The organism is Streptomyces sp. NPDC001549 (assembly GCF_042894025.1).
Lineage (GTDB): Bacteria > Actinomycetota > Actinomycetes > Streptomycetales > Streptomycetaceae > Streptomyces > Streptomyces kutzneri.
In genome coordinates this window covers 284,815-334,476 of the sequence record NZ_JBIAVJ010000005.1, presented here as the reverse complement: position 1 = coordinate 334,476, position 49,662 = coordinate 284,815, and the positions used below count along the sequence as shown (strand labels likewise).

Genomic DNA, 49,662 nt, shown 5'->3' with positions numbered 1-49,662 from the left:
GCGACCCCGCCCGCCCCCCCGCCGCGCGCCCCGGGCCGCCCCCCCCCCCCCCCCCCCCCCCCCGCCCCTTCTGCATGTGCTGCTGCGGCGGCGCCGGTCAGACGGTCGTGATGACCTCGTCGAAGCCCAGGCGCGGCGAGCGGTCGAACCAGGCACCCTCGGCGGCCGGCTTGCCGATGTTGATGACCATGATCGGGGTGTGGTCGGCGTCCAGGAATTCCTTCTGGATGCCGGCGAAGTCGGCACCGGTCATCGGGCCCGCGGCCAGGCCGGCGGCGCGGATGCCGATGATGAAGTACGCGGCCTGCAGCGCGGAGTTCAGCAGCGCGGACTGCTCGCGGACCGGGCGCTCGGAGAAGAACGCGTCCTTGGCCTGCGGGAAGTGCGGCAGCAGCTGCGGGAGCTCCTCGTGGAACTCGTTGTCCGCGGAGAGGATCGCGACCAGCGGGGCGGTGGCGGTCTTGGCGTCGTTGCCCTTGGCCATGTGCTGCACGAGGCGCTCGCGGGCCTCGGGGGAGCGGACCAGGGTGATGCGCAGCGGGGTCTGGTTGAAGGCGGTGGGACCGAACTTCACCAGGTCGTATATCGCCTGGACCTGCTCCTCGGTGACCGGCTCGTCGGTGAACGAGTTGGCCGTGCGGGCCTCGCGGAACAGCAGGTCCTGCGCGGCGGAGTCAAGAACGAGAGACATCGGAAAGCCTTCTTCCATACGGAGGTGAAGCGATGTCCCAGACTCTACGGCGGAGGTAGATGAATTTTCAACTAAATCCGCCTCCGGGTGACCGGGATCACTCCTCGGTCACTCCTCCCCGGTCGTTCCTCCCCCGTCACTCCTCCCCGTCACTCCTCCTCGGCCGGCTCGCGCGCCGCCAGCGCCGAGTCCAGCCGGGCCCGGGCCCCCTCCAGCCAGTGCCGGCACACCTTCGCCAGCTCCTCGCCGCGCTCCCAGAGCGCGAGCGAGTCCTCCAGCGAGGTCCCGCCGGCCTCCAGCTTGCGGACGACCTCGATGAGCTCGTCGCGGGCCTGCTCGTACCCCAGCGCCGTTCCGGCCTCTGCCATTCCCGTATCCATCCTCTGTGTGTCGTGCGACCACGTGATTGCGGCCGTGTGCCGCTATTCCGAAGCGGCTGTTGCAGCCGAGGCCTCCGGGGCCTCCGGGGCACCCGGGGAGCCGGGGGAGTGCGGGGTCTCCGGTGCCTCCAGCGAGGAGACCTCCACGGTGAACGTGCCCTCCGCCACCCGCGCGCGCAGCACATCGTGGGGAGCCACCTCCCCCGGCGAGCGCACCACATGGCCGTCGGCCCGCTGCAGCACGGCGTACCCCCGCTCCAGGGTCGCCGCCGGGGACAGCGCCACCACCCGGGCGAGGGTGTGCGCGAGTTCCGAGTCGGCCCGGTCCAGCAAGTGCCCCAGCGTGCGCCGGGCGCGGGCCAGCAGGGCGTCCAGCTCGTCCTCGCGGATCTCCACCATCCGCTGGGGGTGGACGAAGACCGGCCGGGCCAGGGCGTGCGCGAGGCCCCGTTCCTCCCGGTCGAGCAGCCCGCTGACCGCCCGCAGTCCCCGGGCCTGCAGCTGGCGTACGCGCTCCAGCTCCTCGCCGACGTCCGGTACCACCTTCTTCGCCGCGTCCGTCGGCGTGGAGGCCCGTACGTCCGCGACCAGGTCCAGCAGCGGGGAGTCCGGCTCGTGGCCGATCGCCGACACCACCGGGGTACGGGCCGCCGCGACCGCCCGGACCACCTCCTCGTCGGAGAAGGGCAGCAGGTCCTCCACGCTGCCGCCGCCGCGCGCCACGATGATCACGTCGACCTCGTCGAGGGCGTCGAGCTCCTTGACCGCCTGGACCACCTGGGGCACCGCGTGCACCCCCTGGACGGCGACGTTGCGCACCTCGAAACGCACCGCCGGCCAGCGGCGCCGGGCGTTCTCCAGGACATCGCGCTCGGCCGCCGAGGCCCGCCCGACCACCAGCCCGATCAGCTGCGGCAGGAAGGGCAGCGGCTTCTTGCGCTCCAGTGCGAAGAGCCCCTCGGAGGCCAGGGACCGCTTCAGGCGTTCCAGCCGGGCGAGCAGCTCCCCGATGCCGACCGGCCGTATCTCCGTGGCCCGCAGGGACAGCTGCCCGCGCGGGGCGTACCACTCGGGCTTGGCCAGCAGGACGACCCGGGCACCCTCGGAGACCACGTCCGCGACCTCGTCGAAGACCTGGCGGAAGCAGGTCACGCTGACCGAGATGTCGTGCGAGGGGTCGCGCAGCGTCAGGAAGACCACCCCCGCTCCCGGCCGCCGCGAGAGCTGCGTGATCTGCCCCTCCACCCACACCTGGCCGAGCCGCTCGATCCAGCCCCCGATGAGCCGGGACACCTGGCCTACCGGCAGCGGCGCCTCGGCCGACGTATTCAGACCCATGCACGCAGGCTATCCGGCGCTGCCGACAGTGCGTCAGGCCCCGGTGCCGGTGTCGCCGGGCAGGTCCCGGCGGTCGTGCTGGACGAGCAGCACGACCAGGCCCACCGCCAGCCACACCGCCCCCACCAGTTGCGCCGTCCAGGAGGCCTCGAAGATCACCGCGACGGTCACGGCCGCGCCCAGCACCGGCATCACCAGGTGCTTGAACCAGTTCGGCGGGCCCTCGCGCCGCTTGACCACGAACCAGCCCACCACCGAGGCGTGCAGCAGGGTGAAGGCCACCAGCGCCCCGACGTCCACCACCGACACCAGCTGGTCGAGCCCGTCGTCGCGCCGGGCCGCCCACACGGCCGCGACCAGCGTGATGGCGGCCGCCACCAGCAGCGCGGGCCGCGGGGTGCCGTCCGAGGTCCGGGCGAGCATCCGGGGCAGCCGCCGCTCGCGGGCCATCGCGAACACCAGCCGGCCGGCCGCCGCCTGCCCGGCCAGCGCCGCGAAGGCCGCCCCGATCGCCTTGCTGACCGCCACCAGGTCGTGCAGCCACGATCCGGCCGCGGACTCCACCGCGTCGTAGAAGGCCGGTCCCTGCAGCGCCGGCTCGGCCGCCAGCTCCGCCGCGGACACGGGCATGAGCAGCGCCGCCAGATAGCTCTGGGCGATGAACAGCACCCCGGCCAGCGCCAGGCAGAACAGCACCGCCCGCGCCACCCGCTCCGATCCGCCCGTCACCTCCTCGGCGAAGGAGGCGATGGCGTCGAAGCCGAGGTAGGACAGGACCGCGACCGACACCGCGCCCAGCACCGCGGCCGTACTGAAGCCGAGCGAGCCGTCACCGGTCAGCGGCGACAGCCAGCCGCGCCGCGCCCCGCCCTGGACCAGCACGGTCACCGCGGCGACCACGAAGACGAGCAGGACCACGAGCTCCATGGCCAGCACGGCGAAACCCACGCGCGCGGCCGCCCGTACGCCCCACAGGTTCAGCAGGGTGGTGATCACGACGGCCAGGGCCGTCCACACCCACCGGGAGACCTCCGGGACCAGCGCGTTCATCGCGATCCCCGAGAAGAGGTACGCGACCGCGGGGATCAGCAGGTAGTCGAGCATCGCCATCCACCCGGCGATCAGCCCCGGGCCCTCGCCGAGACCCTTTCGGGCGTACGTGAAGACCGAGCCGGCCTGCGGGGCGACCCGCACCATCTGCGCGTAGGAGAAGGCCGTGAAGGCCATCGCCACGGTCGCGCAGAGGTAGACGAGGGCGACGGCGCCGTGCGACTTCGCGTCGAGCGTGCCGAAGACCCCGACCGGGGCCGTGGGGGCGATGAACAGCAGCCCGTAGACGACCAGATCCCGGAAGCCGAGGCTCCGCCGCAGCGCCGTGGGCGCGGCCGCGCTGGAATCCGTAACGGAAGCCATCCGTCCTCCGGGGTAGGGCAGGTATGCGCGGTAAGGGCTTTCGGGCAAGTGTGTGCCGTACGGGGGACGCCCGGCCTCCCGGAGACCCCCGTACGATGGAGCACATGACTGCTCCCGCCCCCGCTCCTGCTTCCCGCCGTGTCCTGCTCGCCGCGCCCCGCGGCTACTGCGCGGGCGTGGACCGAGCCGTGATCGCCGTCGAGAAAGCCCTTGAGCAGTACGGTGCGCCGGTGTACGTCCGCCACGAGATCGTGCACAACAAGTACGTCGTCCAGACCCTGGAGAAGAAGGGGGCCATCTTCGTCGAGCGGACGGAGGAGGTACCCGAGGGCTCCATCGTGATGTTCTCCGCGCACGGCGTGGCGCCGGTGGTGCACGAGGAGGCGGCGCGCGGCAAGCTCGCGACGATCGACGCGACCTGCCCGCTGGTCACCAAGGTGCACAAGGAAGCCATCCGGTACGCGAACGAGGACTTCGACATCCTCCTCATCGGCCACGAGGGCCACGAAGAGGTCATCGGCACCTCCGGCGAGGCCCCGGACCACATCACGATCGTCGACGGCCCGCACGATGTGGAGAAGGTCACCGTCCGCGACGAGTCCAAGGTCGTCTGGCTCTCCCAGACCACCCTCTCGGTCGACGAGACCATGGAGACGGTCGACGCGCTGAAGACGAAGTTCCCGCTGCTCGTCTCGCCGCCGAGCGACGACATCTGCTACGCCACCTCGAACCGGCAGGCCGCCGTCAAGGTGATGGGCGCCGACTCCGACCTGGTCATCGTGGTCGGTTCGAGGAACTCCTCGAACTCGATCCGGCTCGTCGAGGTCGCCAAGGACGCCGGCGCCGAGGCCGCGTACCTGGTCGACTTCGCGAGCGAGATCGACGAGGCCTGGCTGGAGGGCGTCACCACGGTCGGCCTCACCTCGGGCGCCTCGGTGCCGGAGGTCCTGGTCGAGGAGGTCCTGGAGTGGCTGACGGTGCGCGGCTACGCGGACGTGGAGATCGTCAAGACCGCCGAGGAGTCGATCGTCTTCTCGCTGCCGAAGGAACTCCGCCGCGACCTGCGCGCCGAGGCTGCCGAACTGGTCGCCGACAAGTAACTCCTTTCGTACGGTATGTCCATGCAGATCTTCGGCGTGGACATCGGCGGAACCGGGATCAAGGGCGCTCCCGTGGACCTGGAGCGCGGCGGCCTGGCTCAGGAGCGCCACAAAGTACTGACACCGCATCCGGCTACCCCCGAGGGGGTGGCCGGATGCGTCGGCGAGGTGGTGCGCCACTTCGAGTGGGACGGGCCGCTCGGGGTCACCTTCCCGGGCGTGGTCACGGGCGGCGTCATCCGTTCTGCGGCCAACATGGACAAGTCCTGGATCGGAGTCGACGCGGCGGCGCTGATCGCGCGCGAGCTGGGCGGTATGCCGGTCACCGTGCTGAACGACGCGGACGCGGCGGGCGTCGCCGAGATGACGTACGGGGCCGGGCGCGGGCGGGGCGGCACCGTCCTCCTGCTCACCCTGGGGACGGGCATCGGGAGCGCCCTGTTCACGGACGGGCGGCTGGTTCCGAACTCGGAACTCGGACACCTGGAGCTGAAGGGCCACGACGCGGAGACGCGGGCGTCGGTGAAGGCCAAGGAGGACCATGCCCTCACGTGGGAGCGCTGGGCGCACCGCGTGCAGAAATACCTCCAGCACGTGGAGATGCTGTTCTCCCCGGACCTCTTCATCATCGGCGGCGGGGTCAGCCGCAAGCCGGAGAAGTTCCTGCCGCTGATCGAGGGCGTGCGGGCCGAGATCGTGCCGGCGAAGCTGCAGAACAACGCGGGCATCGTGGGAGCGGCGATGGCGGCGAAGGCGGCGGAGAAGTAGCCGGTCGGTTCACTGGGCGATGCGCCGGGGCATCCGCCGCCTGCCGATCAGCACGGCCTTGCGGACGACGGCGATCAGCGCGGCCACGAGCGTTCCGGCGTAGAGCCAGCCGGCGTGCAGGGACAGCGCGGACACCAGCCCCATCAGCTGCCCGCCGATGCCGCCGGAGCCGCCCGAGATGGGCCACACTCCGGCGGCGAAGGCGATGGGCACGCCGATCGGCGCGGTGATCAGGTCGGCGGGCCGCACCCAGAGCGCGGTGGCGGCCGCTACGGGCAGGAAGAGCAGCCCGTAGACGAAGAGCGAGGAACCGAACAGCAGCCAGCAGATCCCGCCCACCAGCACCATGGCGGCGCACGCGAACAACCCGCCGCCGAGCCCGGTCAGCCGGGGCCGGGGCATCCGCCGCCCGAGCGCGGACCGCCGCGGACCGCCGCCGGCCTGGGCGGGCACCGCGGCGGACCGGGGTCCCTGGCGCTGGGCCGGCGGTCGCTGCTGGTGAGGGGCCGATCGCGTCCTGTATTGCTCCACCCCACCAAACTAGGCGGGCAGCGGGTCGGATCGGGCCCCGGACACGCGTACATCCACCGCCACTCATCGGAAAGTAAACTGTCCGGTGGCCCACTCCTGGGCCGCCGCCCCCTCCAGCTACGGGAAGTCGCCAACGTGTCGCTCACGATCGGAATCGTCGGCCTGCCGAATGTCGGCAAGTCGACCCTGTTCAACGCCCTGACCAAGAACGACGTGCTGGCGGCCAACTACCCGTTCGCCACCATCGAGCCGAACGTCGGCGTCGTCGGTGTCCCGGACCAGCGTCTGGCCGTCCTCGCGGGCATCTTCGGATCGCAGCGCGTCCTGCCGGCGACGGTCGACTTCGTCGACATCGCGGGCATCGTGCGCGGCGCCTCGGAGGGTGAGGGCCTGGGCAACAAGTTCCTGGCGAACATCCGCGAGTCGGACGCCATCTGCCAGGTCATCCGCGCCTTCAAGGACGAGAACGTCGTCCACGTCGACGGCAAGGTCTCGCCGAAGGACGACATCGAGACGATCAACACCGAGCTGATCCTCGCCGACCTCCAGTCCATCGAGAAGGCCGAACCGCGCCTGACGAAGGAGTCCCGCCTCCAGAAGGAGAAGGTCGCGGTCCTCGCGGCCGTCGTCGAAGCCAAGAAGATCCTCGAAGCGGGCGACACCCTCTTCTCCAAGGGCATCACCAAGGGCACGGAGCAGGGCGACCTCCTCCACGAGCTCCACCTGCTCACCACGAAGCCCTTCCTCTACGTCTTCAACGTGGACGAGGACGAGCTGACGGACGACGCCTTCAAGGCCGAGCAGAGCGCGCTCGTCGCCCCGGCCGAGGCGATCTTCCTCAACGCCAAGCTGGAGGCGGACCTCGTCGAGCTGGACGACGAGGAGGCCCTCGAACTCCTCCAGTCGGTCGGCCAGGACGAGCCGGGCATGGCCACCCTGGGCCGCGTCGGCTTCGCCACCCTGGGCCTGCAGACCTACCTGACGGCCGGCCCGAAGGAGACCCGCGCCTGGACGATCAAGCAGGGCGCCACGGCCCCCGAGGCGGCCGGCGTGATCCACACCGACTTCCAGCGCGGCTTCATCAAGGCCGAGGTCATCTCCTTCGCGGACCTGGTCGCCTGCGGCTCGGTCGCCGAGGCCCGCGCCAAGGGCAAGGCCCGCATGGAGGGCAAGGAGTACGTCATGCAGGACGGCGACGTGGTCGAGTTCCGCTTCAACGTCTGATTGGACGTGAATAACGGCCTGACCTGCGAGAAGGCAGGTCAGGCCGTTGTGCTGTCCGCAGCAGTCCGCAGAACCTGGAGCAGCTACGTGTCGTAGACCGTGGAGCGGTGTCCGATGTGTACGACCCACACCACAAGCTCCCCGTTGTCGATCGTGTAGACGACACGGTAGTCGCCGACCCGTAGGCGGCGGCGCTCAGGCTGGGATACGAGTGCGGTGGTGTTGAAGCCGAAGGGGTCGTTCTCCAGCTCTGTCAGTTTGGCCAGGATGCGAAGCGCCATGTCACGAGGGATCTTGCGCAGCTCGGCCTGGGCCTCGGGCCGGAACACCGTGCGGTAGTCACTCACTGCGTGCCAGTGTCTCCCTCATCACGTCCTCGATCGGGACGCCGGCGGCCGGGCTCGCCATGCGCGCGTCGATGATGCGGTTGATCTCGCGCTCTTCCCACTCCTGGTACTTGCGCAGCACCTCGATCGAGACCACGGCGGCGACCTGCTTGCCGCGACGGGTGATGACAGTGGGCACGTCGTCACGGTCGGCCCGTTCGACGACTTCGGCCAAGTGAGCGCGTACGTCGCGGATGGACTCTATGGGCAGCGGCTGAGTCATGCCTCAAGGGTACCGAGTGTGCCATGTGTACATAATCTGGGTTGCATGCACTCGTTGGGAGGAGCCGCCGATTGGGTGGCTGATTCCGGGGACAGAGATCCGGGAGCTCGCGATGCGCCGCGGCTCTGCGGAGGCGAACCTATATCGCGCTGCGGTCGATGTACTGCTCGCCTGCGGCACTCACCATCGGCAGCCGCGAATCACGAGCACAGTCGACCTCGTGCGGTGTGTGAAGAGGCTGCGAAGGGCACTGGTGTGTTATGCGCGGTTCGGGCTGCCGCGACGTGCTCGGGGGCGCGCGAGGGATGTCGCCCAGGCGACGATTCTTGATCGCGCGTTCGCTGAGGCGATTGATTCCGTGCTGGCAGACCGGCGTCAGCTGGCAGCCCTGGCGAGCAGGGTCGTTGACCTGATGAATGCCCTGGCTCGCCAAGAGCCGCCGAGCCTGGTCGGTGACGATGGCGCGGTGGTTGATGTCATGGGGGGAGGGGAGGACCTTCAAATCCTGGCGAGCGGCCGGCGTGCTGATCCTGGCGTTTTCGGTCTGTTCCGGTGTTGCGCTCGGGTTCCAGAGCCTCGGACTGGAGTCCGCCTGCCTCTCCGCCATGCTGTCGGCGTTTGCCGCCTGCGCATGGACCGTAATGGATCGCTACGGGGTTCTTGGAGGGTGCCGGCCTCCGGCTGAGGTGGGCACGCCCTCCGCAGTTCCAGGCACTGGTGCGGAAACCCATACGGAGGTGGAGCTCGCTCAACGAGGTCGGTTTTCATGAGGCTTCGGCCGTGCTGGATACGTGCTGGACGCAGCTCTCGGAATGGCGTTCCCGCAGGTGGAAGCTCTGTGGTCAACACTCCGGCGAGTATGAGGGCGTGCAGGAGTCGCGCTTGGTATAGGAGTGCGCGTCGCTCGATGGGGTGCTGCGCAGCCTCGCCGGAGGTCAGACTCTGGCGAGTTCGACCCCTTCCGCATTCCTGTGCTGACCCTGTGCTGACTTGGAATCGCGGTGTCAGTCCGACTGGCCCGGCGCGCGAGGCAGCCCAGGGTCAGGCGTGGGGAACCGCCGTGGCGAGGACCACCTCGAATTCCTCGAGGCTGCGGGTGGTTGCGCGAGCCTTCGCGGTGGCCTTTCCGCGGACCGCCGCGACGGCGCCACGGGATGCCGCGAGTGCGTCGCGGTCGGCGTAGAGCGAGCCGACAGCGGCTCTGCCCCGGTCGCGATCGATGAGCAGGGAGATGCCGGCCAGTCCGGGGATCTTCTGGACCTTGGGCAGTGAGGTGTCGCGGAACGTGTCCACCAGCAGGTCGATGTCGGCCGGCTCGACGTCCATGTGGACCAGCCGGAACCCCGCGCCCGGCCCGAGTTCCTCTGCGCGCCGGGCGACCGCCGCTTCCCAGTTGTCGACCGTCACGGTCTGCGCGAAGGGCGCCATCATCTCGGCCCGCCGCTTGCTCAGGTTCTCGTAGCTGGCCTGCCGGGAGGCCTCGTCCTCCCACCACGATCCCACCAGGAGCTTGCCGAGCTCGCGGTCGGCGAACAGCCCCATCCCGCGAAAGCCCGGTTCCGCCGACAGCAGCGCACGCCCGTCGGTCCGGAGCGCCTCGGCGACCCCGTCGAGCTCGGCCGGATCACCCGTTGCATAGATGCTGCGAACGTACATAGCGCCCTTTCCTGCCTTCCGGAGGCCCCGCGCGGGCTCGTGCTCCCACTCCATGCGATGACCGGGGCGGATGGGGGGCAACGTGGCAGGGGCATTCAGGTGAAGAGGCGGGCCGTCGCTGGGCGCATGTGGCTTCCTGTGGAGCTCCTGGGCGACGAGTCGGAAGCTCGGCCTGCGCCTCGGAGCGGAAGACGGTTCGGTACTCACTCACCGCGTGCCAGCGTCTCCCTCATGATGTCCTCGATCGGGATGCCGGGCGCCGGGTTGGCCATGCGCTCATCGATGATCCGATTGATCTCGCGCTCTTCCCACTCCTGGTACTTGCGCAGGACCTCGATGGAGACGACGGCGGCGACTTCCTTGCCTCGGCGCGTAATGACCGTGGGCACGTCGTCGCGGTCTGCGCGCTCCACGACCTCAGCCAGATGGGCGCGCACATCGCGGATGGACTCTCTGGGCAGTGGCTGCGTCATGCGCTCAAGCGTACCGAGTGTCCCATGTGTACACAACGGCTCGGGTCTGTGGTGCTCCATCGCTCGTGCTGAATAGGTTTCCACCGTGCTGGATCTGTGCTGGATGCGATCACCGGGAGCCGCGTTTCCGCAGGTGGGAGCTCTGCGCTCGACGTTCCGCTTCAACGTCTGAGCGGATGACGTGACACCACGTCGCTGACCTGGCAAACCTGCAGGTCGGATGGGGCCGACTCCTTCGGGAGCCGGCCCCTTCGTCGTGCCCGCGCCGGAGGGGTCGGCTTCGTCTTCCCGCAGTGCGGGTTTACCACCCCCTGGAGGTCTTGAATCGGGGGTAGATGCTGCATGAACATAATTGAGCGCTGTCTCCTCGGCGCGATAGTTCGCCGGCTCAGCACCCCATGAGAGAGAAACCATGCACCGCTTGGTCACCGTCCTTCTCGTTTCCGCCGCGGCCCTGGTCGCCCTGCCCGTCGCGTCGGCCCAGGCGGCGGCTCCCGTCGCGGTGCCGGTGGCCGGTGTGCCCGGCGACATCGGCTGGGACTCGGGCAAGCCCGCGCCGACGCCGTTCCAGGGCGGCTGAGGCCCCCTGCCCGCGCCGCCCGGTGCGGCGGCGGATCACGGAGAGCCGTCCGGGGCTGCTTCCTGGGAAACGTTGTCAAGCAGCCCCGACTTGGCGATCAGGTAGCCCAGCTGGGCCCGGCTGCGACTGCCCAGCTTCGCGGACGTCCTCGCGACGTACTCCTGGCACCGCCGCACACTGATGCCGAGCTGTCCGGCCGTCACCGAGTCCGTGTCACCGGCGACGATGTGCCGCATGATCGCCAGCTCCAGGTCGTCGGTGATGCGGGTCGTGGCCTGGTCGCGGCCGGGCGGGGTGAAGGGGACCGCCCTGATCCACGAGCGTTCGAAGAGGGCCACGAGGAACGAGACCACGGCCGGAGCACGGATCTCCGCCGCTGCCCGGCGGTCGTCGTCGGCGGGGATGAACGCCACCGTCCGGTCGAAGATGATCAGGCGGTCGAAGTTCTCGTCCAGCGTCGCCACCTGGGCGCCGCGCTCCTGGATCGCGCGGACGAAATTACGTGTCGCCGAGCCGGACCGGGCGTTGTGCTGATAGATCGTCTTCATCGTCACCCCGCGGTCCAGCATGTCCAGCGTGGACGGCAGCGACTCGCCCAGGACGGCTGCGGATCTGGCACCGCCAGGCTGTGAGGTCAGTACTTCGCCACGGCATTCCCGGGCCGCCAGCCGGATGGCTGCATTGATGTTCGGGAAATCGGTGTGCGTCACATATCCGTAGGCGTTCCGAAGATGATTGTTCCGATATTCGGCGACCACCGGACCCAATTCTTCCCGAACCCGCAGAAGGTTGATCGCCGAGCGGGCGGAGTTTTCGAGGATTTCGGCCACAACGTAACTCCCGATGGTTTCGGGATTCACGGGAGTGAAGCCTGTTTCGCTCTGCTCGTCCGGGACTGCAAGGCCGGATGAGAGCAGTCTTTCCAGCGAATCCTCCCGGGCCTCAACCGCCTGGTCCTCGGTGGCGGAGTCCGGCTGCGCCGACAGGCGTGGTGCCGAATCCTGCGCGAGCAGCTCCCGGTAGAGCTGAATGTCTTGAGATTGAAGAGATTCGAGACGTGTCCCAAACGTAGGCGTCACGCTGCATTCCCCCATGCTGGCAACCTGTGCTTCCGGTCAGGCTAGTTGACGGCGCCTTGGCCAGGCATCTGCGCAGCTGGAGACTTTGGTCACGTCCTGCGATCCCTCTGGGGAGGGCCGTATACCGGGCAGCTCCGCCCCGCAGAGTCGCCGGACGCATCCCGCCATCGAACCGCCTGGTTTCGGCCTCTTTCATCGTCGGCCGCATGGTCGGGGAATATTCGGAACGGCGTCGTTCGGTGGATGCGCGGCGGAGGCCGGCTGTCATGACTGCGGTTGCCCCGCGTGTTCCTGCGGCGCAGGTTCCCGAACCGGTACCGGCCTTGTCCGGAGAACTCATTCCAGCCAGGATCAGTGATGTCTCATTCGCTGAGGCAACGTCGTAAAGAACCCAATAAAGGGAGTGCGTAGTGACGACCGATGTAATACGGTCTGAGGGCACGGTCGGCGAGAGCAGCGATCCGTACCGGTACTTCTCGGAAATGGATCTGAAGCAGGCGCTGAATGTCCACTCGGCGGGCCAGGTCAAGCTGTTCCTGGAATCCTGGGAGGACCTTCCGGTCGATGCGTACATGAAGGACGGTGCGGACTACCGCCGCCGCCGTCATGGTTCCTTCCGATTCTCCGGCGGGGATCTCGTACAGGAACCCCCGCGAGCCTTCCACCAGTCCGCCGAGGTGAATTCCCTCCACGGCGGCGTCGACCGGCACTTCCCGCCGCTGGCCGACGACGTGGCCGCGGAAGGGGTGCTCCACACCCTCATCCGCTTCTTCGCCGAGCGGCTGCCCGGTGACTTCGACCCGGCCACCAGCGGTGTCGGCGTCCACCAGATCCGGATCACCGCGACCCGCGACGCGAAGGGCCTCCCGGCCCCCGAGGGCGTCCACGAGGACGGGCACCACTACGTGGCGCAGGTCCTGATGCGCCGTGTCGACGTCGGGGGAGGCGAGTCGCAGCTGTACGACCGCGACCGCCGGCCGATCTACAGCACCACGCTGCTCCAGCCGTTCGAGTCCATCGTGATCGACGACCGCCGGGTCTTCCACGGCGTCTCCGCGATCGAGCCGGCGGATGGAGTCCGGCAGGGCGTGCGCGACATGCTGCTGATCGACTACTTCCCGCTCGCCACCGGTGGTGCGCGCGGCTGACCGACCGCGCCCCGACCGCCGCCGCCCCACCCGCCCACCCGGGAAAGACGCCATGAACGACGACTTCACCAGGCACCTGCAGTCACGCCTGCCCGCCGCCCGTACGGACGTGCGGACCCGAACCGCCTACACGTCCGACGCCTCGATCTACCGCGTCATGCCGACCGCGGTGTTGGAGCCCCGGGGCGCGGAAGAGGCCGCCATCGCCGTGGGCATCGCCATCGAGCACGGCGTCGGCATCACCTGCCGGGGCGGCGGCACCTCCATCGCCGGCAACTCCATCGGCACCGGGCTGATCCTCGACTTCTCCCGGTACATGAACCGCATTGAGGACCTCGACCCGGAAGCCGGCACCGCCACCGTCCAGCCCGGCGTCGTCCTCGGCACCCTGCGGGACCGGGCTGCCGCACACGGCCTCACCGTCGGCCCCGACCCCTCCACGTACTCCCGCTGCACCATCGGCGGAATGATCGGCAACCACGCCTGCGGCGCCCACTCGGTGGCCTGGGGCACCACCGCCGACATCACCGAGCAGGTGGACCTGCTGCTCGCCGACGGCCGCCGGATCCGGGCCGGCCAGGGCTCCAGCGGTGACGCGGACATCGACCGCCGGCTGAAGCAGCTCAGGGACCGCCACCTGGCTCCGCTGCGCACCGAGCTCGGCCGATTCGGCCGGCAGGTGTCGGGGTACGGACTGAACGCACTGCTGCCCGAGAAGGGCTTCCACGTCGCCCGCTCACTGGTGGGCACCGAGGGCACCTGCGGCGTCCTGCTCGGTGCCAAGGTCAGGCTCACCCCGATCCCGGCCGCCCGAGTGCTTCTCGTCCTCGGCCTCCCCGACGTCTACGCGGCCGCCGACTGCGCGCCCTCACTGGCGAAGGCCGGCGCGCTGACCGTGGAGGGTCTGGACGCTCCTCTGGTCGAGGCGCTGCGCTCGCGCGGCGGGCGCGCTCCGGGCATCGACCTGCTGCCGCGCGGCGAGGCCTGGCTGTACTGCGAGATCGAGGGCACCGACGAGGCCGACGCGATCGCCAACGCCGAGCGCCTGGCCCGTGAGACCGACGCCACGAGCTTCATCACCGCCGACGCCGAGCAGACGGCCGCGATCTGGTCCATCCGCCGCAACGGCGCGGGCATCGCCACCCGGATGGCCGACGGGCGGCAGGCCTGGCCCGGCTGGGAGGACTCCGCCGTCCCGCCGGAGCGGCTGTCGGGCTACCTGCGGGACCTGCACGCCCTCATGGCCGAACACCGGCGGACGGGAACCATCACGGGGCACTTCGGCGAGGGCTGCCTGCATGTCCGGGTCGACTGGGAACTGGGCACCGAGCAGGGCATCGCCGGTTACCGGGAGTTCATCGCGGCCGCCGGCGACCTCGTGGTCGAGCACGGCGGCTGCGCCTCCGGTGAGCACGGCGACGGCCGCGCCCGGTCCGAGCTCCTGGCCCGTACGTACTCGCCCGAACTCGTGGGCGCGTTCGCCGCGTTCAAGAACATCTGGGATCCGGGCAACATGCTCAACCCCGGCATCATCGTGGACCCGGTCCCCTTCGACCAGGACATCCGCCCCAGCCCTGGCCGCGACCGCAAGGAGCTGCCGATGATCCAGCGCTTCGGCGGCGACAAGGGTTCGCTCACCAACGCCGTGCACCGCTGCACGGGCGTCGGCACCTGCCGCAACGACACCGGCCACATGTGTCCCTCGTACCAGGTCACCCGCGACGAGGTGCACTCCACCCGGGGTCGCGCCCGGGTGCTGAGCGAGATGCTGCGCGGCGAGACGATCACCGACGGCTACCGTTCCACCGAGGTCCGGGACGCACTCGACCTGTGCTTCTCCTGCAAGGCGTGCAAGAGCGACTGCTCGGTCAATGTCGACATGGCCGCGTACAAGTCGGAGTTCCTGCACCGCCACTACGAGGGACGGCTGAGACCGCGGGCCCACTACACCCTGGGCTGGCTGCCGTTGCTGGCCCGGCTGGCGTCGGTGGCCCCCCGCTCGCTCAACCGGCTGACGCGGCGTGCGCCGCTCGCGGCCAGGCTGAGCTCCCTGGCCGGGCTGGAGACGCGCAGGCCGCTGGTGGAACTGCCCGCGCAGACCTTCCGGCAGTGGTTCCGCTACCGCAGGCCGGTCCCCTCGGGCGCGGCGGCCGGTACGGGGGCGCGCGTCCCGGCGGGCTCCGCCGGCACCGTCGTCCTGTGGCCGGACACCTTCAGCAACCTCCTCGACCCCCGCGGGGCCCAGGCCGCCACCCGCGTCCTGGAAGCCCTCGGGTACGAGGTGGTCCTGCCCGACGGCCCGGTCTGCTGCGGCCTGACCTGGCACTCCACCGGCCAGCTCGGGACCGCCCGGGCGGTGCTCGGCCGCTCGGTGGGCGCCCTGAGCAAGCACCTGGAAGCCGGCCGCATCGTCGTCGGCCTGGAACCCTCCTGCACCCAGACCCTGCGCGAGGAGGCGGCCGAACTGCTGCCGGACTCGCCGGCCGTACGCCGGCTGTCCCAGCAGGTGCGCACCCTCGCCGAAGTGGTCGCGGACCATCGTGGCCCCTGGCCGTTCGGGAAGCTCGACCAGGACGCCGTGATGCAGCCGCACTGCCACCAGGAGGCCGGCCACGGCCACGGTCCGGAGACCGAGGTGCTGCGCCGGCTCGGCGTCACCACGGACGTGATCTCCGCCGGCTGCTGCGGCATGGCCGGCAACTTCGGCTACGAACCGGGCCACTGGGACGTCTCCCAGGGCGCGGCCGAGCGGGAGCTCTACCCGAAGCTGCGGGCCGCCGGGCCGGACACCGCCGTGGTGGCCGACGGGTTCTCCTGCCGGACGCAGATCTCCCAGGAGGGCTCACGACGTCCCGAACACCTGGCGGAGCTGCTGCTGCGCGCCCTGCCGGGAAACACCACCCCCGCCGAGAACGAGAACGGAAGCGGCACATGCGCATCGTAAGGTTCGAGAAGGCGGGAGCGATCCGCTACGGACTCCTCGCCGGCGACGAGGTCGTCCCGCTCATCAACGGCCCCTTCGGCCCCCTGGACGTGCCCGCGGACGCGCCCCGCTTCCCCCTCCGGGAGGTGCGGCTGCTCGCTCCCGTCACACCGGGGAAGGTCCTCGCGATCGGCCGGAACTACGCCGAGCACGCCGCGGAACTCGGCAACGAGGTGCCCGAGGAGCCGCTCGTGTTCCTCATGCCGGGCAGCGCCGTCATCGGCCCGGGCGAGGCCATCGTCAAACCGTCCTACACGGACGAGCTCCACCACGAGGCCGAGCTCGCCGCGGTGATCGGCCGGACCTGCCGCGATCTGACACCGGAGCAGGTGCCCGCACATGTCCTCGGCTACACCTGCGCCAACGACGTCACCGCCCGCGACCTCCAGGGTCCGGACCGGCAGTGGTGGCGTGCCAAGGGATCGGACACCTTCTGCCCGATCGGCCCCTGGGTGGAGACCGAACTCGACGTCAGGGCGGTCGGCGTACGGGCCACCGTGAACGGCGAAACCCGGCAGGACGGCAACAGCTCCCACATGGTGCACCCCGTCGACCGCCTGATCAGTCACATCAGTTCGGCCATGACGCTGCACCCTGGTGACGTGATACTCACCGGCACCCCCGCGGGTGTCGGACCGCTGCGGCGCGGCGACCGGGTCACGGTCTCCGTCGAGGGGATCGGCGAGCTCACCAACCACGTCGTCTGAACCGCGCCGCCCAACCTGGAGACCCGTTCCCCCATGATGATCCTCCTCGGCGCCTTCCTGGTGCTGGCCGTCGCCTCCGTCGTACGCACCACGGCGGGATTCGGCTTCTCCCTGGTGGCCGTCCCACCCCTGGCGCTGCTCATCGACCCGGCGAGCGCGGTGGTCGTGGCCGGGATCATGGCCGCCCCGCTCAGCCTGGTGATCGCCGTCCGTGACTGGCGCCACGTCGACCGCCGCCTGATGACGGCCACCCTGCTCTCCGGGCTGGCCGGCGTGCCGTTCGGAGTGTGGCTGCTGGCCACGCTCCCTTCGCGGGTGCTGCTGTTCATCATCACGGCGGTGGTCCTGCTGGGCACCTTCATCGTGTGGCGGAAGATCACGCTGGGCGGCGGCCTGGGCGCGGTGATGGCCGTGGGGATGTTCTCCGGAGCCTCCTTCGCCGCCACCGGCATCGACGGCCCGCCGATGGTCGCCGCGTTCCAGAGCATGAATCTGGAGCCCCGGGTCCAGCGCGCCACGCTGGGCGTGGTGTTCTCCGGCACCAGCCTGGCCGCACTGGCCGGATTCGGGATCAGCGGGCAGCTCACCGCGACCGTCGGGCAGATGCTCCTCGTCGGGGTGCCGGCCCTGCTCATCGGGATATTCGTCGGCGAGAAGGCCTTCCGCCGCCTGAACGCCGAGCGTTTCCGCCGGGTCATCCTCGGCCTGCTGGTCGTCAGCTCGCTGTCGGTGGTCCTGCGCGTGGCCACCGCCTGACACCCCGCCGCACCCGTCCCTCCTACTCCACCCGCTCCACCTGCTTCACCCGCTTCACCTGCTCCACCTGCTTCACGGGCAATCACCCAGCGGCCACCGCCGTTTGCCCGCCGCCACGCATTTCACCGCAAGGATGTGAACCACATGCCCGACCAGCAGGTCAGCCCGGGGCGCGAACCGCTCATGCGGTTGTCCCGGCGCAGCACCCTGATATCCGGCTCCAAGACCTCAGGTACCCGCAACAAGGCGGAGGCGCTGCGGGCCCGCGGCGTCGACATCGTCAACTTCGCCGCCGGAGAACTGGACTTGGCGCCGCACCCGGACGTGCTGAGCGCGCTGCGGCACACCGCTGACGCGGACGTGCACCGCTACACCGACACCGGCGGCATCCCGGCCCTGCGCGAGGCTCTCGCCGACCGGATCTCCCGGCTGTCCGGCGTCGCGTACAAGCCCTCCGAGGTGCTCGTCACCGCCGGCGCCAAGCACGCGCTGTACCTGGCGTGCCTGGTGCTGCTGGATTCCGGCGACGAGGCGCTCGTGCCCAACCCCGGCTGGGGGACCTTCCAGGCCCAGATCAAACTGGCCGGGGCCGTACCGGTGCCGGTGGAGACCGCGGACACCGGCTTCGTGCCCACCGTCGAGCGGCTTGAGGCACTGCGCACGCCACGGACGCGGATGCTCGTGCTGAACACGCCGAACAACCCGACCGGCGCCGTGTACCCGCCCCGCGTACTGGCCGAGATCACCGCATGGGCCCAGGGCCACGGCGTGTGGATCCTGTTCGACGAGTGCTACGGAGAGCTGGTGCTGCCCGGCGCGCAGCACGCGCACCCCGCGGCGCTGGTCGACGGCGCCCGTGAGCTCGTCGTCGGCATCGGTTCGTTCTCCAAGAGCTTCGCCGTCACCGGCTGGCGGGCCGGCCACGTACACGGCCCCGCCGCAGTGATCTCCGCCATGAAGAACCTGCAGAGCCACACCACGTCCAACGTGACCAGTGTGGTCCAGCACGCGCTGCTGCCCGCCGCGCGCGGTGAACTCGACTCCTTCGTCGCCGAGGCCCGCCAGGTGCTGCTGCACCGGCACGGCATCGTCGAGAAGGCCCTGGACGCCACCGCGCACCTCTCGGCCACCACCCCCCAGGGCGCGTTCTACTTCTTCGTCGACGGCCGCGACGTCATCGGCCGCACGCTGCGCGGCACCGAAGTGACCGACGGCGGGGTGCTCGCCGAACTCCTGCTGGAGCACGCCGGCATCGCGCTGACCCCCGGATCCGCCTTCGGCAGCGAGGGCTTCCTCCGGCTGTCGTACGCCATCGCCGAGGACCGCATCACCGCGGGTCTGTCCCGCCTGCGGGAGGTGATGGACGATGTCGAGTGACCTCCGGCCGCTCGTCCTGTACTTCGGCACCGCCCAGCGGCCCGAGTTCTACGCCGGACTGCTCGGCGGCGAGTCCGCCCTGGGCCTGCTCCTCGACGAGGAGACGCCGCACAAGCTGGAACCCCCGGAGTTCGACTTCATCGAGAGGTTCGCCTTCTCGCAGGGCGCCGAGGCGATCGCCCACCGGATCGAGGAGATCCGCGGCCGGTACCGCCTGGAGTGCGTGCTGAACGTGGACGAGACCCTGGTTCCGCTGTGGAGCGAGGTGTGCGCCCTGCTCGGCCTGCGCGGCATGACCCCGGCCGCCGCCACGGCCGTGCGCAGCAAGAGCGAGATGCGGCGCCGGTTCGCCGAGCGGATCGGCATCGAATTCTCCGCCCGCTCCCACGTGGCCACCGACGAGGCGGGGCTGCTGCGGTTCGCCGCCGAAACCGGCTACCCCGTCATCCTCAAGCCCGGCAACCTGTGGGGCAGTTACTTCGTTTCGCTGTGCGCGGACGCCGACGAGCTGACCGCCGCCTACCGGCAGGTCCGCGACACGCTGCCCGAATTCTCCGAGCAGCAGCGGGTGTCCGGCGTACCGGTGGAGATCCTCGCGGAGGAGTACCTGCCCGGCACCAACCACTCGGTCGAGTGCCTGGTGCTGGACGGCGAGGTGTGGACCACTCCCGTCATCGACGTGGTCACCGGTACCGACCTCGGCGGCACCGACTTCCACCACTTCGCCCGGGTGACGGCGACCCGGCTCACCGCGGATCAGCAGGACCGGATGCGCGCGCTGGCCTGTGAGGCCGTACGCGCGCTGGACGTCGACCGCGGCCTGCTGCACGTCGAGTTCGTCCAGGGCCCCGGCGGCCCCCGGCTGATCGAGGCGGGCGGCCGGCCCGGCGCGAACCGTGCCCCGCTGCTGCGCGAGGCCTTCGGCATCAACATCATCGCCGGATACCGGGACGTCATGCGCGGCGTACGGCCGCAGGTGACCCCGGCCCACGACGGGGCGGCGGCGGTCGTCACGCCGTACCCGGCCCACGCCGGCCTGCTGCGCTCGTACCGCACCCTGGACGCGATCCGCGCCCTGTCCAGCACGGTGCAGGTCGACACCTACAAGCAGCCCGGGGACGTGGTGCGCCCCCGCCACGAGGGCGTGGCGGCGCTGGTGCGCATCGAGATGCGCGCGGCGTCCCCGGAGCTGCTGTCGGCCGACCTGCGGGAGCTCACGGCGCTGTGCGAGGAGCTGTTCGAGGTGGCCCCCGAGCCGGTCGACGACTCCGGGGCGACGGTATGACCCGTCACATCGCGTTCCTGGAGAGCAACCTCACCGGCGCCGGGTACGAGGCGATCCTCGCGGCGCGCGAGGCGGGCCACCGGGTCACCTTCCTGACCCGGGACCTGTCCCTCTACCTCGCCGCCGGCCACGAACGGCTCGACACCGCCTGGCTGGACGAGGTCGTGGTGTGCGACACCAACGACTCCAGGGCCGTCGTCGACGCCGTACGCCGGCTCTCGCCGCCGGCGGACGCGCTGATCTCGGTCGGCGAGTGGCACATGATCGCCGCCGCCGAGGCCGCCCGGGCGCTGGGGCTGCCCGGCCCGGACCCGGCCGGGGTACGCGCCGCACGCGACAAGTCGGCCACGCGCGCGCTGTGCGCGGCGGCGGGCGTGCCCGTTCCGCGGTTCGCCCGGGTCACCGGCCCGGAGGAGGCGGGCAGGCCGGACCTCGGCTTCCCGTGCGTCGTCAAGCCGCTGGACGACGGGGGCAGCAACGGGGTCCGGCTGTGCGCGACCGCGGCCGAGGCCGCCGAGCACGTCCGCACGATCCTGGCGGACACCCACAACGAGCGCGGCCAGCTCAAGATCCCGGCAGCGCTCGTCGAGGAGTACATCGACGGGCCGGAGGTCAGCGTCGAGGCGCTGGTGAGCGGCGGGGAGATCACCGTCCTCGCCGTCACCTGGAAGGAACTGGGCGAGCTCCCCCATTTCGTGGAGACCGGCCACCACGTCCCGGCCGGGCTGGGTGACGGGCTCGACGAGCGGTGCGCCCGGGTCGCGGCGGACGCGGTGCGCGCCGTCGGGTTCGACCTCGGGGCCGTCCACGTCGAACTGCGGCTCGCGGCCGACGGGCCCCGGCTGATCGAGATCAACTGCCGTCCGGCAGGCGACCGGATCACCCGGCTCGTCGAACTGGCCACCGGGGTCGGCATCCCCGCCGAGCTGGTGGCCCTGCACCTGCCGGGGTGGACACCGCCCCGGCCGGCCTTCAAGGGTGCCGCCGCCATCGCCTTCCTGCCCGCCGATGCCGGAACGGTCACCGAGGTACGGGGGGACGACGCGGCGCGCCGTCTCGAAGGCGTGGCCGACGTCAGCCTGTACGTCGCACCGGGCGACGTCGCCGTGCCCCTGGCCAACAACAGCGCCCGGCACGGGCACGTCGTGGCGACCGCCCCGACGGGGCGCGAGGCGCTGCACCGGGCCCGCCGGGCGCTCTCCCTGATCTCGGTCCGGACCGCCGGCTCGCACTGAGGCGGGCTCCACGGCACCGCCCTGCTGCCCCGCCGCCCCGCCGCCCTGCCGCCGTGCGCCCTGCCGGCTGCCCGGCCGGCCCAAGACCGACCACTGAACGACTCTGAAGGAACCGACATGTTCAAGCCCGATTCGTACCCCTCCTTCCGCAGCGTCCTCGCCCAGCGGCGTGCCCTCTCACAGGCCGTCCGCGTCGCCGGCGCGCACGACGCCCTGGGCGGCCGGCTGGCGCAGGCCGCCGGGTTCGACGCCGTATGGGCCTCCAGCCTGGAGGTGTCGGCGGCCCGCTGCCTGCCCGACGCCAGTGTGCTGACGATGACCGAGTACCTGGAAGCCGCCGCACACACCCAGAAGGCGCTCGGCATCCCGGTCGTCGCGGACGTCGACACCGGCTACGGCAACAACCTCAACGTCGCGCACATGGTCCACGAGTACGAGGCGGCCGGCATCACCGCGGTCTGCATGGAGGACAAGCTCTTCCCGAAGATGAACAGCTTCGTCGCCACCTCGCACACCCTCCTGGACACCGAGGAGTACTGCTCCAAGGTCCGGGTCGCCAAGAACGCGCAGCGCGGTGAGGACTTCTTCTTCATCGCCCGCACCGAGGCCCTGATCGACGGCCTCGGCGTGGAGGTCGCGCTGGAGCGCTGCCACGCCTACGTCGATGCGGGCGCGGACGCCGTGCTCATCCACTCCAAGTCCCGTACGAAGGACCAGGTCCTGGAGTTCCTCCAGGGGTGGCGCGACCGCGCGCCCGTCGTCGTGGTGCCCACGACCTACCCCGACTGGCACGCGGACGACGCGGTCAAGGACGGCGTGTCCACCATCATCTACGCCAACCAGGGGCTGCGGGCGACGGTGTCGGCGCTGCGGGACACCTACGCCTCGATCCTGAGCCACGGAGAGACCACCCAGCTGGAGGACAAGATCGCCTCCGTCAAGGACGTGTTCGCCCTGCAGCGGCTCTCGGACTGGCAGGAGCTCGAGTCCGCGTGACCGTCCGGGCGACGGCCCGACTGGGAGCGGAATGTCGTGTTCCGCTCCCGGGGGTCTTCTGGCTGCTCTTCACGGGCGTCCTGCTGAACCGGCTGGGGATCCTCGTCCCGTCGTTCCTCACGCTCTTCCTCGCCGCCGAGTCGGGCATCGGTCCCGGGGTGACGGGCATCCTCGTCGGTGTGTGGGGTGCCGGGTCGGTGACCGGCTCGCTGGCGGGGGGCGTCCTGGCGGACCGTACCGGCGCGCGCGGCGCGATCCTCGTTTCCCAGATCACCGCCATCGGCGCTTGCGCGGTCCTGGCGGCGGTGGCCCAGCCGGCCGTACTGGGTGTGGCAGCCTTCCTGGCCGGCTGCGCGTCGACCCTGCACAAGCCCGCGGGGACGGTGGTGGTCGCGCAGGCGCTGCCGGAGAGCGAGCACGTGCGGGCCTTCGGCCTGCTGTACTGGGCGTCGAACATCGGGGCCGCGGTCTCCCCGGCCGTCTCCGGCTTCCTCCTGTCCGCCTCGGGCTACTGGCTCATCGCGCTCAACGTCACCACCGCGCTGGCGTACGCGGGCCTGGCGCACCGGCTGCCCGGGCCCCGGCCGCGGGCCGAGGCCGCCCCGACGGGTGCGGCGGAGCCGGCCGGTGACGGCGGGCGGGAGACCGTCAGGGGACTGCTCGCGCCGTTCCGCAGCCCCGCGACCGCGTGGTTCCTCGTGCTCTCGTTCTGCCTGGCGGCGATCTACCTGCAGAAGCAGTCGGCACTGCCGCTCGACATGAAGGCGCACGGCCTGTCCTCGCAGGTCTACGGCCTGGTGGTGTCGCTCAACGGATTCCTGATCATCACCACCCAGCCGCTTGTCTCCCGGCTGACCCGGCGGCTCGCCGTGGACGTCCAGTTCCTGTGTGCGGCGGTCCTGGTGGCGGTCGGCTTCGGGGCCAACGCGGTGGCCACGGGGCCGTGGACGTACGCCGCCGCCCTGGTGGTGTGGACGGCCGGCGAGATGCTGCTCGTTCCGCAGGCCTCCGCGTTCCTGGTCCGCCATGCGCCGCCGGGCCGGGCCGGCTCGTACCAGGGCGCGTACGGCTTCGTCTGGAACCTGGGGCTCGTGGTCGGCGCCCCGGCCGGGATGGCGGTGCTGCGGACCTGGGGCTCCGCCGCACTGTGGACGGGCGCTCTGCTCCTGGGCCTGTCCGTGGCAGCGGCCCACGCCCTGACGATGCTCCGTACCCGCCGCCGCGCGCGTTGCCCCCGGCCGCCCGGAGGCCGCGGACCGGGGTGACCATGCCGGCGATGTCAAGTGGCTCGCATGGCTGGAGCGCCCGCTCGCCAAGCTCGGCAGGATCGACATGCTCTCCGTCTGCATCGCGCTCATCGTGCTGCTCGTCTCCGCGACGGCCTTCGCCACCCACGCTCACCAGTACGGCGGCATCCACGTGGACAAGGCGGAGACCGTCCTGATCGCCGGCATCGCGGGCTTGATCACCTACCTGGTCGTCGGCGGTCTCTCCGGCTACTTCGAGAACAGGCTCGAAGAAGAGGAGCAGCGCGAGCACGAGGCCGAGGAAGCGGCCAGGACGAGCGGCGCGACGGTCCGAGCGGTCGTGATGGCCGGCAAGGCCGCGTTCTTCCTGTTCCTCTACCTGGAGGTCCTGGACGCGTCCTTCTCCTTCGACGGCGTCATCGCCGCCTTCGCGATCACCAACGACATCGTCCTGATGTCGCTCGGCCTCGGCATCGGCGCGATGTACGTCCGCTCGCTCACGGTCTACCTGGTCCGCCAGGGCACCCTCGACGACTACGTCTACCTGGAGCACGGCGCGCACTACGCGATCGGCGCCCTCTCCGTGATCCTGCTCGTCACCATCCGGTACGAGATCCACGAGGTCGTCACGGGCCTCGTCGGCGTCATCCTGATCGCCTGGTCCTTCTTCTCCTCGGTCCGGCGCAACCGCAGGCTGGCGGCGGCCGAGGCGAAGGGCGCGGGGTCCGGCGAGAGGGTCGAGGTCTCCTCGGGCGTCTGAGCCGGGCCGCCGACGCGGACGGATGTGCGCTTCCACCGTCAGGTGTCGTCAATGGTGGAGCGATGCCCGACGTGGACGACCCAGACCACCAGCTCTCCGTTGTCGATCGTGTGGACGACGCGGTAGTCGCCGACGCGCAGACGGCGTCGTTCGGGCTGGGACACGAGTGCGGTGGTCCTGGACGCGCAGCGGTGCGCGGGTGGGGCCATTCGGCGGGGGAGGGCCTAGCCTGGGCGGGCGCGGGATGTGGGTGCGGAGGGCGGAGTGGTGGGCGTGGGGCCGGGTGGGCAGTGGGAATGGCCGGGTCGGAGTCTGCTCGGGGTGCTGTCCGCTCCCGCGCGGGCGGAATTACTCGGGCTGGGTTCGGAGTTGACGCTCGGCTCCGGCGGTGTGCTGCTCACCGAGGGCGCCACCGACCGGCATCTGTACGTGATCCTCAGCGGGTTCGCCAAGGTCACCGCGACCGTCGAGAACGGGCAGGAGTCGCTGCTCGCCGTTCGGGTCGGCGGGGACAGCGTGGGCGAGATGGCCGCCCTCGACGGTGCGCCGCGGTCGGCCGGGGTGGTGGCCTGTGGGCCGTTGCGGGCGCGGGTGATCGGGCCCGGGGCCCTGCACGGGCTCATGCTGAGGAGGCCCGAGGTGGCGATGGCGCTGACCCGGATCGTGGCCGACCGGCTGCGCTGGGCCAACCGGCGGCGGCTCGAATTCCGGGGGTACCCGGTCAAGGTGCGCCTCGCACGGCTTCTGGTGGAGCTCGCCGTGGCGTACGGGCGGCCCGAGGCGGGTGGTGGTCATGTGATCGGCTTCCAGCTCACCCAGCCCGAACTCGCCGCGCTCACCGGCGCCGCGGAGACCACGGTGCACAAGGGGCTGCGCGAGCTGCGGGACGAGGGGCTGCTCGGCACCGGATACCGGACGACCACCGTGCACGACCTCGCCCGGCTCGCCCGGGTGGCCGAACTCCCCGAGCCCGTGGCGCCGCCCGCCCCGCGCCGGCCCCGGGGATCAGCCGAGCAGCGGCCGTAACAGCAGGCAGAGACCGGCGGTGGCGCCCATCACGGCGGTGCACACCACGGCGGCCGTGACATAGCGGTACTTCCGCAGGGCCACGTCGGAGAGGAAGCGGATCACCGCGTGCAGCTGCCGCTCGTCCTCGGCGGCGACGGGCGGCGACGGGTCCGGGGCGGCGGCCAGCCGGACGAAGCTGTAGTCGTTGGGGCCGGCGGGCCGCCAGACGCGCGGCCGGAGCGCCAGCGCGAGCGAGGCCGCGCCGCCGAAGAGGCCGCAGGCGAAGAGGGCCAGCAGCACCCCCGCCAGCCAGCCGAGCGGGCCGCCGCGCCGCAAGCCGTCGAGCGCCGCCTCGCTCCACGCGCCCGCCGTCCCCACGAGCGCCGCCTGCACGGCGGAGAGGATGCCGGCCTTGGCGTCGGCGTGCTGGTGCGTCGTCTGCAGGACCGTCAGCATCGTGCGCGAGGCGGGGGCGGGCGCACCCCCGGCAGAGGCGGGCGCCGCCGCGGGTGCGGTGGGCGCGGTGGGTGGGGTGGATGTCACGGAACCTCCAACGCGGCTCGGATGGAATCCCATTGAGCCGCCCGCCCGCTCGGCGGACCAGGCACTTCTACGGGATCGGACGACTGCGCGGGATCCCGTATTTCCACGGGGTGCGAGTGGCCGGTTCCGGTGTACGACTGGCAGGGCGACCGGCGCTCCACGGGGGTGGGCAACGGTCCGGGAGCGGCATGCCGCATCGCTTCGAACCTTGCAACTCTGCTGATTCGCAAGTGAGTTGGAGGTGCGGCATGCTGTGCCTCCCGATGTCACGGACGAGGAGGACGGGATGTCCGTAGGTGCGATGGGCAGGTTCGACAGGCGGCTTCTGCTCGCCGTCGACGCGCGAGGTTACGGCAGCGCGGACACCGCGCGACAGCGCGAGATTCAGACAGTGTTGCCCCGGCTTCTCTCCGAGTCCGCCGAGGCGGCCGGGCTCGACCGGGCCTCCTGGGTACGGCAGGCCGCCGGGGATTCCGAATTCGCCGTGCTCCCGGCCGGTTCCGGCGAGCAGGCGCTCGTCGAGCCGTTCATGCGCCGGCTGGACGCCGGGCTGCGGGCTCACAACCGCGACCGGGTGCCCGGCGCGCGGCTCGCGCTGCGCGCCGCCGTGCACTTCGGCCCGGCGTCCGAGGCCCCCAACGGCTTCGTGGGCCCCGGCCCCGTCGAGGTCTCCCGCATTCTGGAGAGCGACCCCCTGCGCCGGGCCCTCGCCGCGGCCCCGGACGCCGCGCTCGCCGTCGCGCTGACCGCGCCGGTCTTCACGGAGCTCGTCGCCCAGGGGTACACCAACTTCCGGCCTGAGGAGTTCCGCGAGGTCGTCGTCGAGAAGAAGGAGTACCGGGGCCGGGCCTGGCTGTGGGTGCCGGGGTACGACGTCCACGCGCTGGACCTCGGTGACGCGGGCCCCGGTTCCAGTTCTGATTCCGGTTCCAACTCCGGTTCCGGTTCCAACTCCGGTTCTGGTTCCGGCTCTGGTTCCGACTCCGACCCCCGCCCCGGACATCCCTCCGGTTCGGGTTCCGGTTCTGCAGCGGCCGCGACAGGCGGCGGCGACTCGGCCACCAACAGTCTGTACGGAACCGTCATCAACGGGAACGTCGTCTTCGGCATCTCCAAGTGAGTTGAGCGGACGGGGAGACGGGGTGCACACGTGAGATCCACGGATCGGCCCACGGAGGATCACGGCAGTGGTGGGGAAGGAGACGGCGTGTCCGGCGAACCCCGGCCGTTAACCGACGAGGCGAACGGCACCGCCGATCCCCGCCCCGCCCCCGAGTCGCCCGCGCCCCCACCCCCGCCGCCCACCCCGACCCCGTCCACCCCCCCGTCCCCGTCACCCTCCCGAGTGAATTCCGGAGCCAATTCCGGAGCGGACTCCGGAGCCGATTCCTCCGACGGCGACTACCGCGTCTACAACAACTTCTACGGCCCGCAGTACCACGGCCGCGCCCACTTCGGCATCGCCACCGCCGCCGAGCGGCCCGGGCGGGCCCGGGCCACCGGCCTCCTCGACGCCGACGAGATCGACGCGCTGCTGCGCTCCTACATCCGCCCCGACTGCTTCGACGACGCGGCCCACGAGCTGTCCCGTACCGGCATCGTCGTCCTCACCGGCCCCCAGGGCACGGGCAAGCGCTCCGGGGCGGTCGCCCTGCTCCGGGAGACCGTCGGACCCTCCGCCGACTACGTGGTGCTCTCGCCCGACATCGGCCTCGACCAGCTCGCGGAGCGCACCTTCGACGCGGGCGTCGGCTACGTCGTCCTCGACCGCACCGGAACCGCCGGAACCGGGGGAGCCGCCGGGACCACCGCGGACGACGCCGGTCCGTCCTCCGACTTCGACTGGCGCCGGGTGCGCGACCAGCTGCGCCGCCACCGCGCCCATCTGGTGATCACCACCGTGCACGGCGTGGCCGGCCGTTCCCCCAAGGCCGTACGCCATCTGCCGTGGCGGCCCCCGCTCCTGGACAAGGTGGTACGGGCCCGGCTGGTCCAGGCCCGTATCCCGCAGGAGATCGTCGACCGGGCCGTGGCCGGCATCCCGCCCCGCTGCCCCCTCGCGGTCGTCGCCGACGCGGCACAGCGGATCGCGGCGGGCGCCGACCCCGACCAGGCGTGGAAGGAGCACAGCGGCAGCGCGCCGCAGGCGGTCCAGGAGTGGTTCGGCGCCGAGGAGGAGCGGAGCCTGCGCGAGATCGCCGAGGTCACCACCCTCGCCTTCGCTCCCGGCATCGGACGGCGCGCCTTCGAATCGCTCCAGGACCTCCTCGAACGGCTCCTCGGACCGGTCTACTTCACACCGGAGGCCGCGCCGGCCGCCGCCGACGGCGCGGCAGCCCCGGACGCCACCGGGCAGGCCGCCGCCCCCGACGGCCAGGACCCGCAGCAGCGCCGCCGCGCCCGCCCGGTGGACCGGCGCCGCTCGCTCTCCCGCAACGCCCTGATCACCACCGAGATGCAGACCTACGGCGCGACCACCCGCGAGGTCATGGTCTTCGCCGACGCCGAGCTGCGCCGCTGGGTGCTGCAGGCGCTGTGGCGCGACCACCCCACCGAGTACTGGGACGCGGTCCGCCACTGGCTGGACGCGCTCGTCGACGCCGACCCCGACCCCGCCCTCCAGCTCTCCATCGCCTCCGGACTCACACTGCTCGGGCACATCGCCTTCGACGAGGTCGTGCAGAGCTACCTCGACCCGTGGGCGCGCGGGGAGAGCGGCGAGACCGGGCAGACCCTCGCCGTGTACGTGCTCTGGTACATGTGCCTGGAGGAGACCCAGGCGGCCGCCGCGCTCACACTGGCCCGCACCTGGGCCCAGTCCACCCACCCCACCCTGCGGGGCACCGCGCTCCTCGCCTTCAGCGGCCAGCTCGGCGTCACCTTCCCCACTGACGCCGTGAAGTGGCTCTGGGCGGTGCTGCGCAGCAGCGCCCTCGAAAAGCGGGAGGAACGCGAACACGGGCTGCGGGCCTGGGCGCAGCTGTTCCTGACGCTCGTCGACTGCCAGGAGGACGCCGGCATCGTGCTCGACGCCCTGGCGCACCGGATCAGGAAGGAACAGCGCACCCGGTCAGCCGCCTACTCGGCGACCGGCCTGCTCGTCCTCGAAACCACCCTCTGGATCTTCACCGCCACCGAGCGGCTCTCGGGCCGCCCCGCCGTCGCACGCTACGTCGCCGACCGGCCCGAGGAGGCCGACCTCGTCGCCGAGTTGTGGGCGGCGATCCTCTGCTACCGGCCGCTGCGCCGCAACGCCCTGTCCGCCCTGCTCGTCACGGTCCGTGGCCTGCACGCCGTGACCTCCGACCCCACCGCAGCGGCCGCGCGACTCGGTCACGCCCTCGCCGCCGCGCTTCCGCAGGTCGAGCACCCCTTGCTGACAAGCGAGCTGAGCCGACTCGCGGACTCCCGTCCCACTCGCGCCCCAGGTCCCGACTGCGTCGCGACCCTGCTCGGCGCCTTGAACCGTGTGAAGGACACCCACCCACGATGACCACGATCCGCAGGACCTATCCCCTGGTCGAGGAACGGGTGCTGGCTCCCGCGCCCCGCACCGGTCGCCGCTTCTGGAACCAGCCGACCCGCACGCTCGACGAACTGCCCCGCGTCTCCGCCCACCAGGTCCTCGTCTACCGCACCGGTGACCAGTACCTCACCGACCACGGCGTCCGCGGGCCCGCCGACGAGACCGTCCTGAACGCCGGGTCGGTCACGGTCGTCGACTGCCGCACCGCCGTGCCCGTCACCGTCGGCACCGACGTACCGTCCGCCGAGACCGACGGCTTCACCGTCCAGGTCGCCTTCCACTGCACGGTCACCGACCCCGTGGCCGTCGTCCGCGAGGGCGTCGTCGACGTGGAGTCCCGGCTGCTCGGTTATCTCCGGGCGCTGCCCGGACTCACCGACGTCACCCAGGAATGGCCGCTCGAAGCGGGCAAGGAGGTGTCCCGGCGGCTGACCGCGCGCCTGATCTCGTACCTGGAGATGGAGCCTCCGCGGATCGCCGGGCTCGCCGTCGGCGACCCGTACCTGACGGTGCTCACCCCGCAGGAGTTCGCCGACCAGCAGCGCCGTGCCGACGAGGAGCGGCGCGAAGCCGAGCACGACCGCGTGAAGGAGGCGGTACGCCGCGAGCGCGAGCAGATGGAGCACGAGCGCGAGAAGGAACGCAAACGGATGGACGCCGAGCGCAAGGCGCTCGAAATGCGGCACCAGCAGGAACTGGAGGACCTCCGGCGGTCGTACACCCAGCGGACCGACGCCGAGGACCAGCACTACACCCACAACATCAAGCGCAAGGACAACGAGTTCGACCGCACGGAGACGCTCAAGGACCTCGAAGACTTCGGCACCGACCCGGCCAACACCGACATCCTCGCCCAGCGCCGGGGCGAGATCGGGTACTCCGAGCTGGCCGAGCGGCAGCGCGAGACCGACCGGCTGCGGCGCGAGCGGCAGCGCGAGGACGAGGAGCGCCACTGGGAGAATGCCGAACGGCGGCGCCACGCCGAACGGGAGGACCTCCGCTACAGCCTGGAGCGCGAGGACCGCCACCGTGAAGTCGACCGCCAGGACCAGCGCGCCGCGCTCGACGCCGCCCGGGAGGAGCAGCGCGAGAACCGGGCGTCGGACCGCGACGACCGGCTGCGGCAGCGGGCGGACCAGCGCGAGGACGTGCTGGCCGACCGGGCCGAGCGGCGTCACCGGGCCGACCGGCGCGACAACATCAACCAGGAGCTGAGCCGCCAGCTGATCAACCGCGGCCTCCTCGACAACGCGCCGCTCGACGCGCGCGCCTTCGTCGAGCGACTCAGCACCGGGCAGAGCCTCCTCGACCAGGACCCGCCCGCCGCCGCGCAGGTGGCCGGCGCCGCCGACACCCCGCAGCTGAACGAGGGCACCGGCGCGTCGTCCGGGGACCGCTCCGACGAGCGCCGCCGCCGGTCCTACGACGGGGAGGACCCGTACGGGAAGGAGAAGTACGGCCGGGAGTACGGCCGGCGCGACGGCCGGCGTGACGATCCGTACGGGGACGACCGGTACCGGGACGACCGGAACGGCGACGACCGGTACACGGACGATCGGTACCGCGACGGGGGCGAGCGCACCGACCGGTCCGCCCGCGACGGCGGCACCGACCGGGACCGCGACGGCGGAGGCGACGACGACGGCGCCCGCTCCGCGCGCCGCCCCCTGATCGCCGACGACGACCTCGGTGAAGCGGGGAGGGAGGAGCGTGGCCGCTGACACCCCCGTACGCCCGCCCGAGGAGGAGTACGACGCGTGGGCGGCCGAGACCCGGCCCGCCCACCGCGCCCAGCGCGCCCACCGTGCCTGGGGCGGCCGCGGCCCCGCCGTGCTCCTGCGTCGCCTGATCGGCATCCGCGAGGAGGTCCTCGACCGCGAGAGCGCCGAGCGCGCCCGCTACACGTGGTACGGAGCCATCGTCCTCAACACCGCGCTGCTCGGCGGCGCTTCGATGGCCATGGCGATCTGCACGGTCCGCGAGGGCACGCCGGTCGCGGTGGCCGTCGTCGTCGGCGTGGTGTGGGCGTGGATCGTGCTGGCCCTGGACAGCTGGCTGGTCTCCAGCACCCACGGCTACACCGGCGGCCGGGCGGTCCGCATGCTGGTGCCCCGGCTGTTCCTCTCCGTGGTGCTCGGGCTCACCATCGCCGAACCGCTGCTGTTCCAGATCTTCGACCGGGAAATACGCCAGGAGATGGCGGTCGGCAGGGAGCGCGACCTCGCCGACTTCCGGGGCGACCTCACCGCCTGCAACCCCCTCGACGGCCAGGACACGACGAACCGCGACGAGTGCGGCGACTTCCATCTGACGGTGCCGGGCGCGCCGGCCTCGATCAAGGAGGACATCACCGACAACACCGCCGCCACCGCCCGCCTCGACGAGCAGATCAAGACCTACAACGAGACCCTCGGCGGGAAACTGGAGACCGAGCGCCGCGAGTGCGCCAAGGACCGCTGGATCCGGCGCGGCAACGGCTGGGACACCACCGAGACCTGTGAGCGCGCCCGCGCCGACACCGGCACGTACAAGGCCACGGGCAAGATCGCCGAGTACGAGGCGAAGCGCGCCGAGCTCGTCGGCAAGGGCAACCTCCTGTCCGAGGAGCTGATCAAGACCGGCACCTCCTACCGCACGGACGTCAAGGAGGCGATCGACACCAAGGTCGCCGAACGGCAGAAGTCGCAGCAGCACGACGGACTCCTGCTGCGCGCCGACGCGCTGTCCACGGTGGCCTGGTCCGACGGTTTCGCGCTCTTCATGATGTTCCTGCTGCACGCCGTGCTGCTGCTGGTCGACGCCATGCCGGTGCTCGCCAAGCTGATGAGCGGCCCGTCCGAGTACGACCGCAGGCTCGCCGAGCGGCGCGAGGCCAACAAGCGCATGCACCTGGAGGACCAGGAGGCGCAGCGCCGGGTCGACGCCATCGACCACGAGGTCCGGCAGTACGCGGCGGAGGTGTGGGCCGAGGAGGACAAGGCCCGGCTGGGTCACGACCACTACAAGGCGCGCACCGAGCACGCCCGCATGGTCCGCGAGGAGCTCGACGCCCGCACCGCCCGGCTCCTGGGCGAGTGACGCCCGACGGTGACCGGTTGCTCCGACCATCCCGGTGGTCGCGGCGGCCGGTCACCGTCGTATCCGGCCGGTACCGGCCCTTTCGGCGTTGCGGGACGGCGGTGGGAGGATGCGGGGACACGGAGAGAGAGGCCGGGGCCGGATGGGGCGCAGGGAGCGGGAGGCGGTCGCCGGAGGAGAACGGCTGTACGAGGCCGCGCAGGCGGTGGTCGGTGACCACCGGCAGGCCGTCGACGCGGTTCGGGAGGCCCTGAAGCCGATCCACGACACGGCGGCGGAGCAGGCCCTGGAGGCCATCCCCGTGGCCCGGCTGAAGGAGGTCACCGAGGGCCGGCTGAGGCTCGGGGAGGTCGAGCGGAGCGGGCTCCGCTCGGTCGGGCAGGTGCTCGACGCCGGGTCGTACCGGCTGCGCCAGATCCCCGGCGTGGGGCAGCGGACCGCCGATCAGGTCATCGCGGCGGCACGCCAGATCTCCGACGCCGTCCGGGAGACCATCGCCGTCCACATCGACGTGGACCGGCCGGAGCCGCGGACCACCGCGCTCGTCACGGCCCTGCACGTGCTGGTGGAGGCCGGCCCCGACGCGCAGCGCGCCCTCGACGCGGCCGCGGTGCTCGCGGAGCGGCTCGGCCCGCTGCTTACCGAGGCCAGGCCCGCCGCCGGCCGGCTGCGGATGCTGCTGGCGGGGCAGGCCAAGCGGGACCGGGCGCTCGGCGCCGTCGCCGAGGTCCGCGCCCTGACCGAGGAAGCGGCGCAGGGCGCGGTGCCCGAGCTGCTCGCGCAGGCTTCGGTGGATCTGCTGCGCGGTCCCTCGACCGAGGTGGCGGCCTGGGTCGACTTCGAGCTGCGGTCCGCCGAGTACTACAGCCTCCTCGCGGAGATCTCCGGCCGCAGCCCCGACGCGGCCGCCGCCGAAGGGTTCCTGCCCGACGAGGTCGCCGAGCGGGTCCGCCGCCAGCAGCTCGACGACACGCACCGCAGGGTGTCGCTGCGCGGCTACCAGTCCTTCGGGGCGCGCTTCGCGCTGGCGCAGCGCAAGGTGGTCCTCGGGGACGAGATGGGGCTCGGGAAGACCATCCAGGCCATCGCCGCCCTGTCCCACCTCGCTGCCGAAGGCCAGAGCCACTTCATGGTCGTCTGCCCGGCCAGCGTCCTGATCAACTGGACGCGTGAGATCGAGGCCCGCAGCAGGCTGCGTGTGATGTGCCTGCACGGCCCCGACCGGCAGGAGGCGTTCGCCGACTGGAAGGGCCGGGGCGGGGTCGCGGTGACCACCTTCGACGCCCTGCGCGGATTTCCCACGCCCGGAGGCGGCGAGATCGGGATGCTGGTCGTGGACGAGGCGCACTACGTGAAGAATCCGAAGACCCGCCGCGCCCAGGCCGTGACCGAATGGTCCGGGCGCTGCGACCGCGTTCTGTTCATGACCGGGACACCCATGGAGAACCGGGTCTCCGAGTTCCGCAGCCTGGTGACCATCCTCCAGCCCGACCTGGCCGCGGCCGTCGGTGACCGGGACGGCGTGGCCGGCTCCAAGGCCTTCCGGAAGGCCGTCGCCCCGGTCTATCTGCGCCGCAACCAGCAGGACGTCCTGACCGAACTGCCCGCGCTCCAGCACACGGACGAGTGGGAGGAGCTGAGCGCCTCCGACGAGGCCGCCTACCGTGAGGCCGTGCGCTCCGGCAACTTCATGGCGATGCGCAGGGCGGCGTACGCGCACCCCGAGAAGTCGGCGAAGCTGAACCGGCTGCGCGAGATCGTCGAGGACGCCGCCGAGAACGGGCTGAAGGTGGTGGTGTTCTCCAACTTCAGGGATGTCCTGGGGGTGGTGAAGGACTCCCTGGAGGCCGCGCCGGGTCCCGGCGGCGGCCGGGTGTTCGGTCCGCTCTCGGGGAACGTGCCGCCCGCCCGCCGCCAGCAGGTGGTGGACGAGTTCGCCGCCGCACCGGGGCACGCGGTGCTGGTGGCGCAGATCGAGGCGGCGGGAGTGGGGCTCAACATGCAGGCCGCCTCCGTCGTGATCATCTGCGAGCCCCAGGTCAAGCCGACCATCGAGAACCAGGCGGTGGCGCGGGCCCACCGGATGGGGCAGGTGCGTCCGGTCCGGGTGCACCGGCTGCTCGCCACGCACGGAGTGGACGAGCGGCTGGTGCGGATGCTGAAGAACAAGAGCCGCCTGTTCGACGCGTACGCACGGCGCAGCGCGGTCGCCGAGTCCACACCGGACGCGGTCGACGTGTCGGACATCGCGATGGCCCGCCAGATCGTCGAGGAGGAGCAGGCGCGTCTGGGAGCGGTCCGCGGGCCTGCCTAGCGGGACATGATTGTCTTGCGGTGCAAGAGAGTTGATGACTATCTTGTACCGCATGACAAAGAAGCCGGCCGCGACCGCAGACCAACGGCGCAGTCAGCTCCTGCGCGGAGTGCTCGACCTCTGTCTGCTGTCCCTCATCGCTGAACGGCCCCGCTACGGCTTCGAGTTCGCCGAGGCCCTCGCCGGCGGCGGGCTCGACCTCGTCAGTGACGGCAGCATCTATCCGCTGCTCGCACGGATGGAGCGGGCGGGGCTCATCTCCTCGTACCGTGCCCCGTCCCCCAGCGGCGGCGCCCCGCGCAAGTACTACCGACCGACCGAGGCCGGGCGCGCCGAGCTGACCGGGGGGCGGGCCGACTGGCAGGCCTTCGCCGGCCCCGTCGGCCGGATCCTGAGCGCCGGTACACAACCCACGGGGGAAGACGCATCATGACGAACGAGCAGATACTCGCCGCCTGCCGCAGCAACTGGGAGTACCGCGGCGTCGGCGACGCGGCCATGCGGGAGATGCTCGACGAGCTCTCCGCGCACCTGGAGGACGCCGAGGCCGCCGGGCGCACCGCGCAGGACGTCGTCGGCCCGGACGTACGGGCCTTCGCCGCGGCCTGGGCGCGCGAGCGCGCCCCGTTCGGCCGGCGGGCCCTGCGCACGACGGCCATGGCCTGCTTCATCCTCGGCATCCTGCCGGTCTTCTCGCACCTGATCCGGTGGGACACCCAACTGGCCGTGACCGCCGACTACCTCGCCTTCTGGGTGGCCATCGGCGCGATCACGGTCGCCTGGGAGCTGCGGCGGGGAAGCATGGGCCTGTACCGGCACTGGCTGCTCTCCTTCGCCGTCGGTCTGCCCGTGATGATCCTCACCAAATGGCTGACCGGAGACGGGGTGCTGTTCACGCTCCCGCTGTGGGTCCCGTCGCTCCTGCTGCTGCCCGGGCTGCCGTACGCACTCGCCGACTCGCGGGCCCGCCGGGCCGCCAAGAATGGCGCAACTCAGCCTTGCTGAACATTACTTGACGGTACGTCTGGTCCGCGCGCCGCAGGGTTGGCACGATCTGGTGATCACACGCCCTGCCTGCGACGCAAGGAGAGTGCCACCACGATGACGAACGCAAGGGTCCTGATATCCGGAGCCGGAATTGCCGGTACCGCGCTGGCCTACTGGCTCCGCGCGCACGGTTTCCGGCCGACCGTGGTGGAGCGGGCCCCCGCGATCCGGGACGGCGGATACAAGGTCGACATCCGGGGAGCGGCCCTGGACGTGGTGACCCGCATGGGGCTGCGGGAGGAGATCCGCAAGCTGCGTACGGACGTACGGGGCGGCTCGATCGTCAACGCGGCCGGCAAACGCGTGGCGAGCATGGACGGGGACACCTTCGGCGGCCGGCAGGGCGAGGACGCCGAGATCCTGCGCGGCGACCTGAACCGGCTGCTCTACGAGTCGGCCGAGGGCGAGGTCGAGTACCTCTTCGGCGACGCCGTCGCCGCCGTCGACAACGGCGACGCGCACGCGACGGTGACCTTCGAGAGCGGGCGCGTCGAGGAGTACGACCTCGTCGTCGGCGCGGACGGGCTGCACTCCGCCACCCGCGCGCTGGCGTTCGGCGACGAGGCGCGGTTCGTCCACGACCTCGGCCACTACGTCTGCGTCTTCAGCGTGCCCAACCACCTCGGGCTCGACCGGTGGGAGCTCACCTACGTGGGCCCCGGACGCACCGCGCTCACCTACAGCACGGCCCGGGACGACGGCGCCAAGGCCATGTTCCTGTTCGCCTCCGGGCCGCTGGAGTGCGACCGGCGCGACCGGGCCCGGCAGCAGCGGCTGCTCGCCGAGGCCTACGCCGCCGAGGGCTGGGAGGTGCCCCGGCTGCTCGACGGCATGGACGGGGCCCCGGACTTCTACTTCGACTCGCTCAGCCAGGTCCGCATGGACCGCTGGTCGACCGGCCGGGTGGTGCTGCTCGGCGACGCCGCCTACTGCGCCTCGCCCGCGTCGGGGCAGGGCACCAGCCTCGCGCTGGTCGGCGCGTACGTCCTGGCCGGCGAGCTGGCGGCGGCCGGCGGCGGGCAGGCCGCCGCACTGGCCGCGTACGAGCGGGAGATGCGGCCGTTCGTCGAGCGGAACCAGAAGCTCGGACCGGCCAACATCAAGCGGATGGTGCTGCGCAGCGCCGGCCAGGTGCGGGTGTCCATGGCGGTGCTGTCGCTGCTGGGCCGCCTCCCGGGCAGGGACCGGCTCATGGCCAAGGCCGTCGAGCCGATCCACCGGGCCGCCAACGCCATCGCGCTCAAGCGGTACTGACACGGGTCACAGGCCGCGGACCACGGCGACCGTGAACGTGGTGGGGGTGCCCGAGCCCGGGGACATGGGGCCGCCCTTGTCGAACTGGGAGCGGACCACCAGCGTGCGGCCCGGGCTGTGCGCGAGGGTCGTGGGGATCTGCAGGGACGGGTCCGTGATCGTGCGGGTCAGGCGGGCGCGGGTGCCGTCCGCGCGGACCTGCCAGCGGGTCAGCGTGTTGGTGACGTTGTGCGCCACGCGCAGGGTGCCGTCGGGGGAGAGGTCGAGGCCGTCGGCGGCCTTCAGGTCGCCGCCGCCGAGGTCGACGCGGCGGACGGCACCGGTGCGCAGGTCGACGCGGTAGAGGTCGCCCTCCGTCATGTCGACGGTGAGGAGGTAGCGGCCCGCCCGGTCGGCGACGATGCCGTTGAGGCTGAAGCCGCCCGCCGGCCGGGGGCGCAGGGCCGGGGAGAGGTCGTAGGCCTCGGTCAGGGCGCCGCTCCCGGCGGCCAGCTGCTCGGGGGTCACACGGTAGATCACGCCGCGGACGCTGTCCGTGAGGTACGCGGTGCCGTCCGTGGTGAGGGCCAGGTCGTTGACGAAGTGGGCGGGGGCTCCGGCTCCCCGGGCGACCTCGAAGTGGGCCAGGCGGGACCCGCTGGTGGTGTCGTAGACCGCCACGCCCGCGGTGGAGTCGGTGACCCACAGACGGCCGAGGGCGTCCACGCGCAGGCCGTTCGCCGTGCGGCGGCCGTCGGTGCCTGAGGGCAGGAACACCTCGGCCTCGGGCCGGCCGGGGCGGGCCCGGTAGACGGTGCCGTCCGCGTACGAGCCGACGTAGACGGTGTGGGTGCGGGGGTCGGTGGCGATGCCCTCCGGGTAGACCTTCCCGCCGGGCAGGGCGAAGGCCGTGGATATCCGGGCGTCGCCCGCCGGGATGCGCGCCTGCGCCGGGGCCGCTCCCAGGGTGAGGGCCACGGCCAGGGCCATGGCTGCGGTCACGGCGGGGGTGAGGGCGGAAGCCAGGGGAGTGGGCAGGAATGACTTCGTCTTCATGGGTGTCCTCTAGTGAGCAGGTGAAGACGAATGTATATGAGAGCTCTAATGTCTGCAAGGGTGGCCGTAGGATGCGGGTATGACCTCCATGGCCCCCGAGGAGCGCATCGGGTCTCACCTCAAGCGTGCCGAGCAGGCGCTTCTCGCGGCGAAGAACACGGCGTGCAAGCCGGCCGCGGTGACGGTTCCGCAGTACGCCGTGCTGCTCTGGCTGGCCGAGAAGCCCGGCATCTCCGCGGCCGGGCTCGCCCGCCTGTGCGGGGTGACGCCGCCGACCATGAACACCGTGCTGAAGAACCTCCAGGAGCGCGGGCTCATCGAACGGACCCCGCACGAGCTCCACGGCAACGTGCTGGAGACCCGGCTCACGGACGAGGGGCGTACGGCGATGCAGCTGGCGGACTCCGGCGCGGTGCGGGTGGAGCGGGCGCTCGCCGCCGCATTCACCCGCGAGGAGCGGGAGCTGCTGATCCAGCTGCTCGGGCGGTGCGCGGAGGTGCTCGACGCCCAGCGCTGAGACGGCCGGCCGGCTGAGATCCCTGGCATGATTTTGCTCTGTTTTGGAACTGTGCGGGGGTTTCGCACATCAGAACTAGGGGATGCCCAGCCGTTCTGCCCTCGGGGGCAGCCATGACCGTTCGGAGCGAAGTTCGTGCACCAGTACCCGCAGCGCCCGCGGCCTGATGAGCAGCCGTCGTACCAGGAGTACCCGCCCCAGGAGCAGTATCAGGGGCACCAGGACTTCCCCGGGTACCCGGGCCCGCCGCAGCACCAGCACCAGCCGTACGGCGAGCAGCCCGCCCCCGCCCGGACCCCGGAGCCGAAGCGCTCCCGGCGCCGAATATGGATCAGCGCGACGGTCGCCCTCGCGCTCCTGCTCGGCGGCGGCGGGTTCGCCGCCTGGAAGCTCGACTGGTTCTCCGGCAACGGCGAGGACGTGAGCTTCGGGAAGAACACCCCGCCCCCGGCCACGGGCAAGGCGGACCCGAGCGCCCCGGCGACCGCGGCCACGCCCTCCGGCGACCCGGACGTGCTCATGCCGGCCGGCCCGAAGTCCGGCTTCAAGCAGACCACCAAGCTCGACGACGGCACGATCATCGCCAAGACCCGCCTCGCCGGCGCCAAGTCCGGCTTCGAGGGCGACGTATGGGTGTGGGCGCCCAAGGAGTACGACGACCCCAAGTACGCCAAGAGCGGCTTCCCGGTCCTCATCGCGCTCCCCGGCGGCAACGGCTTCCCGGACAACTACTGGGCCGACCGCAGCCTCGGCCTCCAGAAGGCCGTCAGCGACGGCGCCAAGGCCGGCACCAGCCTGCCGTTCGTCGTGATCATGCCGGTGCTCAACCCGGACGCCAAGTACTACTACGACGGCTCCGACATCCCCGGCCAGGCCAAGATGGGCACGTGGATCGCCGAGGACATCCCGGACTTCGTCAAGGCCAACTTCCGTACGTACAAGTCCCGTGACGGCTGGGCCTTCATGGGCTCCTCCTCCGGCGCCTTCGTCGGAATGAAGACCGTCCTGCAGTACCCGGACCGGTTCAAGGCCGTGATCGCCAGCGGCGGCGAGATCGTCCCGGACTCCCCGCTCTGGAAGGGCCACCAGGCCGAGATGGACGCGAACAACCCGGAGAAGCTCGCCCAGAAGCTGATCGACACCAAGGGTCCCGAGGTCTACATCAACTTCCAGATCGGCACCAAGGAGAGCGGGAAGGAGCGGATGACCAAGTTCCAGCAGCAGTTCGGCAAGGGGCCGATCAAGATGACCATCCGCGACATCCAGAACGGCGAGCACAACGGCTGGCACTACGTCCGGGGCATGAAGGAAGGCTCCCTGGAGTGGGTCAGCAAGGTCCTGAAGGGGCCCAAGCCCGAAGCCGGCTGAACCGGGCCGGACGCACGTCCCGGCCGGCCGCATGGCGCTCGCCACGTCACCCCCGTCCCAGGCAACCCATCCCGTCGTTCATACCTCTGTAAAGGGTGTAAGGGGGACCGATCGGTCCGACCCGCGCTCCTGGTGGGCGCCGGAGAAGGAACGGGACAAAAACCGTGCAGCAAGACCAGCAAGGCGACGGCAGCCCTGTGACCGAGGGCGGCCGTCGCCCCCATCGCCTGCGCATGATCCTGATCAGCAGCGGGCTCGCGCTCACCCTCGCCGGGGGCGGAACGGCAGCGTACAAGTACGGCCTCTTCTCGGACATAGGGGATCCGGTCTCCTTCGGCAAGGTCCAGGAGAAGGCCGGGGCGGCCGCCGAACTGCCGCCCGAGGTGCAGATGCCGACCGGGCCGAAGGCCTCGTTCGTCCGCACCTCCCGGCTGCCGGACGGCACCCAGATCGGCCGCGCCACCCTCACCGGCAAGAAGTCCGGTTTCACGGGTGACGTGTGGGTGTGGGTGCCCAAGGAGTACGACGACCCGAGGTACGCCAAGAGCGGCTTCCCGGTCCTGATCTCCCTGCCCGGCGGCCGCGGCTACCCCACCAACTACTGGGGTACGGGTCCCGGCCTCGGCCTCCAGCAGGCCGTGAGCGACGGGGCCAAGGCCGGCACCAGCCTGCCCTTCATCCTGATCATGCCGGTGCACAACGCCGACACCAAGCACCACTTCGACGCCTCGGACATCCCCGGCCAGCCCAAGATGGGCACCTGGATGGTCGAAGACATCCCGGATTTCACGAAGGCCAATTTCCGCACCTTCACCTCCCGCGACGGCTGGGCCTTCATGGGCTCCTCCGCGGGCGGATTCGGCGCCTTCAAGCACGTCCTCAAGCACCCGGACCGGTTCAAGGCGGCCATCGCCAGCGGGGTCGACATCGTCCCCGACTCCCCGCTGTGGCAGGGGAACACGCAGGCCATGGACGCAGACAACCCGGAGAAGCTCGCCGCGAAGCTGATCGCGGCGGGCGGCCCGGACGTCTACGTCAACTTCCAGATCGGCACCGCGGAGAGCGGTCGCGACAAGGCCGAGAAGTTCATGAACGACTTCGGGAAGGGCCCCGTGCACACCTCGCTGCAGGTGATCCAGGATGGTGAGCACAACGGAAAGTCGTACGTGCGCGGCATGAGGGAGGGCTCCCTGGAGTGGATCAGCAAGGTGATGAAGGCACCGACACCCGATCCCGGCGTGCGATGAGCACGGTGGTGAAGGGGGCGTCGGCGGCCGCCGCGGCGGGGATCGTGGCGGTGTTCGCCGTCGCGTTCCTCGAAGCGCCCGGCGAGCGTCCGGTGCTCCCCTTCCCCACCGTCGGAGTACTCATGGCGGGCGGCGAGCACTGGTGCACGGCGAGCGTCGTCGACAGCCCCGGGGGCAACGTCGTCGCCACCGCCGCGCACTGCGTGGCCCCCGCCGGCGAGGACGGGCAGCCGGGCGAGGTGGCCCACGACGGGCTGGCCATCGGCGAGCTCTCCTTCGCCCCGGCCTTCTCCGGCGAGGGCGCCGGCACCCAGCCGCTGGGGGTGTGGAAGGTCAGGTCGATCCACGTGGACGACCGCTGGACGAAATGGGGCGAGGACACCGCCGACTTCGCCTTCCTCACCATCGAGCCGGACGGGGACGGGCGCAGCATCCAGGACGCGGTCGGCGGCGGCGCCGAGGCCCCGAAGCCCGAGTGGACCTCGGGGTACGAGCGGGACGTGACCGTCGTCGGCTACCCGGAGTCCGAGCACAACCCGCAGAACAAGCCCGTCTCCTGCACCACCCAGACCCGCCACGACGAGGACGACCCCGACATGCTCTACATGAGCTGCGCCGGATTCTGGACGGGGACCAGCGGCAGCCCCTGGATCGCGGACCGGGGCGGGCCGGACCATGCCGGGCACCTGATCGGGGTGCTGAGCGGCGGGGACACGGACGTGGACTCCACGGCCGCGCTCTTCGACGAGCACGCGAAGGCCCTGTACGAGCGGGCCGCGCGGGGCTGAGCGCGCCCGCGCCGCCGCTGCTGCTACTTCCTTCGCTCGGTACTGACGATCACGCCCACCGCCGCCACGACGATCGCACCGCCGACCAGGATCGGCCAGGTCAGGGCCTCGTCGAGGATCAGCGTGCCGAGCGCCACGGCCACGACCGGATTGACGTACGCGTACGTGGACACCAGCGACAGCGGCGCGGCCTGGAGCAGCCACACGTACGCCGTGAAACCGACGAGCGAGCCGACGACCGTCAGATAGCCGAGGGCCAGCCAGGAGGCGGTGGAGAACGCCGCCGGGTCCAGGCCGCGGTGCTCGCCGCGCAGCAGGCCGACGACCACGGCGGCCACCCCGCCCGCGAACATCTGGTAGGCGCTGCCCGTGAAGGGGTTGGCCGGCAGCTTCAGCCGCGGCGCCGAGAACGAGCCCAGCGACCACAGCACCGAAGCCGCCACGACCATCAGCACCCCCGACAGCCGCACCTCGCCGCTGAGCCCCGGGCTGGTCAGCACCGCGAGCCCGGCGAGACCCACCAGCACCCCGGCCAGGGTGCGCGGCGGGGGCCGGTCCCCGGTGCTCGTCCGGAGCACCACCACCCACATCGGCACCGCCGCCACCAGCAGCGCGGCAAGGCCCGACGGCACCGAGGTCTCGGCGAGGACCACCAGACCGTTCCCGCCGAGGACCAGCAGCAGCCCGACCAGGGCCGCCGAGCCGAGCTGCGCGCGGGTGGCCCGCAGCGCGGCCGGACCGTACCGCCAGGCGACGACGGCGGACAGCAGCAGGCTGGCGGTGATGAACCGGGCTCCGGCGGAGAGGAAGGGCGGCATGGTCTCGACGACGATCCGGATGCCGAGGTAGGTCGAGCCCCAGACGACGTAGACGACGGCGAGGGCGGCCCAGACCGCGCCCGGGATCCTGCCGCGGGCGGTGGTGGCCGGCCCGGCGGCCTTGCCGTCGACCGGCGTTGAGGTGCTCATGCTCGGATCCTAAGGTCGTTGGCCCATGCATGCTTCCGGATATCTCAACCCTTGAGCAGGTCGTTCAGCTCGCCGTAGGGGAGGGAGTGCGCGAGCGCTCCGTAGGTGCCCTCCGAGAGCAGCTCCTCGGCGGCGCGGCGGACCACGGCGTACGCGGCTTCGGCGACCCAGGAGCCGAGGCTGACGCGGGAGACGCCGAGGGCGCCGAAGGCGGCGACGGTCGGGGCGTCCGGGCCGAGCAGGATGTTGAGGGGCGCGTCGATGCCCTTGGCGAGCTCGGCGACGGTGGCCGGGTCGAGGACGCCGGGCACGAAGACGCCGGTGGCTCCGGCCCGCAGGTACGCGGCGGCGCGGGCGAGGGTGTCGTCCAGGCGGGCGGCGTCCTCGCCGAAGCCCCGGAGGTAGGTGTCGATGCGGGCGTTGATGTAGAGCGGGACCCCGGCGGCGTCGGCCGCGGCGCGGGCCGCGGCCAGGCGCTCGATCTGCTCGGCGGGGTCGCGGTGGCCGTCCTCGATGTTGATGCCGACCGCACCGGCGTCGAGGACCCCCGTCACGGTCTCGCCCACGGCGGCGGGGTCGGCGCCGAAGCCGCCCTCGATGTCGGCGGTGACGGGCACGGGGACGGCGGCGACCACGCGGGCGACGAGATCGAGGGCCCGGTCCCGGGCGAGCGCGTCGCCGTCGGGGGACCCGAGGGACCAGGCGACGCCGGCGCTGGTGGTGGCGACGGCGGGGGCGCCGGCGGCCGCGACGATGCGGGCGCTGGCCACGTCCCAGGCGTTGGCGAGGGCGAGCGGAGACGCGGGGGTGTGCAGGGCCGTGAACGCGGCGGCCTTGGCGGCGAGATCAACATGGGTGGTCATGAGGTCAGTTCACCAGACCGGGTGCGTCCGGTCTCGCGGAATTCCGACATGGACGTGGGGCGGGACGGGGTCCGGCGGGACTCTGACGACAGGACCTATCCGCCCGCGCCGCACAGGGGGATCACGGCGGTGCGGCCCTGCAGGGGGTCCCCGGGGGCCGACGGGCCCACGGCGGCCCAGCAGGCCGCCGCCGTCGGCTCCACGGAGAGGCCGCGGCGGGCCAGGTCCCGCTGCGCCTCCTGCAGCCGGTCGTCCGGGACGGTCAGGACGGTGCCGCCGGACTTGCGGACCGCCGCCAGGATCTGGCGGGCGCGGGGCGGCGCCGGGATCGCGATCCCCTCGGCCAGGGTCGGCCGCTGTTCCACCGGGGCGGCTTCCTCGGCGCCCGCCGCGAAGGCCTGCGCCAGCGGGGACACCGCCTCCGCCTGGACCGCGATCAGGGCCGGCGGCCTGACCCCCCGCCGGGCCAGTTCCTCCACGGCCAGGGCGGCCCCGAGCAGCAGCGTGCCGTTGCCCACGGGGACCACCAGGGTCTCCGGGAGCCGGCCGCCCAGCTCCTCCCACACCTCGTACACGTACGTCTTGGTCCCGTGCAGGAAGTACGGGTTGAACACGTGGCTCGCGTAGAAGACCCCGGGCGCGTCCGCCGCCGCCCGGGCTGCCTCCGAGGCGGCCTCGCGGCCACCGGGGACCACCCGGACATCCGCGCCGTGCGACCGCATCCGGGCCGTCTTCTTCTCCGACGTGCCCTCGGGTACGAAGATTTCGCAGGCCAGTCCGGCCCGCGCGCAGTACGCGGCCACCGCCGTCCCGGCGTTGCCGCTGCTGTCCGCCACGACCCGCTGCGGTGCGAGCCGCCGGGCGAGCTCCACGAGCATCACCGCGCCCCGGTCCTTGAAGGACCGCGTGGGCATCAGGAAGTCGAGTTTGGCGTGGATCCGCTCCGCCAGCGGGACCAGCGGAGTGTGCCCCTCGGCCAGCGATACGGAGAACGCCCCGGGCAGCGGCAGCACGGTCCCGTACCGCCACAGCGAGTTCGGTCCCGCGGCCGGTTCCAGTACCGCGGCCGGGTCCGGCGTGAAATCGAGGTCCCAGGGCCCGCCGCAGACCGGGCACGCCCACGGCGCGGTCCGGACGTCCGCGCGGGTGCCGTCCTCGGAACAGAGGTAGCCGGGGAGTGCGTGCGTCATGTGTGGAACACCTTTGCTCGGTCATGGCCGGTGTACGGCACGGATGTTACGCGTCGGTGATCGCCACCGGGGCCGGCGTCACGCACCACGGCGCAGGAGCCGCGGGCGCCGGCCGGGCCGTGTGCGACGGCGGGGGCGACCGACCTGCCGGGCGCCCCGGCTGCGTACTATTTCGCGCATTCGTTCGCGCCTTCCGCGGCGCGCCCCGCGATGCCGCCCTGCGATGGAGTCCGCCCCCGTGAGCACCCCGCAAAGTCCTCCTCCCGGACCGGGCCACTCCTGGCCCCCGCCGCCCCCGCAGCAGGGCTGGGGCTGGGGTCCGCCGCCCGGTTACGGACAGCAGCCGCCGGCGCTCAACGGCTTCGCACTCTCGTCGCTGCTGTCCGGGCTGCTGTGCCTGCCGCCGCTCGGCATAGCCTTCGGCATCGCGGCCCTCGTGCAGATCGCGAAGCGGGGGGACCGGGGCAAGGCCCTGGCGATCGTGGGCCTGGTGGTGTCCGTGCTGATGACCGGCGCGCTGGCGTTCACCGCCGAGCGGGTCCTGAGCGCCGCCGACGACCGCTTCGAGTCGCTGAGCGAGTACTACGACGTCGAGGGCGAGCTCACGGACCTCGGCGACCTGCGGGCGGGCGACTGCTTCAACGTTCCCGGCGGGGACCTGATCGACGACCGGCCCGTGACGTACCGGATCGACTGTGCGCGGGTGCACCACGGTGAGGTCACCGCCTCCAAGGCGCCGGAGGTGCCGGACGCTCCCGAGTCGCGCGAGGCCGACCGCGCGTCCGAGGACGCGTGCTGGAAGGCCCAGGACGAGTACGCGATGGACACGTGGGCGCTGCCCGAGTACGCGGAGATGTTCTACTACGCCCCCTCGCGCCGGTCCTGGCGCGAGGGGGACCGGACGCTGCTCTGCGTGATCGGTACCACCGAAGAGGAGTGGCGGGGCAGTCTGCGCAAGGACGCCGGAATGCTGAAGCCCGAGCAGTCGGCCTTCCTGCGGGCCGCCAACGCCGCCGAGTTCGTCATGAGCCGGCCTCCCGAGGACGACGTGGAGGACGAGCTGCCCGCGTACCAGGCGTGGGCGCGCGAGGTGCACGCGGTGCTGGGCGCCGAGGCGAAGCTCCTCCAGGGGGACGCGGCCCGGGCGGGGCTGGAGAAGGCCGTTCCGGCGCAGCTGAAGGAGATCGAGGCGGCGCGTGTGCAGTGGCAGCGCGCCTCGCAGGCCAGGACGCCGGAGGAGTTCGACAAGCAGTGGGACCGGGCGATGGCCGCGATGTCCATGGAGACGGAGCAGACGCTGCGCGGTGCGTACGGGCTTTCGACGGTGATTCCGCAGTGGCTGCGGGACAGCCAGGAGGACCTGGAGGACCGGGACGGCGGGGGGCCTTCGGCCGAGTCGGTGTGACGCCGGTCAGGTAACGCAGGGTAACGAGTTTGGGTGACCTGGCTTCATCACTTCGAGTGAAACTCTGGCCCTTGCTTGCGGTCTTCAACCGTCGGTTGCCAGGGTGTAGCTGTCTGTCAACCTGATGGGAGTGGCCAGTGACTTTCGGTGAGCAGCCGGCCTACCTGCGCGTGGCCGGGGATCTGCGACGGAAGATCGTCGACGGTTCTCTGCCCCCGCACGCCCGGCTCCCCTCTCAGGCACGCATCCGCGAGGAGTACGGGGTCTCCGACACCGTGGCCCTGGAGGCGCGCAAGGTCCTCATGGCGGAGGGACTGGTCGAGGGCCGGTCCGGATCCGGCACGTACGTACGGGAACAGCCGGTCCCGCGGCGGGTCGCCCGCGCCGGCTATCGCACGGGCGGTGCCTCGACGCCGTTCCGGCAGGAGCAGGCCGATGCCGCCGCGCGCGGCACGTGGGAGTCGGGCAGTGAGCAGACGGGCGCGCCCGCGGAGATCGCGGAGCGGCTCGGCATCGATCCGGGCGAGCGCGTGATGCGGACGCGGTACGTCTTCCGCGACGCGGGGGAGGCGATGATGCTGTCGACCTCCTGGGAACCGCTGGCCGTGACCGGCCGGACCCCGGTGATGCTGCCGGAGGAAGGGCCGCTGGGCGGCTCCGGGGTGGTCGACCGCATGGCCGCGATCGACGTCGTCGTGGACAACGTGGTCGAGGAGGTCGGCGCACGGCCCGGTCTGGCGGAGGAGAACATGCTCCTCGGCGGGGTGCCGGGGCACGTGGTGCTGGTGATCGGCCGCACCTACTACGCCTCCGGCCGCGCCGTGGAGACGGCCGACGTGGTGGTCCCGGCGGACCGCTACCGCCTGGCGTACCACCTCCCGGTGAGATAGCGGCTCCCGTCGCAGTGTGAACCCCCGGGCGCCGCCCGGGGGTTCACGCGCGCCCGGCGCGACGCCCGCGACCCGGCGGGTTTCGGCGCGATGGCGGACGCCTGCGCCGTCCCGGCCCCGGGCGTCCCCGGACCGTTCGGTCCGCATGCCGGGACCCGCTCCCCGCGCACCGCGGCCGGGATCGCGCCGGCGGCCCCGCCGCTTCCTCCGCGCCACCTGCGCGGATGCCCGCCGTACGGCGGCGCTGCGGCCCCGCCCCGGCCGCCGGTGCGCCCCGTTCGGACCGGCGCGCACGGCCCGCTCGTACGCATGGCCGGATGCGTACGCCTGTGAGGTACCTCTTCGTGAAAAACCGTATCCGCTCCGTAAAGGTCGGGCGTAAGCTCGGGCATATGCGCAATGCGGTTTCCCGGACAGATACGTCGGCGGAGGGTGAAACGCAATGAACGACAGCGGTGCGCTGCTTCCGTGGCTGGTCATACGCGAGGACGACAACGGCAACCGCTACCGGGTGGGTCGGTACGCCACCCGGGCCGAGGCCCAGAAGGTCGCCGACAGCCTCGAGGACCGAGGACACAAGCAGCTCTACTGGGTCGAGCGGATCGGTCAGACCGCCACGATGAACTGAGCGTCGCAGCGCCCCGCGACGCTGGCATAGGCTCCGCCCATGACGGTACGAGTGGTCGTGGGCGGAGCCCTTTGTCATGAGGGGCGCCTGCTGGCCGCCCGCCGCAGCGCACCGCCCGAGCTCGCCGGACGCTGGGAGCTGCCGGGCGGGAAGGCCGAACCGGGTGAGTCCGTCCCCGACGCGCTGGTGCGCGAACTGCGCGAGGAGCTCGGCGTGGAGGCGGAGCCGCTGGAGCGGATCCCGGGGGAGTGGCCCCTGCGGCCCGGGCTCGTCCTGCACGTGTGGACCGCCCGGCTGCTCTCCGGGGTGCCCGCCCCGCTGGAGGACCACGACGAGCTGCGCTGGCTCGGGCCGGAGGAGCTGGAGTCGGTGGACTGGCTGGACCAGGACCGCCCCGCGGTCGCCGAGGCGGGGCGCCGGCTGCGCCGGGACGGTGACGGGGGCGCGTGACGCTCGCGGTCTAGGCCGACTGCGCCACAGTGCGCCGGTGGGCGGGGATCGAGTGGTACGACGCCCCAAATATCGGGTATGTCGCTATTAATCCCTATCTCGTCCCCCTTTCGTCCCCGACGAACCGGACTGGGGTCGCTGCTGGCCCGGGAAGTGATCGGCGTGATCGACACAGACGGTGAGTGCGCCGAGTGGGCCTTCCCCGCCGAGCCCGGTGCCGTCCGCACGGCCCGCCACGCCGTCCGCGGCACCTTGCACGACTGGGGCCTGGAGGCCGTCGGCGATGTGACCGTCCTGCTGGTCAGCGAGCTCGTCACCAATTCCCTGCGGTACGCCTCCGGCCCCATCGGAGTCCGCCTGGAACGGCGCAATCCAGCCGTCGGCGGCCCCGCGGGCGGCCCCGCGCTTCTCGTGGAGGTTTCCGATCCGCTTCCGGATCCGCCCCGCGAACGGGTCGCGAACCACGACGACGAGGGGGGCCGTGGCCTGCACCTGGTCGCCGTCTCCTCGCAGCGCTGGGGGACCCGGCACGGGAAATCGGGCAAGACAGTGTGGTTCGAATTGGCTATTCCTGGTGAGTAACAAGGTGAACGGTGGCGTGTGACCTTCCGGAAACACCCCGCGGCGGCAGCCGGGGGGAGGGGCTCGGGGGAGATCGCGTGACATGGCTCGAAATCATCGAGACCGTGCTGTGATCGTGAACGCCGTGCCGTCCGGGGCCGTGGTGCTGAATACTTCGGTCATGGCCGGTCCGGTTGCGGTGAGCTGGAGGGGACGGTCGCGTGAGCGAGATACCTGCGCAGGCACATCAGACCGACGTGCCGCGAGAGACATGGCACGACGCCCTGTGGCACAGCAGTCCGCCTGGCTCGATATATGACTACATAAAGGTCGCTTCCTTCTCGATCGGGCCCGACGGGTTCATCGACCAATGGAGCCTGCGCGCCGAGGAACTCTTCGGCCTGAGCGCCTCCCAGGCCGTGGGACGCGACCCGGTCGACGCCTTCATGCCGCCCGAGCTGCGTCCCGACGCGCACCGCAAGGTCGCCGAGATCCTCGACGGCAAGGAATGGACGGGCCTGATCCCCTTCCGGATCCCGGGCGGGAACGGCGCGCACGGCGTGGCCGAGATCTATGTGATGCCCACCCAGACCGAGACCGCCGAGCGGGCCGCGCTGTGTGTCGTCGTCGACGTACGCGCGCTGCG

The 49,662-nt window shown here is 71.6% G+C and carries 49 protein-coding genes and 1 pseudogene (1 of these 50 only partly in view); 33 read left to right on the top strand and 17 right to left on the bottom strand.

The annotated features are described in order from the left end of the window. Positions 1-97: 97 nt before the first annotated feature. The 4 genes from ACFY04_RS11655 to ACFY04_RS11640 all read right to left on the bottom strand — a co-directional run bounded on the left by ACFY04_RS11655 (position 98) and on the right by ACFY04_RS11640 (position 3,822). On the bottom strand, positions 98-691 hold the full coding sequence (locus ACFY04_RS11655) for a malonic semialdehyde reductase (RefSeq protein ID WP_030712043.1): 594 nt from the start codon (positions 689-691) through the stop codon (positions 98-100). A gap of 149 nt (positions 692-840) precedes the next feature. Continuing rightward, positions 841-1,059 (bottom strand): exodeoxyribonuclease VII small subunit, encoded by a 219-nt coding sequence (locus tag ACFY04_RS11650; RefSeq protein WP_189732883.1) that lies wholly within the window; start codon positions 1,057-1,059, stop codon positions 841-843. 54 nt (positions 1,060-1,113) lie between these two features. Beyond that, complete coding sequence (gene xseA, locus ACFY04_RS11645; protein ID WP_389115859.1) at positions 1,114-2,409, bottom strand: exodeoxyribonuclease VII large subunit; 1,296 nt, start codon at positions 2,407-2,409, stop codon at positions 1,114-1,116. A 33-nt stretch (positions 2,410-2,442) separates the two neighbouring features. Continuing rightward, complete coding sequence (locus tag ACFY04_RS11640) at positions 2,443-3,822, bottom strand: APC family permease (protein WP_389115857.1); 1,380 nt, start codon at positions 3,820-3,822, stop codon at positions 2,443-2,445. Between the two features lie 95 nt (positions 3,823-3,917). Between ACFY04_RS11640 and ACFY04_RS11635 the strand changes: the two genes are divergently transcribed. Both ACFY04_RS11635 and ppgK read left to right on the top strand, forming a co-directional pair. After that, the gene (locus ACFY04_RS11635; RefSeq protein WP_389115855.1) at positions 3,918-4,922 is read left to right on the top strand and encodes a 4-hydroxy-3-methylbut-2-enyl diphosphate reductase; all 1,005 of its coding nucleotides are present in this window, start codon (positions 3,918-3,920) and stop codon (positions 4,920-4,922) included. Between the two features lie 21 nt (positions 4,923-4,943). Beyond that, positions 4,944-5,690: a polyphosphate--glucose phosphotransferase gene (ppgK, locus tag ACFY04_RS11630; protein ID WP_389115854.1), complete on the top strand. Its 747-nt coding sequence runs from the start codon at positions 4,944-4,946 to the stop codon at positions 5,688-5,690. Between the two features lie 9 nt (positions 5,691-5,699). Here ppgK and ACFY04_RS11625 read toward each other — a convergent pair whose 3' ends face one another. Next, complete coding sequence (locus ACFY04_RS11625) at positions 5,700-6,143, bottom strand: DUF6542 domain-containing protein (RefSeq protein ID WP_389115852.1); 444 nt, start codon at positions 6,141-6,143, stop codon at positions 5,700-5,702. A 213-nt stretch (positions 6,144-6,356) separates the two neighbouring features. Here ACFY04_RS11625 and ychF point away from each other — a divergent pair, with 213 nt between their 5' ends. Continuing rightward, positions 6,357-7,445 carry a redox-regulated ATPase YchF gene (ychF, locus tag ACFY04_RS11620; RefSeq protein ID WP_389115850.1) on the top strand — a complete coding sequence of 363 codons (1,089 nt, stop codon included), beginning with the start codon at positions 6,357-6,359 and terminating at the stop codon, positions 7,443-7,445. An 83-nt stretch (positions 7,446-7,528) separates the two neighbouring features. Here ychF and ACFY04_RS11615 read toward each other — a convergent pair whose 3' ends face one another. From ACFY04_RS11615 to ACFY04_RS11595, 5 genes are all read right to left on the bottom strand, one after another. Then, a complete protein-coding gene (locus ACFY04_RS11615; protein WP_389115849.1) occupies positions 7,529-7,792 on the bottom strand; it encodes a type II toxin-antitoxin system RelE/ParE family toxin in 264 nt (87 codons plus the stop codon). Beyond that, positions 7,785-8,054, bottom strand: a complete 270-nt coding sequence (locus tag ACFY04_RS11610; RefSeq protein WP_389115846.1) for a type II toxin-antitoxin system Phd/YefM family antitoxin — start codon at positions 8,052-8,054, stop codon at positions 7,785-7,787. The genes ACFY04_RS11615 and ACFY04_RS11610 overlap by 8 nt, the downstream gene beginning before the upstream one ends. A 139-nt stretch (positions 8,055-8,193) precedes the next feature. Next, positions 8,194-8,661 carry a hypothetical protein gene (locus tag ACFY04_RS11605; protein ID WP_389115845.1) on the bottom strand — a complete coding sequence of 156 codons (468 nt, stop codon included), beginning with the start codon at positions 8,659-8,661 and terminating at the stop codon, positions 8,194-8,196. Positions 8,662-9,095: 434 nt separating this feature from the next. Beyond that, complete coding sequence (locus tag ACFY04_RS11600; protein ID WP_389115843.1) at positions 9,096-9,710, bottom strand: antibiotic biosynthesis monooxygenase; 615 nt, start codon at positions 9,708-9,710, stop codon at positions 9,096-9,098. Positions 9,711-9,913: 203 nt separating this feature from the next. Continuing rightward, positions 9,914-10,183 (bottom strand): type II toxin-antitoxin system Phd/YefM family antitoxin, encoded by a 270-nt coding sequence (locus ACFY04_RS11595; RefSeq protein WP_389115842.1) that lies wholly within the window; start codon positions 10,181-10,183, stop codon positions 9,914-9,916. A 412-nt stretch (positions 10,184-10,595) separates the two neighbouring features. On the opposite strand from ACFY04_RS11595, the gene ACFY04_RS11590 reads away from it, so the two are divergent. After that, positions 10,596-10,763, top strand: a complete 168-nt coding sequence (locus ACFY04_RS11590) for a hypothetical protein (RefSeq protein WP_389115840.1) — start codon at positions 10,596-10,598, stop codon at positions 10,761-10,763. Between the two features lie 35 nt (positions 10,764-10,798). Here the strand turns inward: ACFY04_RS11590 and ACFY04_RS11585 are convergent, their stop codons facing one another. After that, positions 10,799-11,842, bottom strand: coding sequence for a hypothetical protein (locus ACFY04_RS11585; protein ID WP_389115838.1), 1,044 nt, complete (start codon positions 11,840-11,842; stop codon positions 10,799-10,801). Between the two features lie 410 nt (positions 11,843-12,252). Between ACFY04_RS11585 and ACFY04_RS11580 the strand changes: the two genes are divergently transcribed. The 10 genes and pseudogenes from ACFY04_RS11580 to ACFY04_RS11535 form a co-directional block, all read left to right on the top strand. Beyond that, entirely contained in the window at positions 12,253-12,990 is a 738-nt protein-coding gene (locus tag ACFY04_RS11580) for a 2OG-Fe dioxygenase family protein (protein ID WP_389115836.1), read from the top strand. 52 nt (positions 12,991-13,042) lie between these two features. After that, complete coding sequence (locus tag ACFY04_RS11575) at positions 13,043-15,934, top strand: FAD-binding and (Fe-S)-binding domain-containing protein (protein WP_389115835.1); 2,892 nt, start codon at positions 13,043-13,045, stop codon at positions 15,932-15,934. Then, positions 15,922-16,680 carry a fumarylacetoacetate hydrolase family protein gene (locus ACFY04_RS11570; protein ID WP_389115834.1) on the top strand — a complete coding sequence of 253 codons (759 nt, stop codon included), beginning with the start codon at positions 15,922-15,924 and terminating at the stop codon, positions 16,678-16,680. Before ACFY04_RS11575 ends, ACFY04_RS11570 begins: the two co-directional genes overlap by 13 nt. A gap of 33 nt (positions 16,681-16,713) precedes the next feature. Next, a complete protein-coding gene (locus ACFY04_RS11565) occupies positions 16,714-17,436 on the top strand; it encodes a sulfite exporter TauE/SafE family protein (protein WP_389115832.1) in 723 nt (240 codons plus the stop codon). A 144-nt stretch (positions 17,437-17,580) separates the two neighbouring features. Next, complete coding sequence (locus ACFY04_RS11560; protein ID WP_389115830.1) at positions 17,581-18,813, top strand: pyridoxal phosphate-dependent aminotransferase; 1,233 nt, start codon at positions 17,581-17,583, stop codon at positions 18,811-18,813. Further along, a complete protein-coding gene (locus tag ACFY04_RS11555; protein WP_389115829.1) occupies positions 18,803-20,098 on the top strand; it encodes an acetyl-CoA carboxylase biotin carboxylase subunit family protein in 1,296 nt (431 codons plus the stop codon). Before ACFY04_RS11560 ends, ACFY04_RS11555 begins: the two co-directional genes overlap by 11 nt. Continuing rightward, a complete protein-coding gene (locus ACFY04_RS11550) occupies positions 20,095-21,333 on the top strand; it encodes an ATP-grasp domain-containing protein (protein WP_389115828.1) in 1,239 nt (412 codons plus the stop codon). Before ACFY04_RS11555 ends, ACFY04_RS11550 begins: the two co-directional genes overlap by 4 nt. A gap of 117 nt (positions 21,334-21,450) precedes the next feature. Continuing rightward, positions 21,451-22,329 (top strand): isocitrate lyase/phosphoenolpyruvate mutase family protein, encoded by an 879-nt coding sequence (locus tag ACFY04_RS11545; protein ID WP_389115827.1) that lies wholly within the window; start codon positions 21,451-21,453, stop codon positions 22,327-22,329. Continuing rightward, complete coding sequence (locus ACFY04_RS11540) at positions 22,326-23,594, top strand: MFS transporter (protein ID WP_389115825.1); 1,269 nt, start codon at positions 22,326-22,328, stop codon at positions 23,592-23,594. Before ACFY04_RS11545 ends, ACFY04_RS11540 begins: the two co-directional genes overlap by 4 nt. Before the next feature lie 10 nt (positions 23,595-23,604). Continuing rightward, a pseudogene (locus tag ACFY04_RS11535) lies at positions 23,605-24,336 on the top strand (DUF475 domain-containing protein); the annotation flags it as partial. Positions 24,337-24,374: 38 nt separating this feature from the next. On the opposite strand, the gene ACFY04_RS11530 reads toward ACFY04_RS11535, so the two are convergent. Continuing rightward, entirely contained in the window at positions 24,375-24,545 is a 171-nt protein-coding gene (locus ACFY04_RS11530) for a type II toxin-antitoxin system RelE/ParE family toxin (RefSeq protein WP_389115823.1), read from the bottom strand. Between the two features lie 112 nt (positions 24,546-24,657). Between ACFY04_RS11530 and ACFY04_RS11525 the strand changes: the two genes are divergently transcribed. After that, the gene (locus ACFY04_RS11525; protein WP_314243603.1) at positions 24,658-25,362 is read left to right on the top strand and encodes a Crp/Fnr family transcriptional regulator; all 705 of its coding nucleotides are present in this window, start codon (positions 24,658-24,660) and stop codon (positions 25,360-25,362) included. Here ACFY04_RS11525 and ACFY04_RS11520 read toward each other — a convergent pair. Then, positions 25,342-25,887 carry a hypothetical protein gene (locus tag ACFY04_RS11520; RefSeq protein WP_389115822.1) on the bottom strand — a complete coding sequence of 182 codons (546 nt, stop codon included), beginning with the start codon at positions 25,885-25,887 and terminating at the stop codon, positions 25,342-25,344. The two genes, ACFY04_RS11525 and ACFY04_RS11520, sit on opposite strands and share 21 nt — an antisense overlap. A 391-nt stretch (positions 25,888-26,278) precedes the next feature. Here ACFY04_RS11520 and ACFY04_RS11515 point away from each other — a divergent pair, with 391 nt between their 5' ends. The 8 genes from ACFY04_RS11515 (at position 26,279) to ACFY04_RS11480 (ending at position 37,106) form a co-directional block, all read left to right on the top strand. Beyond that, positions 26,279-27,007 carry a hypothetical protein gene (locus ACFY04_RS11515; protein WP_389115821.1) on the top strand — a complete coding sequence of 243 codons (729 nt, stop codon included), beginning with the start codon at positions 26,279-26,281 and terminating at the stop codon, positions 27,005-27,007. Between the two features lie 87 nt (positions 27,008-27,094). Then, positions 27,095-29,380 carry a hypothetical protein gene (locus ACFY04_RS11510; protein ID WP_389115819.1) on the top strand — a complete coding sequence of 762 codons (2,286 nt, stop codon included), beginning with the start codon at positions 27,095-27,097 and terminating at the stop codon, positions 29,378-29,380. Next, on the top strand, positions 29,377-31,134 hold the full coding sequence (locus ACFY04_RS11505; RefSeq protein ID WP_389115817.1) for a hypothetical protein: 1,758 nt from the start codon (positions 29,377-29,379) through the stop codon (positions 31,132-31,134). The genes ACFY04_RS11510 and ACFY04_RS11505 overlap by 4 nt, the downstream gene beginning before the upstream one ends. After that, positions 31,124-32,491 carry a DUF4407 domain-containing protein gene (locus tag ACFY04_RS11500; protein WP_389115816.1) on the top strand — a complete coding sequence of 456 codons (1,368 nt, stop codon included), beginning with the start codon at positions 31,124-31,126 and terminating at the stop codon, positions 32,489-32,491. The genes ACFY04_RS11505 and ACFY04_RS11500 overlap by 11 nt, the downstream gene beginning before the upstream one ends. 142 nt (positions 32,492-32,633) lie before the next feature. Beyond that, positions 32,634-34,805, top strand: a complete 2,172-nt coding sequence (locus tag ACFY04_RS11495) for a DEAD/DEAH box helicase (protein ID WP_389115815.1) — start codon at positions 32,634-32,636, stop codon at positions 34,803-34,805. Between the two features lie 52 nt (positions 34,806-34,857). Beyond that, positions 34,858-35,238: a PadR family transcriptional regulator gene (locus ACFY04_RS11490; RefSeq protein WP_389115813.1), complete on the top strand. Its 381-nt coding sequence runs from the start codon at positions 34,858-34,860 to the stop codon at positions 35,236-35,238. Next, positions 35,235-35,810 carry a hypothetical protein gene (locus ACFY04_RS11485; protein ID WP_389115812.1) on the top strand — a complete coding sequence of 192 codons (576 nt, stop codon included), beginning with the start codon at positions 35,235-35,237 and terminating at the stop codon, positions 35,808-35,810. The genes ACFY04_RS11490 and ACFY04_RS11485 overlap by 4 nt, the downstream gene beginning before the upstream one ends. A 96-nt stretch (positions 35,811-35,906) precedes the next feature. Next, positions 35,907-37,106, top strand: coding sequence for an FAD-dependent monooxygenase (locus ACFY04_RS11480; protein WP_389115811.1), 1,200 nt, complete (start codon positions 35,907-35,909; stop codon positions 37,104-37,106). A gap of 6 nt (positions 37,107-37,112) precedes the next feature. Here ACFY04_RS11480 and ACFY04_RS11475 read toward each other — a convergent pair whose 3' ends face one another. Next, on the bottom strand, positions 37,113-38,141 hold the full coding sequence (locus ACFY04_RS11475; protein ID WP_389115810.1) for an SMP-30/gluconolactonase/LRE family protein: 1,029 nt from the start codon (positions 38,139-38,141) through the stop codon (positions 37,113-37,115). 79 nt (positions 38,142-38,220) lie between these two features. Here ACFY04_RS11475 and ACFY04_RS11470 point away from each other — a divergent pair, with 79 nt between their 5' ends. The 4 genes from ACFY04_RS11470 to ACFY04_RS11455 all read left to right on the top strand — a co-directional run bounded on the left by ACFY04_RS11470 (position 38,221) and on the right by ACFY04_RS11455 (position 42,061). After that, positions 38,221-38,658 carry a MarR family winged helix-turn-helix transcriptional regulator gene (locus tag ACFY04_RS11470; protein ID WP_389115809.1) on the top strand — a complete coding sequence of 146 codons (438 nt, stop codon included), beginning with the start codon at positions 38,221-38,223 and terminating at the stop codon, positions 38,656-38,658. Between the two features lie 135 nt (positions 38,659-38,793). Beyond that, positions 38,794-40,026 carry an alpha/beta hydrolase-fold protein gene (locus ACFY04_RS11465; RefSeq protein ID WP_389115807.1) on the top strand — a complete coding sequence of 411 codons (1,233 nt, stop codon included), beginning with the start codon at positions 38,794-38,796 and terminating at the stop codon, positions 40,024-40,026. Positions 40,027-40,190: 164 nt separating this feature from the next. Beyond that, positions 40,191-41,273, top strand: coding sequence for an alpha/beta hydrolase (locus ACFY04_RS11460; protein ID WP_389115805.1), 1,083 nt, complete (start codon positions 40,191-40,193; stop codon positions 41,271-41,273). Beyond that, positions 41,270-42,061 carry a trypsin-like serine peptidase gene (locus ACFY04_RS11455; protein WP_389115804.1) on the top strand — a complete coding sequence of 264 codons (792 nt, stop codon included), beginning with the start codon at positions 41,270-41,272 and terminating at the stop codon, positions 42,059-42,061. Before ACFY04_RS11460 ends, ACFY04_RS11455 begins: the two co-directional genes overlap by 4 nt. 23 nt (positions 42,062-42,084) lie before the next feature. Here ACFY04_RS11455 and ACFY04_RS11450 read toward each other — a convergent pair whose 3' ends face one another. From ACFY04_RS11450 to ACFY04_RS11440, 3 genes are all read right to left on the bottom strand, one after another. Further along, entirely contained in the window at positions 42,085-43,029 is a 945-nt protein-coding gene (locus ACFY04_RS11450; RefSeq protein WP_389115802.1) for an EamA family transporter, read from the bottom strand. 44 nt (positions 43,030-43,073) lie between these two features. Further along, positions 43,074-43,892 (bottom strand): isocitrate lyase/phosphoenolpyruvate mutase family protein, encoded by an 819-nt coding sequence (locus ACFY04_RS11445; protein WP_389115801.1) that lies wholly within the window; start codon positions 43,890-43,892, stop codon positions 43,074-43,076. A 95-nt stretch (positions 43,893-43,987) separates the two neighbouring features. After that, entirely contained in the window at positions 43,988-45,082 is a 1,095-nt protein-coding gene (locus ACFY04_RS11440; protein ID WP_389115800.1) for a threonine synthase, read from the bottom strand. Between the two features lie 238 nt (positions 45,083-45,320). Here ACFY04_RS11440 and ACFY04_RS11435 point away from each other — a divergent pair, with 238 nt between their 5' ends. The 6 genes from ACFY04_RS11435 to ACFY04_RS11410 all read left to right on the top strand — a co-directional run. Continuing rightward, the gene (locus tag ACFY04_RS11435; protein WP_389115798.1) at positions 45,321-46,487 is read left to right on the top strand and encodes a DUF4190 domain-containing protein; all 1,167 of its coding nucleotides are present in this window, start codon (positions 45,321-45,323) and stop codon (positions 46,485-46,487) included. 137 nt (positions 46,488-46,624) lie between these two features. Further along, positions 46,625-47,377 (top strand): GntR family transcriptional regulator, encoded by a 753-nt coding sequence (locus tag ACFY04_RS11430; protein WP_389115795.1) that lies wholly within the window; start codon positions 46,625-46,627, stop codon positions 47,375-47,377. Between the two features lie 442 nt (positions 47,378-47,819). Next, entirely contained in the window at positions 47,820-48,005 is a 186-nt protein-coding gene (locus ACFY04_RS11425; RefSeq protein ID WP_030012541.1) for an SPOR domain-containing protein, read from the top strand. 39 nt (positions 48,006-48,044) lie between these two features. Then, on the top strand, positions 48,045-48,455 hold the full coding sequence (locus tag ACFY04_RS11420) for a (deoxy)nucleoside triphosphate pyrophosphohydrolase (RefSeq protein WP_314243635.1): 411 nt from the start codon (positions 48,045-48,047) through the stop codon (positions 48,453-48,455). Positions 48,456-48,608: 153 nt separating this feature from the next. Further along, on the top strand, positions 48,609-49,037 hold the full coding sequence (locus ACFY04_RS11415; RefSeq protein ID WP_389115794.1) for an ATP-binding protein: 429 nt from the start codon (positions 48,609-48,611) through the stop codon (positions 49,035-49,037). Positions 49,038-49,237: 200 nt separating this feature from the next. After that, a protein-coding gene (locus ACFY04_RS11410; RefSeq protein WP_389115792.1) for a SpoIIE family protein phosphatase crosses the window boundary here: on the top strand, positions 49,238-49,662 show its 5' end (the start). 2,194 nt of this gene lie beyond the right edge of the window; only the first 425 of its 2,619 coding nucleotides appear in the window; the start codon lies at positions 49,238-49,240; the stop codon falls past the right edge of the window.

Excerpts from the sequence above, each read along its gene's own strand:
- ACFY04_RS11655 (WP_030712043.1), bottom strand. The coding sequence starts at position 691 with ATGTCTCTCGTTCTTGACTCCGCCGCGCAGGACCTGCTGTTCCGCGAG.
- ACFY04_RS11650 (WP_189732883.1), bottom strand. The coding sequence starts at position 1,059 with ATGGCAGAGGCCGGAACGGCGCTGGGGTACGAGCAGGCCCGCGACGAG.
- xseA (WP_389115859.1), bottom strand. The coding sequence starts at position 2,409 with ATGGGTCTGAATACGTCGGCCGAGGCGCCGCTGCCGGTAGGCCAGGTG.
- ACFY04_RS11640 (WP_389115857.1), bottom strand. The coding sequence starts at position 3,822 with ATGGCTTCCGTTACGGATTCCAGCGCGGCCGCGCCCACGGCGCTGCGG.
- ACFY04_RS11635 (WP_389115855.1), top strand. The coding sequence starts at position 3,918 with ATGGAGCACATGACTGCTCCCGCCCCCGCTCCTGCTTCCCGCCGTGTC.
- ppgK (WP_389115854.1), top strand. The coding sequence starts at position 4,944 with ATGCAGATCTTCGGCGTGGACATCGGCGGAACCGGGATCAAGGGCGCT.
- ACFY04_RS11610 (WP_389115846.1), bottom strand. The coding sequence starts at position 8,054 with ATGACTCAGCCGCTGCCCATAGAGTCCATCCGCGACGTACGCGCTCAC.
- ACFY04_RS11605 (WP_389115845.1), bottom strand. The coding sequence starts at position 8,661 with ATGGCGGAGAGGCAGGCGGACTCCAGTCCGAGGCTCTGGAACCCGAGC.
- ACFY04_RS11600 (WP_389115843.1), bottom strand. The coding sequence starts at position 9,710 with ATGTACGTTCGCAGCATCTATGCAACGGGTGATCCGGCCGAGCTCGAC.
- ACFY04_RS11595 (WP_389115842.1), bottom strand. The coding sequence starts at position 10,183 with ATGACGCAGCCACTGCCCAGAGAGTCCATCCGCGATGTGCGCGCCCAT.
- ACFY04_RS11590 (WP_389115840.1), top strand. The coding sequence starts at position 10,596 with ATGCACCGCTTGGTCACCGTCCTTCTCGTTTCCGCCGCGGCCCTGGTC.
- ACFY04_RS11575 (WP_389115835.1), top strand. The coding sequence starts at position 13,043 with ATGAACGACGACTTCACCAGGCACCTGCAGTCACGCCTGCCCGCCGCC.
- ACFY04_RS11570 (WP_389115834.1), top strand. The coding sequence starts at position 15,922 with ATGCGCATCGTAAGGTTCGAGAAGGCGGGAGCGATCCGCTACGGACTC.
- ACFY04_RS11565 (WP_389115832.1), top strand. The coding sequence starts at position 16,714 with ATGATGATCCTCCTCGGCGCCTTCCTGGTGCTGGCCGTCGCCTCCGTC.
- ACFY04_RS11560 (WP_389115830.1), top strand. The coding sequence starts at position 17,581 with ATGCCCGACCAGCAGGTCAGCCCGGGGCGCGAACCGCTCATGCGGTTG.
- ACFY04_RS11555 (WP_389115829.1), top strand. The coding sequence starts at position 18,803 with ATGTCGAGTGACCTCCGGCCGCTCGTCCTGTACTTCGGCACCGCCCAG.
- ACFY04_RS11550 (WP_389115828.1), top strand. The coding sequence starts at position 20,095 with ATGACCCGTCACATCGCGTTCCTGGAGAGCAACCTCACCGGCGCCGGG.
- ACFY04_RS11545 (WP_389115827.1), top strand. The coding sequence starts at position 21,451 with ATGTTCAAGCCCGATTCGTACCCCTCCTTCCGCAGCGTCCTCGCCCAG.
- ACFY04_RS11530 (WP_389115823.1), bottom strand. The coding sequence starts at position 24,545 with ATGGCCCCACCCGCGCACCGCTGCGCGTCCAGGACCACCGCACTCGTG.
- ACFY04_RS11505 (WP_389115817.1), top strand. The coding sequence starts at position 29,377 with ATGACCACGATCCGCAGGACCTATCCCCTGGTCGAGGAACGGGTGCTG.
- ACFY04_RS11495 (WP_389115815.1), top strand. The coding sequence starts at position 32,634 with ATGGGGCGCAGGGAGCGGGAGGCGGTCGCCGGAGGAGAACGGCTGTAC.
- ACFY04_RS11490 (WP_389115813.1), top strand. The coding sequence starts at position 34,858 with ATGACAAAGAAGCCGGCCGCGACCGCAGACCAACGGCGCAGTCAGCTC.
- ACFY04_RS11485 (WP_389115812.1), top strand. The coding sequence starts at position 35,235 with ATGACGAACGAGCAGATACTCGCCGCCTGCCGCAGCAACTGGGAGTAC.
- ACFY04_RS11480 (WP_389115811.1), top strand. The coding sequence starts at position 35,907 with ATGACGAACGCAAGGGTCCTGATATCCGGAGCCGGAATTGCCGGTACC.
- ACFY04_RS11475 (WP_389115810.1), bottom strand. The coding sequence starts at position 38,141 with ATGAAGACGAAGTCATTCCTGCCCACTCCCCTGGCTTCCGCCCTCACC.
- ACFY04_RS11470 (WP_389115809.1), top strand. The coding sequence starts at position 38,221 with ATGACCTCCATGGCCCCCGAGGAGCGCATCGGGTCTCACCTCAAGCGT.
- ACFY04_RS11455 (WP_389115804.1), top strand. The coding sequence starts at position 41,270 with ATGAGCACGGTGGTGAAGGGGGCGTCGGCGGCCGCCGCGGCGGGGATC.
- ACFY04_RS11450 (WP_389115802.1), bottom strand. The coding sequence starts at position 43,029 with ATGAGCACCTCAACGCCGGTCGACGGCAAGGCCGCCGGGCCGGCCACC.
- ACFY04_RS11445 (WP_389115801.1), bottom strand. The coding sequence starts at position 43,892 with ATGACCACCCATGTTGATCTCGCCGCCAAGGCCGCCGCGTTCACGGCC.
- ACFY04_RS11440 (WP_389115800.1), bottom strand. The coding sequence starts at position 45,082 with ATGACGCACGCACTCCCCGGCTACCTCTGTTCCGAGGACGGCACCCGC.
- ACFY04_RS11425 (WP_030012541.1), top strand. The coding sequence starts at position 47,820 with ATGAACGACAGCGGTGCGCTGCTTCCGTGGCTGGTCATACGCGAGGAC.
- ACFY04_RS11420 (WP_314243635.1), top strand. The coding sequence starts at position 48,045 with ATGACGGTACGAGTGGTCGTGGGCGGAGCCCTTTGTCATGAGGGGCGC.